The sequence below is a fragment of the Aeromonas sp. FDAARGOS 1408 genome, from assembly GCF_019048665.1.
GTDB classification, from domain to species: domain Bacteria; phylum Pseudomonadota; class Gammaproteobacteria; order Enterobacterales; family Aeromonadaceae; genus Aeromonas; species Aeromonas dhakensis.
The window spans coordinates 1,131,387-1,189,057 of the sequence record NZ_CP077394.1 but is presented as its reverse complement, the minus strand read 5'-3'; the positions used below and the strand labels follow the sequence as shown (position 1 = coordinate 1,189,057).

47 protein-coding genes, 1 other RNA gene and 1 pseudogene (2 of these 49 cut by a window edge) are annotated in these 57,671 nt (G+C 59.2%); 20 read left to right on the top strand and 29 right to left on the bottom strand.

The features are described 5' to 3' along the window. From gcvP to I6L38_RS05655, 6 genes are all read right to left on the bottom strand, one after another. Positions 1 to 872, bottom strand: partial view of an aminomethyl-transferring glycine dehydrogenase gene (gene gcvP / locus I6L38_RS05680; RefSeq protein ID WP_216989273.1) — the 5' end (the start) only. Its footprint begins 2,005 nt before the window's first position; only the first 872 of its 2,877 coding nucleotides appear in the window; it begins with the start codon at positions 870 to 872; its stop codon lies beyond the left edge, outside the window. Between the two features lie 253 nt (positions 873 to 1,125). Further along, positions 1,126 to 1,515 (bottom strand): glycine cleavage system protein GcvH, encoded by a 390-nt coding sequence (gene gcvH, locus I6L38_RS05675; protein ID WP_010634317.1) that lies wholly within the window; start codon positions 1,513 to 1,515, stop codon positions 1,126 to 1,128. Positions 1,516 to 1,622: 107 nt separating this feature from the next. Beyond that, entirely contained in the window at positions 1,623 to 2,720 is a 1,098-nt protein-coding gene (gcvT, locus tag I6L38_RS05670; protein ID WP_017786684.1) for a glycine cleavage system aminomethyltransferase GcvT, read from the bottom strand. A gap of 479 nt (positions 2,721 to 3,199) precedes the next feature. Beyond that, the gene (locus I6L38_RS05665; RefSeq protein WP_216989272.1) at positions 3,200 to 4,447 is read right to left on the bottom strand and encodes an FAD-dependent 2-octaprenylphenol hydroxylase; all 1,248 of its coding nucleotides are present in this window, start codon (positions 4,445 to 4,447) and stop codon (positions 3,200 to 3,202) included. A gap of 88 nt (positions 4,448 to 4,535) precedes the next feature. Next, positions 4,536 to 5,753 carry a 2-octaprenyl-6-methoxyphenyl hydroxylase gene (gene ubiH, locus I6L38_RS05660; protein ID WP_216989271.1) on the bottom strand — a complete coding sequence of 406 codons (1,218 nt, stop codon included), beginning with the start codon at positions 5,751 to 5,753 and terminating at the stop codon, positions 4,536 to 4,538. A gap of 183 nt (positions 5,754 to 5,936) precedes the next feature. After that, positions 5,937 to 6,506, bottom strand: a complete 570-nt coding sequence (locus I6L38_RS05655; RefSeq protein WP_005299696.1) for a UPF0149 family protein — start codon at positions 6,504 to 6,506, stop codon at positions 5,937 to 5,939. A gap of 173 nt (positions 6,507 to 6,679) precedes the next feature. Here I6L38_RS05655 and zapA point away from each other — a divergent pair, with 173 nt between their 5' ends. Further along, on the top strand, positions 6,680 to 7,012 hold the full coding sequence (zapA, locus tag I6L38_RS05650) for a cell division protein ZapA (RefSeq protein ID WP_005299694.1): 333 nt from the start codon (positions 6,680 to 6,682) through the stop codon (positions 7,010 to 7,012). Positions 7,013 to 7,028: 16 nt separating this feature from the next. Further along, positions 7,029 to 7,211, top strand: a non-coding RNA gene (gene ssrS, locus I6L38_RS05645) — 6S RNA. Positions 7,212 to 7,360: 149 nt separating this feature from the next. Here the strand turns inward: ssrS and emrD are convergent. The 3 genes from emrD to I6L38_RS05630 form a co-directional block, all read right to left on the bottom strand. Next, a complete protein-coding gene (gene emrD, locus I6L38_RS05640; RefSeq protein ID WP_005299692.1) occupies positions 7,361 to 8,560 on the bottom strand; it encodes a multidrug efflux MFS transporter EmrD in 1,200 nt (399 codons plus the stop codon). 249 nt (positions 8,561 to 8,809) lie between these two features. Beyond that, complete coding sequence (locus I6L38_RS05635; protein WP_005299690.1) at positions 8,810 to 9,472, bottom strand: glutathione S-transferase family protein; 663 nt, start codon at positions 9,470 to 9,472, stop codon at positions 8,810 to 8,812. 186 nt (positions 9,473 to 9,658) lie between these two features. Beyond that, a complete protein-coding gene (locus I6L38_RS05630; protein WP_216989270.1) occupies positions 9,659 to 10,114 on the bottom strand; it encodes a hypothetical protein in 456 nt (151 codons plus the stop codon). 202 nt (positions 10,115 to 10,316) lie between these two features. On the opposite strand from I6L38_RS05630, the gene suhB reads away from it, so the two are divergent. Continuing rightward, positions 10,317 to 11,120 (top strand): inositol-1-monophosphatase, encoded by an 804-nt coding sequence (gene suhB, locus I6L38_RS05625; protein WP_005299686.1) that lies wholly within the window; start codon positions 10,317 to 10,319, stop codon positions 11,118 to 11,120. Positions 11,121 to 11,475: 355 nt separating this feature from the next. Here suhB and I6L38_RS05620 read toward each other — a convergent pair whose 3' ends face one another. Beyond that, positions 11,476 to 13,107 carry a methyl-accepting chemotaxis protein gene (locus tag I6L38_RS05620; RefSeq protein WP_019840399.1) on the bottom strand — a complete coding sequence of 544 codons (1,632 nt, stop codon included), beginning with the start codon at positions 13,105 to 13,107 and terminating at the stop codon, positions 11,476 to 11,478. A 377-nt stretch (positions 13,108 to 13,484) separates the two neighbouring features. On the opposite strand from I6L38_RS05620, the gene I6L38_RS05615 reads away from it, so the two are divergent. The 7 genes and pseudogenes from I6L38_RS05615 to I6L38_RS22575 form a co-directional block, all read left to right on the top strand. After that, positions 13,485 to 14,417 carry a ZIP family metal transporter gene (locus tag I6L38_RS05615; RefSeq protein ID WP_024942773.1) on the top strand — a complete coding sequence of 311 codons (933 nt, stop codon included), beginning with the start codon at positions 13,485 to 13,487 and terminating at the stop codon, positions 14,415 to 14,417. A 94-nt stretch (positions 14,418 to 14,511) separates the two neighbouring features. Beyond that, positions 14,512 to 15,270, top strand: a complete 759-nt coding sequence (locus tag I6L38_RS05610) for an ABC transporter substrate-binding protein (RefSeq protein ID WP_024942774.1) — start codon at positions 14,512 to 14,514, stop codon at positions 15,268 to 15,270. Positions 15,271 to 15,377: 107 nt separating this feature from the next. Then, on the top strand, positions 15,378 to 16,070 hold the full coding sequence (gene mtnN, locus I6L38_RS05605; RefSeq protein WP_017786676.1) for a 5'-methylthioadenosine/S-adenosylhomocysteine nucleosidase: 693 nt from the start codon (positions 15,378 to 15,380) through the stop codon (positions 16,068 to 16,070). Beyond that, complete coding sequence (locus tag I6L38_RS05600) at positions 16,067 to 17,017, top strand: cobalamin biosynthesis protein (RefSeq protein WP_024942775.1); 951 nt, start codon at positions 16,067 to 16,069, stop codon at positions 17,015 to 17,017. The genes mtnN and I6L38_RS05600 overlap by 4 nt, the downstream gene beginning before the upstream one ends. Next, the gene (locus tag I6L38_RS05595; RefSeq protein WP_024942776.1) at positions 17,010 to 17,837 is read left to right on the top strand and encodes a cobalamin-binding protein; all 828 of its coding nucleotides are present in this window, start codon (positions 17,010 to 17,012) and stop codon (positions 17,835 to 17,837) included. Before I6L38_RS05600 ends, I6L38_RS05595 begins: the two co-directional genes overlap by 8 nt. Before the next feature lie 240 nt (positions 17,838 to 18,077). After that, complete coding sequence (locus I6L38_RS22770; RefSeq protein ID WP_216989573.1) at positions 18,078 to 18,791, top strand: polysaccharide biosynthesis protein; 714 nt, start codon at positions 18,078 to 18,080, stop codon at positions 18,789 to 18,791. Between the two features lie 70 nt (positions 18,792 to 18,861). Continuing rightward, a pseudogene (locus I6L38_RS22575) lies at positions 18,862 to 19,857 on the top strand (IS3 family transposase); the annotation flags it as partial. A gap of 228 nt (positions 19,858 to 20,085) precedes the next feature. Here I6L38_RS22575 and I6L38_RS05585 read toward each other — a convergent pair. From I6L38_RS05585 to flaA, 7 genes are all read right to left on the bottom strand, one after another. Continuing rightward, the gene (locus I6L38_RS05585; RefSeq protein WP_226009705.1) at positions 20,086 to 22,170 is read right to left on the bottom strand and encodes a 6-hydroxymethylpterin diphosphokinase MptE-like protein; all 2,085 of its coding nucleotides are present in this window, start codon (positions 22,168 to 22,170) and stop codon (positions 20,086 to 20,088) included. A 6-nt stretch (positions 22,171 to 22,176) separates the two neighbouring features. Continuing rightward, a complete protein-coding gene (locus tag I6L38_RS05580) occupies positions 22,177 to 22,476 on the bottom strand; it encodes a hypothetical protein (RefSeq protein WP_024946099.1) in 300 nt (99 codons plus the stop codon). Beyond that, positions 22,466 to 22,894 carry a flagellar export chaperone FliS gene (gene fliS / locus I6L38_RS05575; RefSeq protein ID WP_024942779.1) on the bottom strand — a complete coding sequence of 143 codons (429 nt, stop codon included), beginning with the start codon at positions 22,892 to 22,894 and terminating at the stop codon, positions 22,466 to 22,468. The genes I6L38_RS05580 and fliS overlap by 11 nt, the downstream gene beginning before the upstream one ends. Positions 22,895 to 22,919: 25 nt before the next feature. After that, positions 22,920 to 24,329: a flagellar filament capping protein FliD gene (gene fliD / locus I6L38_RS05570; RefSeq protein WP_024942780.1), complete on the bottom strand. Its 1,410-nt coding sequence runs from the start codon at positions 24,327 to 24,329 to the stop codon at positions 22,920 to 22,922. Positions 24,330 to 24,356: 27 nt separating this feature from the next. Further along, positions 24,357 to 24,800, bottom strand: a complete 444-nt coding sequence (locus I6L38_RS05565) for a flagellar protein FlaG (protein WP_216989269.1) — start codon at positions 24,798 to 24,800, stop codon at positions 24,357 to 24,359. Between the two features lie 38 nt (positions 24,801 to 24,838). Continuing rightward, positions 24,839 to 25,753 (bottom strand): flagellin B, encoded by a 915-nt coding sequence (gene flaB / locus I6L38_RS05560; RefSeq protein ID WP_024942782.1) that lies wholly within the window; start codon positions 25,751 to 25,753, stop codon positions 24,839 to 24,841. 589 nt (positions 25,754 to 26,342) lie between these two features. Then, the gene (gene flaA, locus I6L38_RS05555; RefSeq protein ID WP_024942783.1) at positions 26,343 to 27,260 is read right to left on the bottom strand and encodes a flagellin A; all 918 of its coding nucleotides are present in this window, start codon (positions 27,258 to 27,260) and stop codon (positions 26,343 to 26,345) included. Positions 27,261 to 27,675: 415 nt separating this feature from the next. Here flaA and I6L38_RS05550 point away from each other — a divergent pair, with 415 nt between their 5' ends. Both I6L38_RS05550 and I6L38_RS05545 read left to right on the top strand, forming a co-directional pair. Next, on the top strand, positions 27,676 to 28,308 hold the full coding sequence (locus I6L38_RS05550; protein WP_017779902.1) for a trimeric intracellular cation channel family protein: 633 nt from the start codon (positions 27,676 to 27,678) through the stop codon (positions 28,306 to 28,308). Between the two features lie 100 nt (positions 28,309 to 28,408). Then, the gene (locus I6L38_RS05545; RefSeq protein ID WP_005299659.1) at positions 28,409 to 28,801 is read left to right on the top strand and encodes a hypothetical protein; all 393 of its coding nucleotides are present in this window, start codon (positions 28,409 to 28,411) and stop codon (positions 28,799 to 28,801) included. 73 nt (positions 28,802 to 28,874) lie between these two features. Here the strand turns inward: I6L38_RS05545 and thiI are convergent, their stop codons facing one another. After that, the gene (thiI, locus tag I6L38_RS05540) at positions 28,875 to 30,323 is read right to left on the bottom strand and encodes a tRNA uracil 4-sulfurtransferase ThiI (RefSeq protein WP_043170937.1); all 1,449 of its coding nucleotides are present in this window, start codon (positions 30,321 to 30,323) and stop codon (positions 28,875 to 28,877) included. A 178-nt stretch (positions 30,324 to 30,501) separates the two neighbouring features. Here thiI and I6L38_RS05535 point away from each other — a divergent pair, with 178 nt between their 5' ends. Further along, complete coding sequence (locus tag I6L38_RS05535; RefSeq protein ID WP_024942785.1) at positions 30,502 to 31,461, top strand: hypothetical protein; 960 nt, start codon at positions 30,502 to 30,504, stop codon at positions 31,459 to 31,461. A 100-nt stretch (positions 31,462 to 31,561) separates the two neighbouring features. Here the strand turns inward: I6L38_RS05535 and pbpC are convergent, their stop codons facing one another. The 3 genes from pbpC to I6L38_RS05520 all read right to left on the bottom strand — a co-directional run bounded on the left by pbpC (position 31,562) and on the right by I6L38_RS05520 (position 40,704). After that, positions 31,562 to 33,952 (bottom strand): penicillin-binding protein 1C, encoded by a 2,391-nt coding sequence (gene pbpC / locus I6L38_RS05530; protein WP_024942786.1) that lies wholly within the window; start codon positions 33,950 to 33,952, stop codon positions 31,562 to 31,564. A 10-nt stretch (positions 33,953 to 33,962) separates the two neighbouring features. Next, a complete protein-coding gene (locus I6L38_RS05525) occupies positions 33,963 to 38,930 on the bottom strand; it encodes an alpha-2-macroglobulin (protein ID WP_216989268.1) in 4,968 nt (1,655 codons plus the stop codon). An 85-nt stretch (positions 38,931 to 39,015) separates the two neighbouring features. Next, positions 39,016 to 40,704, bottom strand: coding sequence for an FAD-dependent oxidoreductase (locus tag I6L38_RS05520; protein ID WP_216989267.1), 1,689 nt, complete (start codon positions 40,702 to 40,704; stop codon positions 39,016 to 39,018). A gap of 134 nt (positions 40,705 to 40,838) precedes the next feature. On the opposite strand from I6L38_RS05520, the gene I6L38_RS05515 reads away from it, so the two are divergent. The 3 genes from I6L38_RS05515 to I6L38_RS05505 all read left to right on the top strand — a co-directional run bounded on the left by I6L38_RS05515 (position 40,839) and on the right by I6L38_RS05505 (position 45,390). Beyond that, on the top strand, positions 40,839 to 43,778 hold the full coding sequence (locus I6L38_RS05515; RefSeq protein WP_216989266.1) for an EAL domain-containing protein: 2,940 nt from the start codon (positions 40,839 to 40,841) through the stop codon (positions 43,776 to 43,778). A gap of 65 nt (positions 43,779 to 43,843) precedes the next feature. Further along, positions 43,844 to 44,662, top strand: coding sequence for a pyruvate formate lyase 1-activating protein (gene pflA / locus I6L38_RS05510; protein ID WP_216989265.1), 819 nt, complete (start codon positions 43,844 to 43,846; stop codon positions 44,660 to 44,662). 86 nt (positions 44,663 to 44,748) lie between these two features. Beyond that, complete coding sequence (locus I6L38_RS05505) at positions 44,749 to 45,390, top strand: energy-coupling factor ABC transporter permease (protein ID WP_216989264.1); 642 nt, start codon at positions 44,749 to 44,751, stop codon at positions 45,388 to 45,390. A gap of 52 nt (positions 45,391 to 45,442) precedes the next feature. Here the strand turns inward: I6L38_RS05505 and I6L38_RS05500 are convergent, their stop codons facing one another. The 4 genes from I6L38_RS05500 to I6L38_RS05485 all read right to left on the bottom strand — a co-directional run bounded on the left by I6L38_RS05500 (position 45,443) and on the right by I6L38_RS05485 (position 48,627). Beyond that, a complete protein-coding gene (locus I6L38_RS05500; RefSeq protein WP_005299639.1) occupies positions 45,443 to 46,135 on the bottom strand; it encodes an ABC transporter permease in 693 nt (230 codons plus the stop codon). Positions 46,136 to 46,138: 3 nt separating this feature from the next. Then, positions 46,139 to 46,879: an ABC transporter permease gene (locus I6L38_RS05495; protein WP_005299635.1), complete on the bottom strand. Its 741-nt coding sequence runs from the start codon at positions 46,877 to 46,879 to the stop codon at positions 46,139 to 46,141. 139 nt (positions 46,880 to 47,018) lie between these two features. Beyond that, positions 47,019 to 47,792 carry an ABC transporter substrate-binding protein gene (locus I6L38_RS05490; protein WP_005299633.1) on the bottom strand — a complete coding sequence of 258 codons (774 nt, stop codon included), beginning with the start codon at positions 47,790 to 47,792 and terminating at the stop codon, positions 47,019 to 47,021. Positions 47,793 to 47,856: 64 nt separating this feature from the next. Then, positions 47,857 to 48,627 carry an ABC transporter ATP-binding protein gene (locus I6L38_RS05485; protein ID WP_005299631.1) on the bottom strand — a complete coding sequence of 257 codons (771 nt, stop codon included), beginning with the start codon at positions 48,625 to 48,627 and terminating at the stop codon, positions 47,857 to 47,859. 533 nt (positions 48,628 to 49,160) lie between these two features. On the opposite strand from I6L38_RS05485, the gene I6L38_RS05480 reads away from it, so the two are divergent. Further along, a complete protein-coding gene (locus tag I6L38_RS05480) occupies positions 49,161 to 50,063 on the top strand; it encodes a lysine exporter LysO family protein (protein WP_216989263.1) in 903 nt (300 codons plus the stop codon). A gap of 111 nt (positions 50,064 to 50,174) precedes the next feature. Here the strand turns inward: I6L38_RS05480 and iadA are convergent, their stop codons facing one another. Further along, on the bottom strand, positions 50,175 to 51,305 hold the full coding sequence (gene iadA / locus I6L38_RS05475; RefSeq protein ID WP_216989262.1) for a beta-aspartyl-peptidase: 1,131 nt from the start codon (positions 51,303 to 51,305) through the stop codon (positions 50,175 to 50,177). 176 nt (positions 51,306 to 51,481) lie between these two features. Here iadA and I6L38_RS05470 point away from each other — a divergent pair, with 176 nt between their 5' ends. Continuing rightward, on the top strand, positions 51,482 to 52,096 hold the full coding sequence (locus I6L38_RS05470; RefSeq protein WP_216989261.1) for an ACP phosphodiesterase: 615 nt from the start codon (positions 51,482 to 51,484) through the stop codon (positions 52,094 to 52,096). A gap of 844 nt (positions 52,097 to 52,940) precedes the next feature. After that, positions 52,941 to 55,223, top strand: coding sequence for a hypothetical protein (locus tag I6L38_RS05465; protein ID WP_216989572.1), 2,283 nt, complete (start codon positions 52,941 to 52,943; stop codon positions 55,221 to 55,223). Positions 55,224 to 55,366: 143 nt separating this feature from the next. Here I6L38_RS05465 and I6L38_RS05460 read toward each other — a convergent pair whose 3' ends face one another. Together I6L38_RS05460 and arsC are read right to left on the bottom strand one after the other, a co-directional pair. Next, positions 55,367 to 55,750 carry a DUF2069 domain-containing protein gene (locus I6L38_RS05460; protein ID WP_017781717.1) on the bottom strand — a complete coding sequence of 128 codons (384 nt, stop codon included), beginning with the start codon at positions 55,748 to 55,750 and terminating at the stop codon, positions 55,367 to 55,369. Continuing rightward, positions 55,747 to 56,097, bottom strand: a complete 351-nt coding sequence (gene arsC / locus I6L38_RS05455; protein ID WP_017779378.1) for an arsenate reductase (glutaredoxin) — start codon at positions 56,095 to 56,097, stop codon at positions 55,747 to 55,749. Before arsC ends, I6L38_RS05460 begins: the two co-directional genes overlap by 4 nt. Positions 56,098 to 56,157: 60 nt before the next feature. Here arsC and I6L38_RS05450 point away from each other — a divergent pair, with 60 nt between their 5' ends. Then, the gene (locus I6L38_RS05450) at positions 56,158 to 56,640 is read left to right on the top strand and encodes a TlpA disulfide reductase family protein (RefSeq protein WP_017786658.1); all 483 of its coding nucleotides are present in this window, start codon (positions 56,158 to 56,160) and stop codon (positions 56,638 to 56,640) included. Positions 56,641 to 56,770: 130 nt separating this feature from the next. Here the strand turns inward: I6L38_RS05450 and I6L38_RS05445 are convergent, their stop codons facing one another. Beyond that, positions 56,771 to 57,671, bottom strand: the 3' portion of a protein-coding gene (locus I6L38_RS05445) for a M48 family metalloprotease (protein ID WP_010634365.1). The gene runs 554 nt beyond the window's last position; only the last 901 of its 1,455 coding nucleotides appear in the window; the start codon falls outside the window, past its right edge; its stop codon occupies positions 56,771 to 56,773.

Here is a 57,671-nt window from a genome sequence, read left to right as displayed (position 1 = left end):
TAAGCATCGCGGGTGGCGAAGAAGGCGGCGTGGGGGCCACCGTAGCCCATGGGTACGCCGAAGCGCTGAGCCGAGCCCAGCACCACGTCGGCTCCCAGCTCGCCCGGGGATTTGAGCAGCAGGAGCGACAGGATGTCGGCGCTGACACAGGCCAGCCCTTTTTGGGCCTGCACCGCGGCGATAAGCGCCCGCAGATCTTTCACTTCCCCCGTGGTGGTGGGGTACTGGAACAGGGCACCGAACACCTCTTCGGCGCAGGCCTGCTCGGCCGGGCCGACTGCCACGTCAAAACCGAAGTGGACCGCCCGCTCCTTGACCACGTCGATCACCTGAGGGTGCACGTCGTCGGCCACGAAGAAGAGGTGGGATTTGGACTTGGCCATCCGCTTGGCCAACGCCATCGCCTCGGCGGCGGCGGTCGCCTCATCCAGCAGGGAGGCACTGGCCAGATCCATGCCGGTCAGGTCCAGGGTCAGCTGCTGGAAGTTGAGCAGGGCTTCGAGACGGCCCTGTGCCAGCTCCGGCTGGTACGGGGTGTAGGCGGTGTACCAGCCCGGATTTTCCAGCACGTTGCGCAGGATGACGTGGGGCACGTGGGTGTCGTGATAGCCCATGCCGATGTAGCTCTTGGCCACCTTGTTCTGGGCGGCATAGCCCTTGAGCTTGGCCAGCGCTTCCACTTCGGTCATGGAGGCACCGATGCCGAGCGGGCCCGGCCGGCGAATGGCGGCGGGGACGGTCTGCTCAATCAGATCGTCAAGGCTCTCGGCGCCCACCACGGCCAGCAGGGCTCGCAGATCTTCCTCACCCGGCCCGATGTGACGGCGGATGAAATCGGTTTTTTGCTCGAGTTCAAACAGTGACTGGGTCATTTCCCTATTCCTGATAAAAAGTCCTGATAACTAAGTGCCTGACAGCCGGCCTCGGCCGGCTTCACTCATGTTCGGGTGGCAGGGTGGCCCCTGCCGGCACCGGGTGTCGCTCATAGCGACAGGGGGTCGTCTTGTGGCTGCCCGGTTTGCCGCGGGCAAACCGGGACGGACGACTTCACCCTCACCGGCCGGCCTCCTGGCCGACGGGCATGCATACAAACGGGCCCTGCGCGATTGGCAGGGCCCGGGGGCATTACTCTTCGTCCACCACGTTCTGGTAGCCTTCGGCATCCAGCAGGTTGGCGAGCTCGCCCGCGTCGTCCAGCTTGATGCGGAACAGCCAGCCGGCACCGTAGGGGTCGGAGTTGACCAGCTCGGGGCTGCCTTCCAGCTCTTCGTTGACGGCCAGGATCTCGCCGCTCACCGGGCTGTAGATGTCAGAGGCGGCCTTGACCGACTCGGCCACGGCGCAGTCATCACCGGCACCGACCTGCTTGCCCACTTCCGGCAGATCGACGAACACCATGTCACCCAGCAGCTCCTGGGCGTGCTCGGTGATACCGACCACGGCCTCGCCGTTGGCTTCGACACGGATCCACTCGTGGGAGGTGGCATATTTCAGTTCGCTCGGGATATGGCTCATTTGTGCTTCCTTTATTCACTTGGATCACTTGTCCCCGGCGGGTTCGACAGGCGTTGCCGGGGCAAGGGGGTCTGGCGAAGGGCAGCCCCTTCGCCGCAATGGGGTCGTTACACCAGCTTCTGGCCGTTGCGCACGAAAGCCGGCTTGGTCACTTTCACGGTGACCAGCTTTTTGCGGATCTCCACCGAGGCCTGCTCGCCGATATCACGGGGCACCCGCGCCAGGGCAATACTGTAGCCCAGAGTGGGCGAGAAAGAGCCGGAGGTGATCACACCTTCCCGCTCTTCTCCACCGGCGGTGGTGAAGGTGACCGGCATGCCGCTGCGCAGCACGCCCTTCTCTTCCATCACCAGGCCCACCAGCTTGGGCTGGCTGCCGGCGGCTTTCTGGGCTTCCAGCGCGGCGCGGCCGATGAACTGGCGATCGCTCGGTTCCCAGGCGATGGTCCAGGCCATGTTGGCGGCCAGCGGAGAGACGGTTTCGTCCATGTCCTGGCCGTAGAGGTTCATGCCGGCCTCGAGGCGCAGGGTGTCACGAGCACCCAGGCCGCAAGGGGCCACGCCGTTGTCCAGCAGCGCCTGCCACAGATCGCACGCCTGCTCTTGCGGTACCACGATCTCGTAGCCGTCTTCACCGGTATAGCCGGTGGTGGCGATGAAAAGCTCGCCGGCCTGCACGCCGAAGAAGGGCTTCATGCCTTCCACGGCGGCATTTTGCTCGGCGCTGAACACCTTGGCCGCCTTGGCCTTGGCGTTGGGCCCCTGCACCGCGATCATGGCGAGCTCTGGGCGCTCGGTCACGGTCACCCCGAAGTCCTGGGCATGGTGGCGGATCCAGGCCAGATCCTTCTCGCGGGTGGCGGAGTTGACCACCAGGCGGTAGAAGGTCTCGCCAAGGTAATAGGTGATGAGGTCGTCGATGACGCCGCCTTCCGGGGTCAGCATGCCGCTGTAGAGGGCCTTGCCGAAGAGGGTGAGCTTGGCCACGTCGTTGGCCAGCAGGTGTTGCAGGAAGGCTTTGACCCGCTCGCCGGTCAAATCGACGATGGTCATGTGGGAGACGTCGAACATGCCGGCATCGGTGCGCACCTGATGGTGCTCTTCCAGCTGTGAGCCGTAGTTGATGGGCATTTCCCAACCGTGAAAGTCCACCATCTTGGCGCCGGCTTCCAGGTGCTTGGGATGCAGTACTGTAGTCTGGATCATCGCTGTGTTTCCTTAAGCGTTCGCGACAACACTCACGATCCGCCCCGCCCGGCCGCCCTCCGGCGGTTCACCGGGGTCGCAGCAAGAGCAGAGAGTGCCTGAGTCTGTGCTCGTTCCGGCCCGCAAGGCCGGAGTGATTCCTTGAACGCAGCGGATTATATGCCAAGCGGACGCGCATGCCGCTCAAAAAAAACTAATCCACCGCCAGTCAACAGACTCCAGACACTAAGGTAAAAACAGTGATAAAAACAGACCAAACTCGGTAATGACGATATTAAATTTCGATTTTTACCGTTTCGTCACAATTTGGAGAAAAACGTTTCGCCACCAGCCCAGATTAAAGGCTGATGCCCAAACCGGGTCATCAGCCTCCTCACATTAGTTTTGTTGTGAAAACACCCGGGTATTATTAGATTTTTTCACCCTTGGCCAGCGCGGGCAGCTCCCCCTCCAGCTCCATGGCGGCCCGGATCACCCTCTTACTTCGGCCGGGTCGGCAAATTGTTCCCCTTGGCCAAGGCCGGCAACTCACCCTCTAACCCCATGGCAGCCCGGATCATGCTTTGCTTGAGCGGCGTCAGCAGATCGAAGGCGCACAGGCCTGCCCCGCGCACCAGCTTCTTGAGCGGGTTGGCACCGGCAAACAGCCGCTTGAGCCCCTCCATCGCCGCCAGCATGCTGGCCGCCTCGCTCTTGCGCCAGCGCTCGTAGCCGCGCAGGTTGGCGAGCAGACCGATATCCTTGCCCGCCGCCTGATTGCGCAGGATCTGCTCAGCCAGGGCGGCGGCGTCCAGCAGCCCCAGGTTGACCCCCTGCCCCGCCAGCGGGTGTATGGTGTGAGCGGCATCCCCCACCAGCACCAGCCGCTCGCGAGCAAAGTCGCGGGCATAGCGGGCGGTGAGCGGGATGGCGCTGCGCGCCCCTTCCACCTGGCACAGGCCGAGGCGGCCGTCGAACGCGGTGGTGAGCTGGCGGTTGAACTGCTCGTCGTCACACTGACAGAGCGCCTCGGCACGAGCGGCCGGCAGCGACCAGACGATGGAGCAGAGATCCGGTTGCCACAGGGGCAGGAAGGCGAGCGGCCCCTCGGGGGTGAAGATCTGACGCGCCACCGCCTCGTGGGGCTCGGCACAACGTACCGTCGCCACCAGAGCGTGGTGGCCGTAATCCCAGCTGGTGAGCGGAATGTCGGCCTGCCGACGGACCCAGGAGTGGGCGCCATCGGCCGCCACCACCAGTTTGGCCGACAGCGCGCGGCCATCTTCCAGCAGCAGCAGGGAGCCCGCCTCGCCGCTTTGCAGGCTGCTCGCCCGGGCCGGGCTCAGCAGCTGGATGTTGTTGGCCCCTTTACTGTCATCGAGAATCGCCTCCAGCAGCGCCAGCTGGATGACCCGGTTCTCGACGATGTGGCCGAGCTCGGGCTGACGCAGGCTGGCGGCATCGAAGGCGATCCGGCCAAAGCTGTCCTGCTCCCACACCTCCATCTGCACGTAGGGCTGCAGGCGGCGGGCCTCAATGCCGCGCCAGGCCCCCACCTGCTGCAGGATGCGCTGGCTGGCCAGACTCAGGGCGCTGACCCGGTTGTCCGGCGCCTCGTCAAGCGCGGGGGCCGGCAACTGGCCCTCGACCACGGCCACCTTGAGCGCACTCCCCTTGAGCGCAGCGGCGAGCCCCAGGCCCACCATGCCGCCCCCCACAATCACCACATCCACGTTTTGCATCTGCATCGTTTTATATCCTTTCAGGGCTGATCGCCGGGATCAGCGAGGGGGCGCCCGAAGGCAGACCCCTTCAATACGCAAGCTGTGACCCGTCTCAGGGGCGGCACAGGTCGGCAACAAAGCCCAGGGTGCGGGAGGCCAGCGGCGCCTTGAGGCAGTCCAGCCGCCCCATCAGGGAGAGCGCCAGGTTGCGGCCCGCCACCAGCGGGTCGTGATCATTGGAGAAGAGCTGGGCCAGCGAGGAGGTAAGCCAGACCGTCTGCGCCTGATCCCCCTTGCGCTGCTGCCAGTAACCGTTTAGCACCTTGAAGCTGCCGATATCCTCCCCCGCCGCAAGGGCCTGACCGACGGCGCGGGTGAGCAGGTCCAGGTCGCGCATGCCGAGGTTGAAGCCCTGGCCGGCAATGGGGTGCAGCAGATGGGCAGCGTTGCCCACCAGCACAGTGCGCTGGGCCAGCGGGTAGTCAGCCACCGTCAGCACCAGCGGATAGACGTGGCGCTGGCCGGTTTGCAGGAAGCGACCGAGGCGCCAGCCGAAGGCCTTCTGCAGGCGGGCCAGAAAGGCGGCGTCATCGAGCGCCATCAAGGCCGGCGCCTCATCCCGCGCCACGCTCCAGACCAGGGAGGAGAGCCCCCCCTGCATCGGCAGCAGGGCCAGCGGCCCCCCTTGGGTGAAACGCTCGAATGCCTGACCGGCCGGATCCTCGGCCGTCTTGACGGTGGCGATGATGGCGCTCTGGCCGTAGTCGTGACGGCTCACCGCCAGCTTGCACTGCTGGCGCACGAAGGAGTTGCCGCCATCGGCCGCCACCAGCAGACGGGTCTGATAACGCTCGCCGTCCGCCAGGGTCAGGTTCACCCCCTCCGTCAGCGGCTCCACCCGTTCGAGCTGGGCCGGGCACAGCATGCGGATCTGCGGGCAGGCGGCGATCGCCTGTTGCAACTCGATGCCCGCCGCCGACAGCTCGATCACCTGGCCGAGGGCAGACAGGCCATACTCGGCGGCCGTCAATCCAGCCTGGCCGAAGTGGCCCCGATCCGACACATGAATGCGGGTGATGGGGCTGCAATGGGGGGCAAAACGGGGCCAGAGCCCGTGCCGGGTCAGCGCCTCGCAGGTACCAGCGGAGAGCGCGATGGCGCGGGCATCGAAGCCGGGGTGTGCATTGAGCTCGGGGGCGCTCGCCTCCAGCAGCAGGATCTGCAGGGGCTTGGGCCCTGGCAGGGCCGCGAGGGAGAGCGCCAGCACGGCGCCGCTCATTCCACCACCGACGATGGCCACATCGACGTGGTTCAGATCAGATTGAGACATGAGATCAGGGGAAAAGCTGAAAACGTGGGGTCATGCTAACACAAAGCGTGGGGTCGGGATGCGAAGCCACGGGCAAAAAAGCGCAGTCCCTGTCGTTACTTGCCTCATCACAGCCGGCCGGCGCGGGCAACATCCAAATGTAAAAAGAGCACCACCTGGCGCTCTTTTTCGGACTTGCTCGACTCAGTGCAGGGTCGGCGGGGTGCTCGGGGCATCCGGCCGCTTGCCAAACTCCTCGAACGCCATCATGACCCCGAGGCGCACGTGTTCGTAGAGCACCAGGAAGGAGGCTTCGTTCTCTTCATCTTCCTGATCGAACTCGGCGGAGACCTGGGTGATGCTGGCGATGTCCTGGATCATCTCCTGCAGCTCTTCGGAGGCCTTGGAGAGCTCCTGCTGCACCACGCCGAAACCAGCCAGAAAGGCCTGGGACCAGTCCACCAGCGAATCGATGCGCTCGTCGAGGGGCGCTTCGTCGCTTGGCAGCAGCAGCTCTACCCCTTTCTGAGCCATCAGGCTCTCGATCACCTCATGATAGAGATCGGTCATCACCTGGCGCACCGGGGCCGGCAGACCGAAACCGTCGTTGACCAGATCGTTGAAATGGGGCAGCCAGCTCTTGTCGTCCAGGGCCACACCACCGCACACCAGACCGCAGATCACGCCATGGGCCTCTACAGCCGTTGCCATCAGCTCGTGCTGTTCCATCAGGTCGGCCACGGCCGCGTATTTCAGGGGGTTCGTTTTGCTCATCGAAGATCCGCTCAAAGTTCAGGCAAATATGCAGAATTAATGGTCAGGATCCTAGCATTCTCCCCCTTCCAGAGCCAGCAAGGCCTTGAAACTTCTGCATCTGCGCTATATAGTCCCGCCCAGTTGTCCACGTGGATAAAGGCGGAATGACACTCCGCCGTATTGAGGAAGGCATGAGCACAGAGGCCGTAGAAATCGTCATTTTGGGACGTCCCTACAAGGTATCCTGTCCCCTGGGACAGCAGGATGCCCTGCGCCAGGCCGCCGACCAGCTGACTGATAAACTCATCGAGCTGCGTCAACGCTCCAAGGTCTCCAGCAATGAACAGCTGGCGGTGATGGCAGCACTCAATTTCTGCCATGAGCTCTGTCTTGAAAAAGACAAGAATCACCAATACTCTGAGACCATGGACAAGCGGATCAAGATGCTGCAACGCACCATCGAAGCGGCCTTGATCGAGCACGGACAATATGGCGAATCCAGCGACGAAGGCGTACAACCCTAACTCGCAACGTTTTTGAAATTCCCTGGGGTGTTTGTCAGCCGGTTCAAGTCCCCGAGCCGATATTCATACCAAACAGGGGATCTGCCTTCTGGCTATTGCGCATGCTCGGCACGACCGAGAAGCCTGCGGTCAGATCCGATCCCCGCCTTGAACCGACGGTTCAAGGGCCCAAACCGGCAACGGCATCTCCGGGGTACCAACAGCAAAAAGCCCGTCACCAGTGTGACGGGCTTTTTCTTTGCCTGCGCGGCAGTCCCCTCCCCCGCTTCCGTCACCCGGCATATCAGCCCCCAGCGGCGGCCCATAAAAAACCCGCCAACTCGGGCGGGTCTTTTCACATCATTAGGCTCACACGGCCATCTGCTCGTGGGGCGAACCGTGGTGGCGCAACCAGAGGAAGCTCAGCGCCACGATCAGCACCATCAGTGTCATGATGGCGCCCAGGGTCACCTGCCCCTCCATCGGGAAGCAGGCCGCCAGCAGGGTCACGATGCCGGCCCCCAGGTTCTGCATGCCACCGAGGATGGCACCGGCGGTGCCCGCCTGGCCCGGGAAGGGCTCGATGGCGCAGGAGGTGGCTGTCGGATAGAGGATACCGCTACCGATGAAGTAGACGGCAGCCCCACCCACCAGGGAAGCGGCACTCACTATCCCGAACAGACCGGGCAGCAGGATGATGAGTGACCCCAGCGCCAGGAAGGCGATGCCAAGGCGCATCAGCTTGCCCTGGCTCAGGCGAAAGCTCAGCTTGGCGGAGAGCCAGGCACCGAACAGATAGCCGGGCAGCGGCAGCACGAACAGCACGCTGACGGTACGGGCACTCAGCTTGAGCACGTCGCCCAGCAGCACGCCGGCGGCCGCTTCAAACACCGCCAGACCGGCGAAGGTCGCCATCAGGCAGAGCAGGTTGCCCTGAAAACGCGGGTTGCCGAGCACGTGGCGATAGGCGGCACCGACTCGCAGCGGCTGCTGACGGGCCTCCTCCGGCAAGGTTTCGACAAACCAGGCCAGTATGGCCAGGGTCGCCACGGCGCCAAAGCCGAACAGGAACCAGTAGCCCGCACGCCAGTTGAACAGCTCGGTCAGCCAGCCACCCAACACGGGGGCCAGCAACGGGGAGAAGATCACCCCCATGCTGACCAGGCTGTTGGCCCGGTTGAGCTCGGCGCCGGTGTAGCGGTCGCGCATCAGGGTACGGCTCATGGCGCCGCCGGCCCCGGTCCCCAGCCCCTGGATGAAGCTGCCCGCCAGCAGCGCCATGAAACTCGGGATCAGCTGGATGGTCAGGGTACCCACCAGGAACACCATCATGCCGATGATGATGATGGGGCGACGCCCGATGCGATCTGACAAGGGGCCGTAGACAAACTGGGAGAGGCCGTACGGGATCAGATAGCAGGCCATCACCGCCTGCAGCTGGCCGGAGGCCACGTTGAAGTCCCCCGCCATCATGGGAATGGAGGGCACGTAGAGGGTCTGGGTCATCTGGCCCACAGCGACCATCAGAATGGTCAGAAAAAACAGCGGATAAAAACTGTGCCGATACATATCTCAGTCCCGAAAAATCATCGAAAAGCTGCCCGCCTCTGGCAGAAAACCGCAGAGGGGATCCAACAAACAGGGTCAATCAAAGGTGAAAACTCAAGGCGGAGAACCCGCACCGGCCGGGAGCAGGACACTCCCATGGCTTGCCGTCATCTTAGTGATTCAGATCACGAAAAACGAACGAATCTTTATAATCAGCTTTCCTTAGTTTTTCTAATGTGACGGGGTTTTAGGCCCCGTCCACGATAAAAATCAACGCGTTACCATCTGCTGGGCCTGCTTGACCAGATCTTCCGGCTTCTCGTTGCGCGGCGGTATGGTGATCCCCTTCTGGCAGGCTGGCTTGTCAGCCATCCGGTCCATCCAGGCCTGCAGATGGGGCAGCCCCTCGATGGAGATACCGCTCCAGTCATAGATACGCACCCAGGGCCAGGTGGCGATGTCGGCGATGCTGTACTCGTCGGCCAGATACTCGTGCTGGGCCAGATGGCTGTCGAGCACCTCGAACAGGCGGCGTCCCTCCTTCTGATAGCGTTCGATGGCGGCCGGGATCTTCTCCGGGAAGTAGCGATAGAAGACGTTGGCCTGCCCCATCATGGGCCCGACCCCACCCATCTGGAACATCAGCCACTGAATGGCCTGGGAGCGGCGCTTGGGATCCGCCGGCAGCAGCTTGCCCGCCTTCTCGGCCAGATAGAGAAGAATGGCACCCGACTCGAACACCGCGAAGTCCCCGTTGTCCCGATCGACAATGGCCGGAATGCGGCCGTTGGGGTTGATGGCCAGAAACTCGGGTTTCTTCTGATCCAGCGCCGACAGATCGAGCGCAATGACACGGTAAGGCAAGCCCAGCTCTTCAAGGGCAATCGCCACCTTGAAGCCGTTCGGGGTGGCGGCGGTATAAAAATCGATCATCATGGACTCCTTGTGATTCACACATTGGCACAGGACGGATAGGGCCTCGCCCATGTCGGCCAGAGAAACGCTGCGGGATGGACAACATGGACATCCCCCGGCCTGAACATGACGAAGCGGCACAATACCGGTCAGTTATGACAAATATTGTGCCGCTTGAACAGCCCGGCGCAGGGAAGGAAGAGCCTAGTTGCACAGCCCCATGGGTTGACGCTGGCGCAGCAGAATGAGGCGGGAAAGCAGCGGGAAGTAGGACTCCAGCTTGTTCAGCAGCACCCGGCTGCAGGCGGGATCGGCAAGTTCAGACTCTTCCAGCACGATGCCGTTGGAGACAAAATAGAAGCGCGGGTCCCGCACATCCGGCCCCTGAATGGTGAGAGTACCGTCTCCCTTGCGCATCAGCAGCGGCAACACCGGCAACCCGAAGGTGTCGCTGTTGCGCTGCCAGGCAAACTCGGGCCAGGCCGCATTCCCATCCAGCAGCAGGATGGCCGCCTCTTCCTTGCCAGGTTGCCAGTGGGATGGCTGGGTAATGGTTAGCTCGTTGAAGTAGTCGCCGTATCCGGTCGAGTTCCGCAAGGCGGCCAGCAAACCCTGGGTGGAGGTTGCCGACGGTTTTTGACTCACTAATGACAAATTCACGATCCACGTCCCTATGCTCAAGGCAGCCTGTTATTCGGCTGCTGCCCATAAGACTAGACCAAAAAGAGCCTATATTGGAGCCGTCAGATCTGGCAGTCGCCAAGGCCGGAGCGATAACGTATAACAGTTGCCATTGTCGAAAAGACTGGTATGATACCGCGTCCTTTTATTCCCCCGTTCTTTAACATCCAGTGGTGAACCTATGCATCCGATGCTGAATATCGCCGTGCGCGCTGCGCGCAACGCCGGTCAAGTAGTAGTAAAAGCCTTTTCTCAACCCGAGAACATCGAGGTTATCCAGAAGGGCAGCAATGACTTCGTGACCAACGTTGACCGTGAAGCCGAAGCGGCCATCATTCACACCATCAAAAAATCTTACCCGGAACACAGCATCGTGGCTGAAGAGTCTGGTGAGATTGCCGGTACCAATCCGGACTACCAATGGATCATTGACCCACTGGATGGCACGACCAACCTGGTCAAAGGCATTCCGCACTTTGCCGTCTCCATCGCCCTGCGCGTCAAGGGCAAGACCGAACAAGCCGTGATCTACGATCCGATCCGTGACGAGCTGTTCACTGCCACCCGTGGCAGCGGCGCCCAGCTGAATGGCTACCGCATCCGTGTCGGCAAGGCCAAAGAGCTGGCCGGCACCATCCTGGCCACCGGTTTCCCGTTCAAGCAGAAGCACCACATCGAGCCGTACCTGAAGATGTTCCAGAGCATGTTCATCGAGTGTGCCGACATCCGTCGTGCCGGCTCCGCCGCGCTGGATCTGGCCTATGTGGCTGCCGGTCGCGTCGACGGTTTCTGGGAAATCGGCCTTAAGCCCTGGGACACCGCTGCCGGTGAGCTGCTGGCCAAAGAGGCCGGTGCCATCGTCACCGACTTCGTCGGTGGTCACAACTACGAGAACTCCGGCAACATCGTCGTGGCCAACCCGCGTGTCCTGAAAGAGATGCTGGGCAAGATCCGCGAAGAGCTGCCGGAATCCCTGGCCAAGTAAGCCAGCACTACCCGCACTCATCAAAACCCGGCTCAGGCCGGGTTTTTTTATGACCTTTTCATGACCATCAGCCCATCGACGCTGACAAGCAAATCCCTGCCAATGCGCATTGCCATCGCTCCTCTGCCCCTCATGGCCAGCGCTGTCCCGACTGGCGAGATCGTGAGCGTCACTGCCGCCTTGTGCGACGTCAATGCTCGATACCAACCGCAGGCCTAGAGTCGTGACCCATCCCTGTGCTCATGCCTTGAGATGAAGGAGCAACAAAAACAGTTAACCCGGCCGAAGCCGGGTTGACTGTTTGCCTGCAGCAACAGGCCATGACACGGCACCCTGTCTGGTGCCGATACAGCTATTACGCCAGGCGGAAGCGGCCTATGGTCTGACGCAGACCGGCAGCCAGCTGGCTCAGCTCCAGGCAGGCACGGGCGGTATGATCGGCCCCAACAGCGACCTCGTTGGAGGATTCGTTGATCCGCTCCACGTTGCGACCCAGCTCATCGGAGACCGCGTCCTGCTCGCCGCAAGCGCTGGCGATCTGAATAGCCATGTCGGCGATCTGGGCCACCGCTTCTTCAATCTGCTGGATGCCGTCGCTGGTCTGCTCGCTCTGCTCCACGCACTGGCGGATCATCTCGCAGCTCTGGCCGGTCACCTCTTTGGCCTGGTTGGCACGGGCCTGCAGGGTTTCGATGATGGCGACGATCTCGCCGGTGGACGCCTGGGTGCGACCCGCCAGGGTGCGCACCTCGTCGGCCACCACCGCAAAGCCGCGGCCCTGTTCGCCGGCACGGGCCGCCTCGATGGCGGCGTTGAGCGCCAGCAGGTTGGTCTGATCGGCGATGCCGCGGATCACGTCCACCACCACGTTGATCTGGGCGGATTCGCGCTCCAGCTCGGTGACCAGGGTACCGGCCTGCTCGATCTCCTCGGCAACCCGGGTGATGGCCATCAGCGAGCTCTGCACATCCTGATTGCCGCGGCGTGCCAGGGCATTGGCGGAGCTGGCCGATTCAGACGCCGTCTCGGTGTTGCCTGCCACATCGGCCACGGTGGCCTTCATCTGGGCCATGGCGGTGGCAACCAGCGAGATCTCCTGCTGCTGGCTCTGGATCCCCTGTGCCGACTGCTCGGAGACGGCGCTCACCTCTTCGATGGCGGCGCCCAGCTGGGTCACGGCCGCCACAACCTCTTCAATCAGACCGCGCAGGTTGTCCTGCATCTTGAGGGAGGCCTTGGCCAGCATGCCCAGCTCGTCACGACCGATGTGCTGGCGATCCAGCTGATGAGTCAGATCGCCGGCGGCGATGGCGTTGGCCTGGGCAACCACGGCCTGCAGCGGCAGGCAGATCTGGCGGGTCAGGAACCAGGTCATGGCCACCATGAACAGCAGCAGGCTACCGATGCTCACCATGGCAAAACTGGTCACCATGTTGACACTGTCAAGCAGGCTGCCGCGGTTCTCTTTGACGAAGCCGAGGTTCACTTCCACCAGGCCATTGACCGCCTGTTCCAGCTCGCCATAAATGGGGTTGGACTGGAACAGCTGCACCTTGGCCTGCTCCAGCTGGCCCTGTGCCAGCAGTTGATCCACCAGATTGACCGAGTTCAGGTAGCGTTGCCACGCCTGCTTGGCGCCGTTGAACACCTGACGCTCATGGGCGGCACCGACCGTGGCCTCATAACCCCGGAAGGCCTGCTCGACTTTCTGGACGTTGGCCTGGATGCGGCCGCGACGCGCCTGCAGATCGGTGGCGTCATCCACCATCAGCAGGGCAAACTGGGCGCGGCGCACGTAGGATACGTCGTAGAGCAGGTTCTCGACCGAGAGTACGCTCGGCAGGGTGGAATCGGTAAAATTCAACACGCGATCGCGCACGCCGCGCAGTTCGCTGGAGAGAAAAATACCGAATATCACGTTGACGGCGGCAATGACCGCAAAGACCACGGCAATCTTTTTGCCGATAGACAGATTTTTGTAAAACATGGTGGCTGGTGATCCTCGACTGCTGACAAGCAGGTGCACAGTGGCGATCACATCCGTATGAACTGGTAACCCGGGCTTTCCTGACGGGAGATGGGACGTTGCGAAAGACCAAGGGAAGGGTGGGTTTCGCGAGGGCGGCACTTTACCACAAACCTGCCTACTCCTTCACCAGCTTTCGCCGCAACAAAGCAAGTTGTTTTTCCATACAACCAGATCTTCGTCACAAATTATTCAAGACGACCAAATCATTTCAAATAGTTAGCCGATGAATGCAATCGATGTCCCGGCATGGACAAGTGAGGCCCGGCTCGCTGTAATGCAAGAGTCCCCGGATGGCGCCGCGCCATTCCTGCCGTCAAGCAAAAGAGGTGATCTTCATGGATAACGCGTCAGCCCTGCCCCTTTCCTCCTGGTCAGCCCAGCTGCGCGAGCAGCTGCGGGCACGCCCGGTGATCGCCATCGGCCTGTTCGTTGCTTTAGCGGCCGTCGTGCTGTTGCTGCTGCAAAGCCTGGTGATGCTGGCCGCCGGCGACATCAGCCCTGGCGTTCGCTACGGCCTTATCGGTGGCCTGGCCGGCTTTGCCGCCACCGCACTTGGCGCCCTGCCCGCCCTTTTTCTGCGCTCGGTTCCGCAACGGGTAGAAGACAGCATGCTGGGCTTTGCCGCCGGCATGATGCTGGCAGCCAGCGCCTTCTCCCTGCTGCTGCCGGGGCTCGAGGCGGCAGAGGGGATCACAGGCGACGGCTTTCTCGCCGCTGCCGTGGTGGTAGTCGGCATGACCCTCGGGGTACTCCTGATGCTAGGGCTCGATCAATTCACCCCCCATGAACACGACAAGACAGGCCCCTGCGGCCCCGGTCACGAGAGCTGCTCCCGGGTCTGGCTGTTCGTGTTTGCCATCGCCCTGCACAACCTGCCGGAGGGAATGGCCATCGGGGTGAGCTTCTCGCAGGGGGACATGTCGGTGGGCCTGCCGCTCACCACCGCCATCGCGTTGCAGGACATTCCGGAAGGGCTGGCGGTGGCACTCGCCATGTGCGCTGCCGGTTTTCGCCCCGGCATGGCCGTGCTGGTTGCCATCGGCAGCGGCCTGCTCGAACCGCTCGGGGCCCTGCTCGGCGTCAGTCTCTCCAGCGGGATGGCCATCGCCTATCCCATCGGCCTCGGGCTGGCCGCCGGCGCCATGCTGTTCGTGGTCTCCCACGAGGTGATCCCGGAAACGCACCGCAACGGCCACCAGACCCACGCCACCCTGGGCCTGATGGCTGGGTTTGCGCTGATGATGACTCTGGATACGGCACTTGGTTGATAAGGTTCTGATATATGGCGTAATGTTTCAGCACTAACGCCGCGACATCCGCAGGCAACGCCGCATTTTCCCACACATCGAGGGCCAGCATGACATGATATTCCGGGTGATGGTGCAGGGTTGTCTGCTGGCAGTCACTCACCGGGCCGTCAACGCCACCGAAATCTATCGCACGGCGGCGCAGCCCGAGTCCGCTCCCAAATACACCCAGATGGCGGATGGCTGCATCGGGGGGCTCTGCGTCGAACTGTTTCGATTGATGGAGCAACAGGAGCCTGCCCTGCGCATCGAGGGGGATCAGCACTTTATCCCCCTCAAGCGACTGGAAAAACGGGTGCGCTTTGGCCAGCTCGACTTCCTCTGCGGCGTGGGCGACAATCCGGTCCGCCGCAACCACTTCCTCTATCTGCAGCCCCCCATCTTCACCGTACGCTACCACCTGGTGGTGCGCAGCGACGACCCGATCGAGATCCGCCACTGGGACGACGTCAGGGCCCTGGGTAATGCGGGGATCATCCTCGTCAATCACGGCAGTGGCGCCATCGAACGGCTGCAGGCCATACAGGGGCTCATCATCGACAGCGGCGGGAGCAGCAGCGCCGCCAACTACGACAAGCTGCTGATGAAGCGCGGACGCTTCGTCTACTACCGCTCACCCGGTATCGAAGCCGATCTGCAGCGCCATCACCTGAGCGACCAGATCCGCATCCTCCCCACCGCCATGGAGACCATCCCCTTCTATATCCTGTTTTACCAGCGCACCTCCCCTGCCCGCCTGGCCCTGTTTACCAGCACCCTGCAACGGTTGGCGGACCGCGGCGAGCTGGCCAGATTGGCCGAGCGCTACCCTTGAGTGGACCTTCCCACCCGCCAGCATCGGAATGCTCGGCGCCATCGCCAACTTTTGTTATGATCCACAACAACTTATTCGGCCAACTGGCCATCAAGACGAGGTGAGTGATGAAAGTAGGTATTATCGGCGCCATGGAACAGGAAGTGGCCCTGCTGCGCAGCCAGATGAGCAACCCGACCACCCTGCAACTGGGCGGCTGCGAGTTCTATCAGGGCACCCTGGCAGGCAAGGAGGTGATCCTGACCCGCTCCGGCATCGGTAAAGTCGCCGCCAGCGTCGCCACCAGCCTGCTGCTGGAAAAATTCGCCCCCGACTGCGTCATCAACACCGGCTCTGCCGGCGGCTTTGCCCAGGACCTGCACATAGGTGACGTGGTGATCGCCAGCGAGATGCGCTTCCACGATGTCGACGTGACCGCCTTTGGCTACGAGATGGGCCAGATGGCGCAGCAGCCTGCCGCCTTCCCCTGCGACGAGAAGCTCATCGCCGTCGCCCAAGCCTGCATTGCCGAACAGGGCAAGCATCAGACCAAGGTCGGCCTCATCTGCACCGGCGATCAGTTCATGTGCAAGCCCGACGCCATCGCCAAGGCTCGCGCCGACTTCCCGCAGATGCTGGCGGTCGAGATGGAAGGGGCCGCCATCGGTCAGGTGTGCCACATGTTCAAGGTGCCCTATCTGGTGGTGCGTGCCATGTCCGACATCGCCGGCAAGGAACAGGTTGAATCCTTCGATGCCTTCATCGAGGTGGCCGGCAAGCACTCCGCCGAGGTGATCATCAAGATGCTCGGCAAGCTGTGATCACACTCAGCTCTCTGGAACAGATGGCCGCCACTCCGGCGGCCATTTTGCTCGGGGCCGCGCTGCTGGAGGCCATCGTGCCCTGGCCGGCCCACTATCGGCTCTCCGCCGTCGTGCCCCTGCTGACCCGGCTGGGTCACAAGGTGTGTCGCCCCGATGGCACCCCCGGTCAGCAACTGCAGGCCGGCCTGCTGGCCATGCTGATTGTCTGGCTGCCGTGCGCCGCCGGACTCTGGGCGGTGCGCAACCTCTCGCTCTCGGAGCCGCTGTTCGACCTGCTGTTTCTGCTGCTGATGCTGGAATCGCGCCCGTTGCGGGAACTGGCCCGTGCCACTCGCGCGCTGACAGACCAGGATACCTTGGTGGTGGCCCGGCTGCAGGCGGCCCCCTGGCTCAGACGAGATACCGGTAAACTCTCCCTGATGGGGCTTGCCAAGGCGGTCAGTGAAAGCTGCGCCCTGCGCCTGATAGGACAATGGGCCGGCCCGCTGCTGGGGTTCGCCCTGGCGGGTGTGCAGGGGGCCCTGATGTGGCGCCTCGCCCAGCTGATGAACCAGGGCTGGAGCCCGAAACTGCCAGCCTTTGCCCACTTTGGCCGGGCCGCCGCCGTGCTCTACCAGGCCCTGTGTACCCCTGCCATCTTGTTGTTGGCGCTGCCCTTGTGCCTGACCCAGCTGCGCAAGCTGGCCAGCCGGTTGCGTACAGCCATGCTCTGGCCCTACCCCGCCATGGGAATACTGCTGGCGCTGCTCTCCGGCTCGCTGGGCTGCAAGCTCGGTGGCCCCCGTTACTATCAGGGCAGCTTGTTCCGTTTTCCCGTGTTTGACGCCGCCGCCGAGCCGGATGCAGGTACGGCCCTGCGCCTGCTCAACCGTCTGCAACAAGCCGGTTGGGGCTGGCTGGCGCTGGCATTGCTGCTCACTGTGCTGGAGCAGCTGCATGGCTAGATGGCTCACCCTGCTCTGCCTGTTGTGCATGTCACCCGTCCTGCTGGCTGGCACGCCTGCACGCATCGTCAGCCTCACCCCCCACCTGACCGAACTGCTGTTTGCCATCGGCGCAGGGGATCGCATCGTGGCTACCGATGATGCCTCCGATTATCCGCCCGAGGTCAAGCGCCTGCCCCAGGTGGCCAACTACCGCAGCATCAATCTGGAAGCCCTGCTGGCCCAGAAACCCGACCTGATCGTCGCCTGGCGCTCCGCCCAATCCCGCATGCTGGCCCCAATCGAGCAGTTGGGGATCCCGGTGTTCTATTCAGAACCGACCGACTTTGCCTCCCTCGCCACCGAGATGCGGGCCTTGGGAAAAACATTGAGGGTGGAACAAACCGCCAATGCCGAGGCCGACGCCTATCTCGCCCGCCTGGCCGCCCTTGGCCAGCGCTACGGCAAACCCAAGCATATCAAGGTGTTCTACCAGCTCTGGTATCCACCGCTGACCAGCGTCAGCGGCAACGCCTGGCCCGCCCAGGCCATCGAGCTGTGCGGCGGGGAGAACCTGATGGCGGATGCCCGCACTCCTTATCCCCAGGTCAGCCTGGAGCAGGTGATCAAGGCCAATCCGGCGTTGATCCTGGCAGGGAGTCAAGACGCTGACGCCCTGCGCCACTGGCAACAGTGGCCCATGGTGGATGCCGTTCGCCACCAGCGTCTGCAACTCATCAACTCGGATGAGCTGCACCGTTTCACCCCGAGAGCACTCAATGCGGTGGAGCAGATATGTCAAGCAATCCAGACCTGCATGCAAACTCGCGATTCTTCCTGATAGCTAACTCTGATTAGGACATAACGATTTGCCGGCTTGAGACCCCTATCATTCACACTGTTTTGTGAAAAACAGTCAACATTATTCCAAAATGCGGGTATTCTTCTTGTTGGAATATAATGAATCTACTGTTTGTATGACTAGATGCCACAATAAAATGTTACTATTCACAGGCAGTACCAGCTCGTTTGGACAAACATTGGTCAAAACAGCACAGAAACTTTATAAACATAAACGGAAATAACCATTATTCAATCTCGTGACGAACTGAAGTCGCTCGAAGTAACGCGGAATCCCAACAACTCCTCAATGTATTTTATTGGTGATCTAAGAGATAATAGCCGGCTCACCAAGTCAATGTGTTGCATCTATTATGTGGTCCATGCAGTAGCTTTGCAACAGGTTACAGCTGCTGAATACAACCCAGCAGAGTGCATCAAAACCAATGTTCATATTGCTGAAAACTCATCTAGGACGCAAACCCAATCCATTCCTACGGCGCCACTGCCGGCATCCAATAAATCCTTCATGACAGCAAACTATATTACAATTATACATTATAATCCTACCAGTTTTGTCATAACCCACTATGGCGATATGGTCAGTTATAGTTGTTCTATCGCCCCATTATTTCAAAGAAGATGGGCTAGTGCGAAGATACTTTACCCACCATCAATTAGAAAAATGACCCGCGCCTATATCACCTTGCATCAAGGGATATACTTCATGTTGAATAATTCTGATCGCATGAAGGTGGAAGAATTTTTGTTCCAAAATTGCCATTGGTCCGTATCTCGGATCTTACCAGTGCTACGGCGCCAAACCTGTCACATAAGATCATCGATATTCATTCCGAGGAAAATTTCACCAAATAATGTTCCCAAATGGGGACCATTATTACGCGTTCGAGTTCGACGACTTCTTCGTGATTGGTCCGACCATCAACTTCAATAATTGTAACAATGTGGACTGTCCCCACCCTAGTAGACGATCCAGCCCTAGAGTTTTAGCATAAGAGGGGCGTATGGGCACTCCACGATTTACACCTGAATTTTAAATAAAAAGCCGTGCGTTAGATAACTGCTCTTGGTTATTCAATGAGTAGAAATCTATGACTTGCTGGAGATTTCTGCACACAGTTTTTATAAATGGCTGAGGGCCATCAAACCGGATAATAGTGAGTAGCATGCTCGAGACTTACTGGAAGAAAAGAGTGAGGTCCTGAGGCTATGGGTACAGTTAAAATGCACCAAAGAAAAGTGGAATATACTGAAAAGGTCGCTCAGAAATTTACAAGAGAGCCCGACTGAAGTATCGTTTTATTAGCGAGCACGCTCTGTATGGGGTGTCATGACAATGTGTCTGGTAATAAATGTCGCTTGGGCTTATTTTTATACATAGCAGCACCATTCGATGCTATTCACGTGTTCAAAACAACCTGCCCCCAGAAACACTCATTCGTGACCCACACACTTTAGGCCGCCGTGTATGGCTATCGCTAGATTGATGGCAACCTGAATGAGTACGGCAAAACCTGTGGTAAAAACGGGTGGGATAGCTTATGCAAATAAATCAGATCACAACGGTTTTCGGCTATAAATCGCCACGTAGGGTATCCCGTAGATCTTCCACCGCTGCACCTAATTGTATACAGCGATAAGTTATTTTTATATGGGTAAATCAGGTTTGGTTACCAATACCACCTATATCCGCACTTGATTTGGCTGGCTGTATCTGGCTATAGTTATAGATATTTTCACTTGTAAAATGGTGGTCTGGTGGATAAAACAGATCCTTTCACGCGAGTTCGCGTTGGGTGCACAGCTGATGGCCGAATGACAGCGTAAACCAGACAGCAAGGTCATCGTGCACTCTGGGGCCAGAGTAACTAATATGATAGTGACGACTAGCAGCCTTTCTGCCAGGCCAACAACCTAGCACCAATTATGAGCCGACGTGACAGCTGGACAATGCGGTAGCTGAATCGATCTTCAGTTTGCAGAAAAAAGATCGCATTAGAAATGCCGCTACCATACTGATAATATCTTAGATTACATTGAAATTTTCTTAACGGGGTTCTAAGGTACAACCACGTTAGTTGCTGTCAGCCGGGAGGCCTTTGAACAGGTCTCGTCGTGAGGATAGGATGTATCTACCGTTGTGAGGTAAACCCATCCTTATTCAGTACTATACTATTCTGAACAGCAACTTAGGTATCAAACCAGCAGATTATATGTCGTTAAAACTGTCAGTCATGCTTAAAAACATTCAAGCCTGTAAAATAATTATCATCGACATTTTCAAAAGCATTACAATATAGGTCGCAAGCCTCAACAAAAAAAGAATCTAATATTTTCAACGCCTGCTCAACCTTCTCCTTAAATAGGCTATCCTCAACCTCAATGATAATTAGCATTAGTGTAATAATATTGGCATAAAAATAATTCAATGAACCAATTAGCACTCTGTATATGTGTCTTTCTCTGGTACGCCCAATATAATACAAATAATCATGGTGTTTTTGCATCAATGATAATATATCATTGAAATCTCTAGATACATCATTCCAGTCCTTTCTGAACATATCCATCAAATCAATAAACAATGGTTTATTTAGTAGGATGTCAAAATCTAGATTGCTGGCATCAAACTTGATAAACCCACAATCAAAAATATTATCAACTATCTTCTTTTTATCTATTTTTCTTGAATGAAGGTTAAGCATTTCCGCATGAAGAGGAATTGCTCCATCAATATATATCCCATCGCTACAATTCATACACATAGTATTTTTAAATTCACTAATGAGTTGGGACATTCTGTATGCTGAAAGAGAAAACAACCTATTGGTATAGGCTACACCGCCAAAATTTGCAGGGGATAAAAATGCATCTTCTACATGTGATTTAATTTTACTTTCTTTTTTATCATTATAGTATAGACTTAATAGTGAGTGATGGGTTTCTATATTTTTATAGCCATTGTCAATACCAAACAAGTATACATTTTTAAACCCTAACAACAAGGCATAATTTAAACCTGAATTACCAACAAAAGGATTGGAATAATCTAGAGTATCATATTTCTGTTCTGATAAAGCCGATAAGTATGTATAAATAGGCTCATCTGCTTTAAAAGCTAAGCCTGTTTTTCTAAAAAACTTCTTACAATCTGGATGAATGACATCAACACTTAAGAAAGCCATCTCACGCAAGTAGTTTCGTGCATTCATTATGTCTAGAAAGTCAGCTGAACTTTTGGTTCTTTCAACTGCAACATATATATCAGCCTGAATTCCTTCTTTATAAAGTGCACTAACTGCAGAACCACATGCAATAATAATTACTTGATCTGATAGATTTTTAATAAAATTTATGTTTTTATCTAAAGAAGGTCCATTCCCAACAACAAAAGCTGGTATATCTTTCAAAAAAGACATATCTCTTTCTTTTTTTAAGAAAAAATCTTCATTTAATAGATGGATACGACTGTGAGCCAATGAATATATATTGTCATCGAAGAACCCCCACCCACTCCTGAGTAAGTGAAACTCCTTCTCAACCCTAGCAACCAATTTGTTTATTTTATCTGAATTGTAATGTGCGAACGAAAAATATGCTGATGACCAAAATGCGCCTTTACTACTCAGGGCATTAATCATATCTCCTACAAGGAGGTTCTCATCAACACCTAGGAATATATGCAAACTTATTGATTCCCTACTCATGAAATCAAGAAGAGCACTCCAGTCAAAACAAAAAAGAGAAGCATAAAATATATCTAAGTCAGGCTCAAAAGCAAAAAGATTTTTTATCTTAAACTTTTCATACAAATATCCAAGCTGATAACCAAGGCCTATACCATACATGACTACCATTGGTATATCAAAGCCAACAAACTTATTTAAAGTCATATCACAGCGTGTTATATCTGGTTTCAAATCAGCAATGGCATTGTTATATTTAATATGTATACGACCACCAACGAACCAGTCCTTTACAAAATTAACGCATTGTAACTTATTGTGTTGAAATATATATTTAACTTGTTCCTCAGCATCTTTAAATGGCTCATTACCATAGAGAGCCTTATTTTCTGATAACCAGAGAACATTTGGCTCTCCATTTTCAGTACAAAAAAATCGAAATGCACGTTCGGGTACATAATCTTTGAAAAAATTATATATATCTGGCATGTATTTTTCTAATGCCATCATATTCAGTTCATAACGAACTGGTAGTACATCGAGCATAGCAGCTTCCTGCTCTTTCTGGCGCTCGAGACGGGTTAACTCACTTTCTATTTCATTAATTTTTTTATTAAAATCCATCATAGATCACTAACCTAGATTCAGCTTGTAAAGATCAGATGCTCGACCTGCTTTTGAAATTTTCAACAAAGCAGCTTCAGTCTGGTTCTTAGTATTTTCTACTTGTTTATAGATAGATTGAAATTCTAACAATGCTTGCTGCTGCTCTATGTCAATCACAAGTTCTAATTTAGCATTCTGAAAAAAATCATTAAACATTTCTAGGTAACGATCAATTAACAACTCAGCTGCATTAACTTCCCCATTTTCCAATAAGGTCAGCAACTCTCGACCTACTGTCATTAATTCAGGGAAACGGTTATAGCTCATTTTGTCTACCAATATGTTGTTGAGCTAAAGCCTTTTCACGCATCTCGACAGGTATAGCATCCCAACCGCTTTTAATGGTCAGCATCAGGTTCATCACCTCGTCGATGGCGGCCATGTCCATGTCGCGACTGGCATCCATCATCCGTACCTTCATATAGTCATACAGAGCAAAAAGATCCTCTGGAACTTTACCATAAGAAAGATCCAGAGAGTCCTGTAAACCGTTGATGATGGCCATGGTCTTGGAGATGGACTGGGACTTGGCCTCGAAATCACGACGTTCGATGGCACCACGGGCCTGGGCAAGACGCTCGAGGCAACCCTGCATCAACAGCTGGATCACCCGGTAGGGATCTGCCACCGCCAGCTCGGACTGCAGATTCTGGGTGGTGTAAGCCTTGATATTTTTCCGATACATAAGAGGCACGGCTCCTGACTACGTATTAATTCGTTTTGGTATTGAGCAGATTCAGATAAGAGGCCGACTTGTTCATCTTAGCCAGCATACTGTCCAGGCTGCCATAACGGGCCCGCAAGGTCTCCTGATACTTGGTCAGCTGGGCGGTAATATCCGACTCCTTGCGGCTTACTTCGCGCAGATCGGTATTGAGCGAATCTTCCCGTTTGGCCAACAGGCCACCGGTCTTGGAGTAGGTTTCCAGCTGGCTGGCCAGCTTGCCTGCAACCCCATCCTTGCCGCCAAACACAGCAACCACCTGATCAAAGTTCTTGTCGATGGCCTCGCTGAACTTGGTATCGTCGATAGACAATACCCCCTTGTTATCCATCTTGATACCCATCTGGAAAATCGTTGAATAGGTTGAGGATTTTTGTGAGGGCTCGTTGATAGCACCGCCCATCATGTTGATCACTGCGCGTGTTGTCGCATCACCAGCCAGCGCTCCACCATCATTTTGGTTTTTTCCAGCCACGATAGAGCTACGTTTGCCCAACTCATTACTCTTCTTCACCAGCGCGTTGTAACCATCGACAAAGCTTTTGACCATATCTTTGATACCGGCCTTGTCAGTGCTAATGTCAACCTTGTTCGAGCTGTAGGTCTTGACCGGATTGCCACCTACATCGGTAGAGGTCGTGCTATCCGACTCTCTGAGCACGGTCAGTTTGAGCCCGACTATGGTGCCATCAAAGGTATTGGTCGCACTCGTCAGGGCGTTGCCATCTACCTTGATCTTGGCATCCTGAGCGCTCTGGCTTTGGGTCAACTTGGACACCAGGTTGTCGGTCAACTCGGTGGTGCTGCCGGTGATCTGCAGATCCTTGCCGTCGCCGCTGACCCCGGAGTCGATCATCAGCTTGGATTTACCATCTGAGGTATTCATGATGTTGACGCTCAGACCGAAGTTGTCTGCGTCATTGTTGATGCGCTTTCGGATGGATTGCAACGAATCGCCAGCTTTGACGTCGACATCGAACATTTTATCGCCAGCCTTGAACGTCAGTTTCCCGTCCTGGGTGATGAGGGGGGTCGTCGACGAGTCGAAGGTACCGTCAAATTTACTGGACTTCGCCAATTGTTCGACACTGATGTCATATTGACCGTTGGAGGCCCCCGCCTTGCTCTCCACCTTGAGCACGGGTTTGTCCTTGTCCTGGGTAATGTTGATGGATCGCTTGTTGAACGCATCATCCTTCGCCATGGCCTGCAGAGTGGTCACGAACGAGGCGATGGCAGACTTCAGCTGCCCCACACCGGAGAGAGTGATTTGAGTGTTGGTCTTCTTGGTGGTGATGGGCTGCATCAGTTGTGCCTTTTTGGCATCGACACTGGCAGCAATCACTGACTCCAAATCGAGTCCGGAGCCGGCACCGGCAGACGTAATGGTGGGCATACTCTCTCTCCTCTTAATTTTTTCGTATCAGATCTCGTTATCGAGCAGCAGCCCGACCCGCGAACCGCCGCCGGATACATCACCCTCACGCAGATCCTTGATCCGCTTGCTGATGGCCAGCAGCTCCTCACTCGGGATCTGCCGGATCATTGACTTGGTCTCGACGTCCATCACCTTGATGACCACCTGATCCAGATCATTCTCAACACTGAAATTGACAGTCCAACCTTGCAACTTGCTGAACTCCTGCAAGTTTTGGACCTCATTTTCAATATCGGCATTGGATACACCCTGTTTGGCGATTTTTTCACCACCCAGAGCATCCTGCTGTCTTTTCACATCCTGTTGTGCCATCACCCGCTGCTCTTCCGTCGTGCCAGATAGCACTTGAGCGGCCGATTGGCCGCTCTTGCTACTTGACTGAAGAGAAGAAGGAGTGACCGATGACGGGATCCCAATTTCATTGGCCATATCGTCGCTCCTTTTACTTTCTCATCACTGCTTTTCTGTTAGCCCAGCAGGGACAGAGCAGATTGCGGTCTTTGGTTGGCTTGCGCCAGGATGCTGGACGCTGCCTGTTGCAGAATGTTCTGCTTGGTCAGATTGGCTGTCTCGGTCGCAAAGTCTGCGTCACGGATACGAGAACGTGCAGCGCTCAGGTTCTCGGACACATTGGACTGGTTGCGAATGGTCGAATCAAACCTATTCTGAATCGCACCAAGCTCTGCCCTCTTTGAGTCCACAGCTTTAATCATGTAATCCAAGTTAGCCATTGATTTCTGTGCATTTAAGGCGCTTGTTATAGATTTAATATCAGTAAAAGACACATTGCCCGTAGTGGCTTTTGTCACTTTAAAAGCATCATTAGTCGTTGTGTCAGCAACCACTGTTGCTTTGCCTGTTGTCCCACCAGCGATGCCACTTAGAGTAAACGCAAATTTATCTAATCGAAATGAAATGGTTTGACCAGCATCAGCACCAACTTGAAACGTGCCTTTATATTTACCATCAAGTAAATTTTGACCGCCAAAAGTTGTATCTTTGGAGATACGATTTATCTCTGTATTTAATTGCTTATATTCAGCTTGTAATGCTACTCGATCATCCGAGTTGTTGGAGCTGTTAGCCGATTGTTGTGATAACGTACGCATACGTTGCAACATGTTGGTAATCTCATCCATTGCACCCTCTGCCGTTTGCGCAACAGAGATACCATCATTCGCGTTACGGTTACCCTGATCTAACCCGTTGACTTGTGAAGTCAAGCGGTTAGAGATCTGCAAACCAGCAGCATCGTCCTTGGCTGTATTGATACGCAGACCGGAAGCCAGTCTGGTATAGGACGTATCCAGGGACTTGTTGGTGTTCATCAAGTTACGCTGGGCGTTCAGTGATGAAGTATTCGTGTTGATATACATGGCCATAAAATATTCTCCCGAAGAACATGCGACTGCGGGTTGCGCCGCCAAAGCGGCGTCCCACCGTTAGAAGAACAGGTTGAACGAGCCTGATTCTTCTGGCGGGTGTCTGTTTGAACGAACAGGCCACCCGCAGTAGTGCAAACGTTGGATTCCGAACACCCCTCGATTGCTTCATCTTAGTTAGCGGCAACATTCACATAAGCTTTAGGAAAATTGTTGCCTAAAGCGGCAAGTTTTATCCGGCAAGCGGCAAGATGGTGGCAAGCCGTCCCCAGTGCTCGGGAGTGCGCCCTAACGCTGGTGCGAAGGAGATGAAATCAGAATGTTGGCACAGTTTGTGCTTTCTATGGTGGAGTGGCGTCAATTTGACGGCACAATAAAAAGAGGCCGGTAAACCGGCCTAAAACGAGCATACGCTCAGGAGAATATGACCAAGCGTGACAGAACTGAACAACTGGACAACACTTGGCATTGCATACTACATAAGTAGTAGAGAAGCATTTCTCTCACGATAGAACAGAGTGCGACCCGAACACCCCTTTGTTCCATCTCTTGACCAGGGCGGCCTGAACAACCGCCCTGTTTTCTTTTGTTAGCCTTGTAGTAAGGAAAGTGCAGACTGCGGCCGCTGGTTCGCCTGAGACAGTATGGTCGAGGCTGCCTGCTGCAAAATGTTCTGCTTGGTCAAGTTGGCAGTTTCAGTGGCAAAGTCAGCATCACGGATACGTGAGCGCGCAGCGCTGACATTCTCAGACACGTTAGCCTGATTACGAATGGTAGAATCAAAACGATTTTGTACTGCGCCCAAGTCAGCCCTTTTACTATCAACTGCTTTAATCATAAAGTCTAGGTTAGCCATTGATTTTTGTGCATTTAATGAGCTGGTAATTGACTTGATATCACTAAAATTTACATTCCCTGTAGTTGATTTAGTTACCTTGAAAGCATCACTAGTGGTCGTATCAGCAACTACTGTTGCTTTACCTGTAGTACCACCAGCAATTCCACTTAGCGAGAATGCGAATTTGTCTAGTCTAAAAGAAATAGTTTGCCCAGCATCCGCACCGACTTGAAAAGTGCCCTTGTACTTACCATCGAGTAAATTTTGACCACCAAACGTTGTGTCTTTTGCAATACGGTTAATTTCTGTATTCAGTTGTTTATACTCAGCCTGTAATGCCACTCGGTCATCCGAATTGTTGGAGCCATTGGCGGATTGCTGGGACAGGGTACGCATTCGTTGCAGCATAGAGGTGATTTCCTCCATGGCGCCTTCGGCGGTCTGGGCGACGGAGATACCGTCGTTGGCGTTGCGGTTGCCCTGATCCAGACCATTGATCTGGGAGGTCAAACGGTTGGAAATCTGCAGACCGGCGGCATCGTCTTTGGCGCTGTTGATGCGCAGACCGGATGCCAGACGGGTGTAGGATGTATCCAGAGATTTGTTGGTGTTCATCAGGTTACGCTGAGCGTTGAGCGATGAAACGTTCGTATTGATATAAAGACCCATGACTATTCTCCTAAGCTATTAAATTTACTATTTAATTTGCTCGAACTTTATTGTCTTTCCTGTTCGATGCTTCTTATTTAACGGCCTCTTTTTCGATGTCTTTAGCATTATTTTCAACGCTTCATCGCATTAACGCCGCTTACCCTATATATCGGCATGTTCCGGCTGAACTTGAGGAAAAAAGTGCCCTGTTTTGCTCATTGAATTCATCAGGCTTGCGACAACGGGCCGGGCGCAGGTCTATGTCCACCTCCCCTGCGACATGACGCCGCTCAGATGCATCGCGCTGGCTGGTGCCATTGCAGCCGAGAAAAACTGGGTCTGGCTCCCACTTCTTGCAGGCAGCCATTGGTCAGACGCCGCAATCCCCCCTAAAATCGCGGCCCCATCAACAATTGGACGTGAGTTGTTCTCCATGCAGACACTGGTTGAGCAGATTGTTTACATCAGCGACATGTTTGGTACTGCGGTATTCGCGTTTTCGGGCGTACTGGTGGCGGGCCGTCTCAGGATGGACGGTTTTGGTGTCATGGTGTTGGCGGCGGTCACCGCCATCGGCGGCGGCACCATCCGCGACATGATCCTGGGGGCCACCCCGGTCTTCTGGGTACGTGACCCCCTCTACATCTGGGTGGTGATCGCCACGGCACTGATCGGCATGTGGATGGTCAAGCTGCCCCGTCGCATGCCCTGGTACGTGTTGCCGGTCGCCGACGCCTTCGGGCTGGCGCTCTTTACCGTGATCGGGGCACAGAAAGCCCTCAACTTTGGTACATCGGGGCTGATCGCCGTATTGATGGGCACCATGACAGGGGTGGCCGGCGGCATGATCAGGGACGTGCTGGCCCGGGAGGTGCCCATGGTGCTGCAAAAGGAGATCTATGCCACCGCCTGCATCCTGGGGGGGATCCTCTATACCCTGGCGCTGGAGATAGACGTGGATCGGGTGACCGCCATGCTCATCTGCATGACGGCGGTGTTTGGTTTACGGGTGGCCGCCATCTACTGGCATCTGTCACTGCCTACCTTCTCGCTGCAGCGCAATTGACCTCACAACCGGCGTCAGGTCGCACTCCCGGCCCGGTTGCGTTGAACCAAGCAGGCTTTTCTGTTGTCATAGGATGCAGTGTTGTAAGCCGGAATCCCTCATGCAAAAACTTGGACTCATCGCATCACTGTTACTGATGAATGTGGCAACGGCGCAGGCTGAAGCCCAGGTACTGTTTGGTCGGCTCGCGTCCACCCCGGTGCAGCAGTTCAACCAGCAGATCCGTCAGGCAAGCACCGCCCAGCAGAGCTGGGTCAATGACTATCGTGAAGTGGCCCTGCGTTTCGTCGGCCACAGCGACATACCCAGTCGCATCCAGGCGCAGCAGCTGGACAACGATCTGGTGCTCTCGGTCGCCCTCGATGGCACCAAGAGCGACATGATCTACATCCTGACCCTGTTTCGCAGCAACAACCTGTGGCAGATGCGCCAGGCGGAAATGGGATGGCGCTGCCAGGGGCAGTCCACTTTTACCCCGGTCCCCTGCCCTTGAGCCTCAACCTGCAAGTGAAATAAAAAAATCCGGCACATTGGCCGGATTTTTTTATGCATGCGTGAGCGTCACCTTACGGACGGTACACCTTGATGTTGGCAAAGCCCTTCTCTTTCAGGTAGAGCGCCTGCAGCTTGCTCATCACGCCGCGATCGCAGTAGAGCAGGTAGGTCTTCTCTTTCGGCAGATCGCCAAAGGCGGTGGCCAGCTTGAAGAAGGGGATATGCATGACCTCACGCCCTTCCACCAGCAACGGCTTCTCGTCGTGCTCATCCATGGAGCGGATATCTAGGATCACCTCGTTGTCACCACTCTCGGCGGTGGTCTCCACTTCCTGCACCTCAGCGGCGGTCTCTTCGCCGATGCGACGAATGTCGAGGTAACGGGCCTCGGCCACCACCTTGTCCAGAATGGCGAAGTCGAAGTTGCCCTCTTCCTCTTCAATGCGGGCCAGATCGGCCTTCACGGTCGGCTTCTTGGAGATGACGCCGCAGTACTCCGGCATGGTCTCAGCGAACTCCAGGGTACCGATGCGGCGCGCTTCGCTGATGATGTCCGGCTTGTCCCAGGTGATGAGCGGGCGCAGGATCACCTTGTCGGTCACCCGGTCGATGACGTTCAGGTTGGTGAGGGTCTGGCTGGAGACCTGGCCCACGCACTCGCCGGTCACCAGCGCCGGGATCAGGAACTCGTCAGCCACCTTGGCGGCGGCACGCATCATCATCCGCTTGAGCACCACGCCCATCTGACCGTTGTCGATCTTCTCGAGGATCTCGGCTACCACAGGCTCGAAGTCCACCGCGGTGAAACGCACCCGATGGGAAGAACCGAAGCGGTTCCACAGGTGATAGGCCACCTGCTTGACGCCGATCTCATGAGCAGCCCCACCCAGATTGAAGAAGCAGTAGTGCACCCGGCAACCGCGCTTGATGAACTGGAAGGAGGCCACGCCCGAGTCAAAACCGCCGGAGATGAGACTCAGCACATCTTCCTGGGTGGCGATAGGCATGCCGCTCAGGCCCTGATGGATGGCGCTGACGATGAAGAGCTCTTCGCCGTCGATCTCGAGGTTGATCTTCACATCCGGATTCTTGAGACGCACGCCGTTGCTCACGCAGTGCTGGTTCAGGCCACCACCCACGTAACGCTCCACTTCGAGGGAGGAGAACTCGTGCTTGCCGTGGCGCTTGGCGCGCACACAGAAGGTCTTGCCCTCGAGCTGGTCACCCCACACGACTTTCACCTGCTCGAAGATGTCGTGCAGGTCGGTAAACTTGCTGGCTTGCACCTCGAGGAAGGCCTGAATGCCGGGAATGCAGGCCAGGGCTTCGATGGCCTGTTCACGGAACTGGTCATTGCGGGAGCTCACGATCAGCTTGTCCCAATCCATCCGCACCCGGGCATCGTCGTCGAAGCGGCGCAGGACATTGCGGATATTGCCCTGCAGGATCTTGATAAAGCGCTGTCGAACCGACTTGCTCTTGATGGTGATTTCCGGGAACAGTTTGATAATGAACTTCATGGTAATGACTCGGGTGACCTTGATTTAAGGGCGCGAATTATATCAGAACTTTGTGGCCAGCGCCTACTGGATGAGCGTTTGCTCACATTCCCCCACGCAATGTTTGCCGCAGCGAGGCAATCTTGCGTATATTCCCGAACCTGCGTCCCGGCAACATTCCTGACCACAGACCCATTCGATGAAGACCTACATCTACTACCCCGGCATGGAAGTGCGCGACGAGCTGTGGCTCAAGTTTGCCCTGCTCTATCTGGAGCGGCTCGCCTTCGTCTTCACCGTCAGTGAGAAGAGCGGCCTCACCGCCCTGCTGCAAACCCTCGAGCAGGAGACGGATCTGCTGGCCGAGCGGCCGGATGCCGCCTTCTTTGCCGCCATCACCCCCCAGATAGAGAGTCAGATTGCCGGCCTTATCGCCCCCGACTTCGTGCGTCACAAGGTGTTTGGCAACAAGGAGCTGATCGGGCGCTGGCGCACGCCGGCCAACCACGACTGTTTCTGCCCGGCCCAGGCGGGGCTGGAGCGGCTGCACGGCTTTTGCCTGACTCACGGTTTTGCCAGCCGGGAGGAGGGCGGGTTCAGGATGGCGCGCCGCTTTGCCAATCTGCTCTCCATGCGGCTCGCCCGCGAGTGGGCACTCGCCAATGAGGGGGCCCTCATCACCGATCACGACTATCTGGACCGGCTGCTCCACCTGCTCGAATCGCGCTATCACAACCGCGGTGGCCAGGATTGCTTCCATCTGGAGATCCCGCTGCAAGTGCCCACTCACTTGGCCGACATCCCGTTTGCAGAGCTGATCGCCCTGCGCAGTCGCAGCGGCTTTCGCCAGCAGCTGGCCGAGTTTAATCAGGCGCTCGATGCCCTGCTCGCCATGCTGGGCAGCGGCTACGCCGAGCCCGCCATGCTGACCCGCTTCGAGCAGGCGCAGCAGGGGCTCAACCAGTTGCTGGGGCCGCAGACCCAGAGTCTGCCGCTCACCACGCTCGTCAGTACTGGCTTACCGGCCATGGCGATGATCCATCGCCTCAAGGCGAGCCACCCGGACAGCAAGCTGGTGTTTCACTCCATCAAGAAGAGCCACTTCCACCAGCGCAAGAGTCAGCACTTCTTCACCCGGCTGGGGCAGGTCAAGCCCTGACGCCAAGACGGCCTGCCGGGGATCGACAATCCGCTGACGGCATCGGAGTCATCCCCCGATGTCGTCAATATTCTGACCCCCCAAAAACAGGCGCCTCCCCTCAGGAGGGATTTTCCAAGCGAAACTCGATGCGATCGCTGTTACCCGCCTCGTCCACCACCACCAGCTGATAGCGACCCGCCTCGCTCAGCACCTGATCCCCGTCCCAGCGCAGCCGCTGACCGTTGAGAAACCAGGCCGGTTTGCCGACGCCCCCCAGCACCTTGGGCTGCAGCCGATAGCGTTGGCTGCGAACAAGGTTGCCCTCTCCCAGCGCCAGGATGCGAATGGGAGCATGCAGCTCGGTGCTCTGCCCCTCCCCCGCACAGTGGCTTGCCAGCAGCACCTGGCGCCGCTCGCCAGGCCCCCGCCACGGCTCCAGCGACAATGGCCAGAGCGCCCGAAAACCGGATTGCGCCGCATCCTGACAGCGGCTCAGAGTGGGTTTTCCCTGAACGGTCAACGCAACCTGGCGCAGCGGCGAAGGCCAATCCATGGGATCCGGCAAGGTGGGGGGATCGCGCCCTTCCAGCAGCCAGGCGCTCTGGCGCTGCAGACAGGCCTCAGGCAGGGTCGCGCTCGCCTTGCGCCCCAGCGGCCAGCAAACTTCGGCCTCGCTCACCGTATTGGGTTGTGCCGGCAGGGGGCTGCTGTCAGCCAACCGCGAGTAGACCGAGAGCAGCAGCGGCACTGCCGCGCTCTGGCCGTAAAAACCGGGCATGGGGGTGCCGTCGGGGCGCCCCAACCAGACGCCTATGGTCCAGCGACCAGAAACCCCCATCGCCCAGCTGTCGCGATAGCCATAGCTGGTGCCGGTCTTCCAGGCCAGTCGGTTGACCCGGCCGGTCGCCTCGCTGGCAAAGGGCTGATCCGCCCGCCCCTGCACGCTCAATATCTGCCAGATGATCCAGGCTGCTCCCGGACTCAGCAAGGGGCGCGACACCGCCTGCTGCCCCGCCAGCCAGACCGGCATAGCTACCTGTCCCTCACGGGTCAGCGCACTGTAGAGCGCCACCAGCTGCTCGAGCCGAATGCCTGCCGCCCCCAGCGCAATGGCCGGATTGGGTTTGTCGGAGAGTGCCAGTCGCACCCCGGCGTTGTCGAGACGGCTGACCAGTTTGTCCGGCCCAAGCGCCTCCAGCACCTGTACCGCCGGCACGTTGAGGGATTGCTGCAGCGCTTGGGCCAGGGTCACCGGCCCCTGAAAGGCGCCGGAAAAGTTGGCGGGACGATAGTCAGATCCCAACCTTGGCGCATCGGAGAGCAGGGAGGCCGAGTGCACCAGCCCCTCATCCATGGCCAGACCGTAGATAAAGGGCTTCAGCGTAGAGCCGGGGGAGCGGATCGCCTGCACCATGTCCAGATAACCGTGGCGGCGCAAATTGCCATACTCGGCACTGCCCACATAGGCGCGCACCGCCATGGTTTTGTTATCTACCAACAGCAACGCCGCTGAGGTCTGCTCCGGGAAGCGACGGATATAGCTCGCCACCCGTCCCTCCAGCCAGCGCTGCAGATCCCCGTCTATGGTCGTGTGCACCAGCGCCCCGGCCTGATTGTCGGCGGCGAGGCGGGCAAAGAGCGGTGCCTCCATCGGCGTGAAGTGACCGCGGGCCAGCACCGGCTCGATGCGCCCCTCCAGCCACACCTCCTCGGGCCAGACGCCCTGCGCTACCAGCCGCTGCATCACTTTGTCGCGAGCCGCGCGAGCCCGTTCGGGGTGCCGGTCCGGCCGGTTGCGGCTGGGAGCCTGCGGCAGCACCGCCAACAGCGCAGCCTCGGCATAAGTCAGCTTGGCGGCGCTTTTGCCAAGGTAGGCAAAACTTGCCGCCTGCACCCCCTCCAGATTGCCGCCAAACGGCGCCCGGTTGAGGTAGACGGTGAGCAGGGTGCGCTTGTCGTAGTGCCACTCCAGCTGCAGCGCACGGGCCATCTGACGCAGCTTGCCGGGCACGCTCCTGTGATAGGGCTCGATAAGGCGGGCAACCTGCATGGTGAGGGTCGAACCGCCCGACACGGCTCGCCCGTAGCGCAGCCACTGCCAGACCCCGCGCACCATGGCCACCGGATTGACCCCGGGATGACGCCAGAAATGGCGATCCTCGTAGCCAAGCAACGCCTCGATATAGCGGGGGGAGACCTGCTCCAGGGTCACGGGGTAGCGCCACACCCCGCTGGTATCGGCAAAGGCGCGCAGCGGTCGCCCCTTCATGTCGAGCACCACCCGCGCGTAGGCCGGGTCGAGTGGCGGCGGCGGAAAAATACGATCCAGCGCCAGCAATGACAGGAGCAGTGCTACAACGCCCAGCCCAGAAAAGCGCAGCCAGCGCGGCAGACAGCCAAGCCAGCGCCCGCCAGCGCGGCCTAATTTCAGCCAGCCACGCTGCCAGAAAGTGAGCGGGCGAACCCGCTCAAGGGAGGGGTCGTTGCCCAGAGAGCGTCTGCGACCCATCAAGCGCCAGCTACTCAGAGATAGTTACCTCGTGGATGTCCTCACCCACGGCCCTGAGCTCGGGGCGGTACATATCCTCCACCTGGGTCGGCGGCACCTGATAGCGGCCCGGCGTCACCGCCCGCATCAGGTAGACCAATTGCTGGTTGCTTCCCTCGCTCAGATCCAGCGCCGCCGTGTAGCGGTCATCGCGAAACTCCTGATGCTTGAGATAGTCGTTCCACTCGCTCTGCCACGCCGGTTTCCCCTCGATGGAGAGCTCTTCGAGCTTGATGCTGTTGCCAAGGGCCGGGTTCTCCAGCTCGAAGCCAGCGGGCAGCATCTCCACCAGCAGGGCATCGGGCACCGCCGATTCACTGCTGACGTTGAGCCGCACCACCACCAGATCGCCGACCTTCACCTTGGCGGGATCAAACGGCTGACCATCGCTGTTGAACCAGCTGCGGGTCACGCTTATCCCCTGACTCAACCGGGTAGGAGCCTTCTCGGGGTAACCTACCAGAGTGCGCTGCACATAGAGGGAGCCCTTGCCCTCATTGGTGACGGTACTCGCCGCCAGTGCCTCGGGGGCACCCTGCTGCAACGGGGCCGAACCACTCAGGGATCCACTGCCAAGCGAGGAGCTCATCCTGGCCTGCCAGTCGACGGCCGGATCGAAGCGGGCGAGTCGCAGCAGGGCGAGCCGCTCCTGGGTGCTGAGCCACTGACGGTGAGCCAGGGTATCGGCCACCTTGGCACTGAGAGCGGGCCAGCGATCCGCAGCCAGCTTGTGCTGGCGCAGCAAGGAGAGCTCAAGGGCTTGGTCACGCAGCGGCGAGCCATAATCCCCGAGATAGTCGTCCCCGCGCTCGGTCGCCAATGCCCGGCTGAGGGCCTTGGCGGCGTTCTGCTCATCCCCCATGGCCGAGAGCGCCAGCGAGAGGTGCAAGAGCGGCAAACCTGAGCGGGCGTGATCGGCCTGCTGCTCCCAGATAAGGCGCAGGGTAGCGAGCGGCGCCTTGCCCACCCGAGCCAGCACATAGGCGCTGTAGGCCTGATAGGCCAACCGGCTGTGCTCGGGGGCACTGCTCCAGCGCTCGCCGTACTGGCTGTCGGTGAGATAGCTTTGCAGCCGGTTCAGCGCCTGATTGAGCATGGCCTCCGGCACTATATCGCCTGCCTCCTTGCGCGCCAGCAGGTAGTCGGCGGCATAGGCGGTGAGCCACTGCTCCTCGTCGGAGCGGCCATCCCACAGGCCAAAACCGCCGCTTGGCAGTTGCAACCGCTGCAGCCGCTGCAGCAGGGCGCGTTGCACATCCGCCTCATTCGCCGCTTTCTTGCCCGCTGCCGGTTTGCTCCAGGCGGCCCGCTCATCCGCCGTGGTCAGCAAGTAAGGCCAGGCCCGGGACAGGGTCTGCTCCAGACAGGCGTAGGGGTAGTCAGCCAGCGCCTGCCACTGGGTTGCCGGATCCCAGGGGGGAGTGCCGGAGAGGCTGAGCAGCCCCTGCAGATTGGCGGGATCCAGCCCGGCCAGCTCAGCTGGCGCAAAAGCCATCTCTTGGCCGGGGGCCAGCATCTGATAGCGCTGGCGAGTCTCGGCAGGCCAGGGGGAACGCAGCGGCAAAGTCCAGTCGCGGCTGATGGCAAAATCCTTGCCGCTGGCCGCCAACTGCAGGCTTGCCACGCCGCTCGCTCCGATCACGGTGAGCGGCAGGGTCAGCCACTGCTCCTCGCCATTTTTAAGGAAAAGGGTGCCGGGCAGCTCGCCGTGTGCCTTGAGCCCGCCATTGAGGGTCCAGACAAGGGAGAGGGTCTGATCCTCGCCGCTCATGTTGCGCAGCTGCACCAGCGCCCGGGTCTCATCCCCTCTGGCGCCAAAGCGCGGCCAGCCGATCTCGGCCACCAAGGGCGCTACTACCTTGACGGCGCGCTCGGCCTCCCCGACTTGCTGTTCGTTCCAGGCCAGCGCCATCAGCGCCAACTCGCCGTTGAAGTTGGGTAGATCGAGCGGGATCACCGCCTTGCCCTGCTCGTCAAAACTCACTTCGCCGCTCCACAGTGCGGCTATCTCGACCCGGCTCTCCAGCGCGCCACCCTTTTTCAGCGGCGCCCGATCGCCGCCGTAATTGAGGCGGGCCAGCTTGCCATCCTGCGGCGGGATCACCTGGCCGTAGTTGTCGAACAAATCTTGGGCGAAGCGCTTGCGACCAAAGAAGATCTCGAACGGGTCGAGCGGCTGGTAGTCGCTGATATTGAGCACGCCCCGATCCACTGCGGCCAGCACTACCCGTCCCTGACTGTTGGGGGTGGAGGTGGCGGTCACCTCCAGCCGGGTAAGCGGCACCGCTTTATCCGGCGCGCTCAGGGTGAGCGGCAGACGGCGCGCTTCCCGGTCCAGCGTGAGCGGCACCAGACCGACCGAGCGCAGGCTCTGCCCCTGCTGCTTGCCAGCCGGTTTGGAGGCGCTGTCTGGCGCGGCGATCTGGGCTGAAATGTGCAGATCGTGACGCTGCCATTCGGGGCTGACCGGGATCTCGAACTCGCCGCGGGCATCCTTGGCATCGCCATCGGCCCCCTTGAGCTCGATACGCTGCCACCAGCGCAGGCCGTCGCCATCCTCCACCAGCAACAACCCCTTGCCGGGGCGCGGCGCCACCAGGGTCACTTTGGCCTTGTCACCCGCCTGATAGGCGCGCTTGTCGAGGGTGATGGCAATCTTGTCAGGCCGCGCCTGCTCGCCACCGCCGCCCCAGGCGTAACTGCCGATCTCCACCCGCAGGCTCGATTGATGGCCCTGACTGTTCTCCACCTCCAACCGATACCAGCCCGCCGCCAGTTGCAGCGTGAGCGGGGTCGGCCCCTTGCCATTCAGCTGCAGGGTCTGCTCCTGCTCCAGATAGGGCTGGCTGTTGAACTCGTACTTCCACCCCTCGCCATCGGCATAGTGCCAGTAGTAGTCGCGGTACTCGTTGATGAGGCGCACTTTCACCGTCCCCGCCACCGGTTGGCCCTTGTCATCGAGGTTGAGGATCTGGAAGGGGAGCGGCTTGCCCCCCTCCACCCGATCTGCCACAAAATCGGCCTTGAGCGCCGGCCACTGGCTGTCCACGGGCCAGCCATACTGGGTGCGGCTGCGATTGACGGCGCGGCCACCGGGCTCGGAGAGCGACACCCGATAGGCCACCTCCAGCGGCCCGAGGGCGCGCACATTGTCGAGCTCATCAGCAAGCGAAAAAGTCCCCTGCCCCTGCGCATCGAGGGTGATGTTGAGGGGCTCGAGATCCTTGGCCTGCTCGGCGAGCAGCACGTCCCCGAGGGTGAACTCCTGCCACTGGGTAAAGGGCATGGTGGCGCGGCTTATCTTCACCTCCGCCTTGGCCTTGGTGGCGCTCGCTGGCGCACCGTAGAGATAGTCCCCTTGCAGCGGTAGGCTGAGGGCGGCGTCCAGACTCGTCACTTCGCCATCCGGCCCCTTGCCAAGCTGCAGTTTCAGCCGCTCCGGCAGAAACTCCTCCACCAGAAAAGGCCACTCGAAGCGGCTGCCGGCGGCGGTCTTGAGGTTGATGGTCCAGCGCCCGAGCGGGGCATCATCCGGCAATCGCAGACCGTAGTGGGCGGCGCCCAAATTGTCCGGTAACAGCCGTTTCTGTTCGAGCAGCTGACCGTCCGGCTGTTTCACCTCCAGCTCCACCGCCATGCCCGGCAGCAGCTGGCCATCCTGCCCCTTGAGCAGGATCTCGCTGTCGAGCCGCTCGCCGGGGCGATAAAGGTCGCGCCCGCTGAACAGATACAACTGCTGGGCCTGCCAGGGCTGGGTACCGAGATCGAAGGTGGAGAGATCGAGCGCTGCTCCGTCGAGGCGCAGCACCGCCAGATGGTTGCCCTGCTCGGCCAGCAGCAGGCGGGCCCCCTGCACCTGATCGAAGCGGCGATGACCCTGCGGATCGGTGGTTTGCACCTGCAGCCGGTTGCCCTTCTCGTCGAGCAGAGAGAGTTGCACATCCTTGAGCGGGTCGGCGCTGGCCAGGGAGCTCACGAACACCTCCAGCTGATCGCGATAACGGCGGGCACTGAGCCCCATGTCACTCACCGCGAAATAGGTGGTCTCCTTGCGCCAGTCGTAGTTGCCAAGAGGCGACATCACCGCAAAGTAGACGCCAGCCTCCGCCAGCTGCGGCTCCTTCACATTGATGAGGCGGGTCTCGCGCCGGTTGGCATCGAGTTCCAGGGCGTAGCGGCCGCTGAACACCCGCTTGGCCCGCTTGGTGATCTGCTCGAGCTCCCAGTTGCCCATGCCGGCACCGGGGCGATACTCGGCCAGGAAACGGGGCAGATACTCGGCATCGACCCGGAAGAAGTCGATATTGACCTCGTCCACGTTGACCGCGCTGATGGGCAGGCGCAGCTCGTCGCGCAGCGGCAATACCATGCCGCTGGCGGTAAACGAAGCCCCCGCCTCCAGCGGACGGGTCTTGAGGGTCCAACTCTGGGGGGATGGGCCCAGCCCCGCCTTGAGGCTCACCTCGTAACTTTTATCGGGCTGCACGTTCGGGAAGTAGAGGGTGCGGCCATCATCGGCGAGGATCCACTCCCCCTGCAGCTGCTTGCCTCCTTCATTGACCGATAGCCAGCTCTGCCAATTGGCCTTGGGCGCCAATTGGCCGGAGAAGACCAGCGCCAGCGCCGGGGCATCCCGATATTGGCGGGCATTGGCCTGCACGACTGAACTCGGCGCCCCTGCCTCCTGCTGGGCATCAGTTTGCGCGGTCGGCGTATTGGCGACAGGCTTGTCGGGGCCGCAGCCGCTCAGCAGCAGCGCCGTGAGCCCCGCCAGCAGCAGGGCCGGCCAGCGGCGCCCGGGAGCGGCCGTCTGTTGTGGTGAGGAACAAGAGAAGCGAGGGTGAGAGTCGACGCGGCGCATAAATGTCATCCCTGATTGGCTCGCTGCCAGTGCAGCGCAATAGCCAACAGGATAAGGGATCAGGCTCGCTTGACACAAAACTCATTGCGTTAAAACGCCGGCGGCCCCCCGCCAGATGCAACAGCGCCGACCCAGGGGTCGGCGCTGTTGCATCTGTGGCGGGTTACTCCATCACCGCCATCTGCCAGGTCTTGAAGCCGCCGGAGAGGTTCTTCACCTTGAAGCCGTGCTGGCTCAGCAGGCGACAGGCCACGTGGCCGCGCAAGCCCACCTGGCAGCTGATGAGCAGCTCTTTATCCTTGGGCAGTTCATGAAGGCGATTGCGCAGCTCATCAAGCGGAATGTGCATCGCCCCCGGAATGCGACCCAGCTTGTCGAGCTCGGGGCCATTGCGCACATCCAGCACCAGCTGATGGGGATGACGGGCCTCAACCTCGGCGGCATGACAGAGCAGGGTATCCCCCTTCAAATGGTTGCTGGCCACAAAGCCCACCATGTTGATCACGTCCTTGGCCGACCCGAAGGGCGGTGCATAGGTGAGCTCCAGATCCTGCAGATCGAACACGGTGAGACCGGCGCGCTGGGCCACCGCCAGCACATCGATGCGCTTGTCGACCCCGTCCTTGCCGATGGCCTGGGCGCCATAAATCTTGCCATCGGGGGCAAACAGCAGCTTGAGGCTGACCGGGTGGGCACCAGGGTAGTAACCGGCGTGGCTGCCCGGGTGGACATAGGCCTTCTCGAACGGCAGCCCCAGCTGCAGCAGCCGCTTCTCGTTCAGCCCGGTGCTGGCCACCGCCAGATCGAACAGCTTGCAGATGGCGGTGCCCTGGGTCTTCTTGTAGGTTTCGCTGCGCCCCAACATGTTGTCGGCGGCGATGCGCCCCTGCCGGTTGGCAGGCCCCGCCAGCGGGATCAGCACAGACTCGCCGGTGATGAAGTCGGTCTCCTCCACCGCATCCCCCACCGCATAGATGAAGGGATCTGAGGTGCGCATGGCGGCGTCCACCTTGATGCCGCCGCGGGGCCCCAGCTCCAGCCCCGCCTTGGCGGCGAGCAGGGTCTCTGACTTGACACCGATGGCTAGGATCAGCAGCCCGGTATCGAGCCGGGTGCCATCGCTCAGGGTCAGTCGCAGCCCGCCCCGTTGTTCAGTGGCCACGGCAGCGGTTTTTTCCGCTAGCACATCCAGACTCTCGATGGCGGAGAGGCCGGTGCGCAGGCGCAGGTCGATCCCCTCCTCCCGGATGCGGGCATGGAGCATATTGGCCATCTCCTTATCCACCGGCGCCATCACCTGGTCGGAAAGCTCCAGCAAAGTGACGTCCAGCTTGCGCTGGTGCAGCGCCTCCATCATCTCCAGCCCGATGAAGCCGCCCCCCACTACGGTGACGTGGCGCGGCTGATCGTGCGCCAGCGCCGCCAGAATGCGATCCATGTCGGGAATATTGCGCAGTGTGTACACACCCGGGCTGTCGATACCGGGGAAGGGAGGCCGGATGGGGGCCGCGCCAGGGCTAAGCAGCAGCACGTCGTAGGGTTCGCGCCGCTCTTCACCGGTCAGCAGGTTGCGCACCAGCAGGCTCTTGCCGGCCTTGTCTATCTCGATGACGTCGTGAAAGACCCGCACATCCACGTTGAAGCGGCGTTTGAAGCTTTGGGGGGTCTGCAACAGCAGGGCATCCCGGTTGGGGATGTCACCACCGATGTGATAAGGCAGCCCGCAGTTGGCGAAGCTGACGAACTCGCCCCGCTCGAACATCACAATTTCCGCCTCTTCGCTCAGACGGCGGGCTCTGGCGGCGGCAGACGCGCCCCCCGCTACCCCGCCTACAATCAGGATCCGTTTCATCAGCAAGACTCCAGTCAACGACAAATTGACACTAAATTAGTATCTTCTAATTTAGATTTCAATGAAATTTTGTTTGCACCAATTTTGCAGTATTCTTGCCACCCGACAGTCGTTCAACAGGATGTTATCAGTTCATGTCGTCAACCGCGCTCAGTCATCTCTCTTCTGCCAACCAGACACCGCTGTTCTTTCGTCTGGACGTGCGCAGCCAACGGCTGGTCGCGTTGACCGATGTGATGCAAACCCCGCTCTACTGGCTCGATGAGCCCAGAGGCCCCTGGCCGGCCCAGCTGCCGGATGCACTGCGCCTGCCCATCGAACAGGCCCTCAGCAACGGCCATGGCGGCAAGCTGGTACTGCGCTTTGCCGGCCAGCAGTGGCACATTGCCCTCTCCCACGAACAAGACGCCTTCTGGCTCATCTGCCTGCAGACCCTGCGCCAGGAGCCGGTGGCCGACCTGGCACTGCAACTGCCGCGCCTGAGCCAGATGGCGAGCCAGCAGCAGTTTGCCGCCATGCTGGAGGCCCTCAAGGAGAGCCTGGGGGCCGATCGCCTCATCCTCTGGCACTATCAGGCCAACGGCCCCCTCGGCAGCGAGCAGCTGACCCCGGTCTTTACCCTGGGGGCCGACGAGGTAGCAGCCATTCGCGGCGACAGTCGCTACATCCGCGCCCTGCGCACCCGCAAGTCCCTGAGCTTTTCGGAAGCCGCGCACCAGCCCATGCTGAGTCAGCACTACTATCTGGCCAATGCCGGGGTGAGCTCGCGTCTGGACGGTGCCTTGCTGGAGCAGGAAAAACTCATCGGCGTGCTGAGCCTCGAATACCTCAACGCCACCCCGCTGAGCGAAGAGATGCTGCAACTGGTGCGTCACAGCGCCCAGTTGCTCGGCCACTGGCAACCGGTGCAGGAGCCGGTCCAGCCCGCCGTGCTGACGCTGCCTGCCGAGCTCACCCTGCTGACCGGCATCGCTTACTGCCGCGCCCTGGTGCGCTGGGCCATGAGCGTCAGTGGCGCGCGCATCGGCTGGATCGGCGAGTACCAGCCACGCGGTCAGGATCTCTGGATGATCCCGCGCTGCGTGCTGGAAGGGGAAACCTTCTCGGTGCTCAAGCCCATCCAGATGGACCCGGGCCCGGGCCAGGAGCTGTTCCAGCACGGCCAGGCTGTCTATGTGGAAGACCTGCCCCTGCGCTATCCCCAGGCCAGCCAGCTGCTGGCACTCAATGCCCCCGTTTATGTCGGCATTCCGCTGCACGGCTCGCAGGGCGCCCCCATCGGCCAGCTCACCCTGCTGCTCGACACGCCACTGGCCGACCCCATGCCGCTGCTCGACGCCCTCAGCAGCCAGCACGAGCGGGCCGCCGTCGAGCTGCAACGATTGGCCGCCGACGATGCGCTGCGGCTGGCCGAGGTGGCCTTCAACACCCACGACGGTCTGCTGGTGATGGATCACAAGGGGATCATCCTCAAGGTCAACCGCTCCTTTGGTCGCATCACCGGCTTTGCCGACGATGAGATGATCGGACAGCATATCGTCCTGCTCAGACCCACCTACTATGGCGATCACCTGGCGCAGGATGTGCGCGAGGCGGTGGCGGCCCAGGAATTCTGGATGGGCGAAGAGCGCTGCCTGCACAAGGATGGCCACCTGTTCCCGGTCCGCTTGATGGTGAGCGGGGTGCAGGATGAGCACGGCGAGCTCAGCCACTATGTCTGCAGCTTCTACGACATCACCCAGGAAAAGGAGGCGGCGCGCCACATCGAGCAGCTCGCCTACTACGACGATCTGTGCGGCCTTTACAACCGCCGCAGCCTCAACGACATCATGCAGCGCACCCTGCAGGAGGCCAGCGGCCAGTGGGGCGCCCTGCTGCTGGTGGACCTGGACAACTTCAAGTCGATCAACGACTCCCTCGGCCATGCCTGCGGCGATCTGCTGCTGCAGGCGGTGGTGGAGCGCCTCAAGACCCTGCCCCAGGACAATCTGGTGCTGGCCCGCATCTCGGGGGACGAGTTCGCCCTGCTGTTCAGCGCCCTGGGCCAGGGTTATGTCACCGCCAAGATCCTGGCTGAGCACTTCGCCCGCGAGCTGATGGGGCTGTTTCGCATCCCGTTCGACATCGAAGATCACAAGCTGCACTGCAGCGCCTCGGTGGGGATCAGCCTCTTCTCCAGCGAGGACAAGGATCACCTGGTGCTGATGCAGCAGGCCGACACCGCCACCCACATGGCCAAGCGATCCGGCCAAGGCAACTATGTGTTCTTCAGCGAGGCCATGGCGGAGAAGGAGAAGAGCAAGCTGGCGCTCAACAACCAGCTGCGCGACGCCCTGCGCCACCACGAGCTGCAACTGCACTATCAGCCGCAATACCGGGTCGACAACGGCGCGCTCTCCGGCATAGAGGCGCTGCTGCGCTGGCAGCGCAGCGACGGCAGCATGGTGCCGCCGGCGGAGTTCATCCCCATCGCCGAGGAGACCAGCCTCATCCAGGACATCGGCTACTGGGTGATGAAGACCGCCTGCGCCCAGTACAGCTTCTGGCTCAACCGCGGGCTGGCCATTCCCCATCTGTCGGTCAACGTCAGCGCCCGCCAGTTCCACACCGCAGGCTTCGTGCAGCAGGTGGAATACATATTGCGCGATACCGGGGTGCCCCCCTCCCGCCTGCTGCTGGAGGTGACCGAATCCGTTGTGCTGGAGAACCGGCTGGAGAGCATCGCCAGGATGCGCCAGCTCAAGGAGCTCGGCATCCTGCTCTCCATCGATGATTTCGGCACCGGCTACTCGTCGCTCGCCTATCTGCGTGATCTGCCGGCGGACGAGGTGAAGCTCGACAGAAGCTTCATTCAGACCCTGGTGCACAGCGAGCAGGACAAGGCCATCGTCAAGGCGATCCTGGAACTGGCCAAGGTTTTTCGTTTTACCGTCACCGCCGAAGGGGTGGAGGACGAAGAGCAGCTCGCCATCCTCAAAGCCCTAGGCTGCCAGCATTATCAAGGCTTCCTGACCAGCAGGCCGCTCACCGTCAAAGCCCTCGAGAGCCTGCTGGGTGCCCCGGCTCTGGGCTAAACATGTAGGATTTATAGGGCTTTATGTAATAAAATAACGGCCTGCTCGAATCATTGGAGTCGTCTATGTCTGTCATTAATCGGATCCCTGCTGTCGAAGTCAGCGGCACCGCCGCTGAAACCAGTGTGACCACCGATACATCCGGGGTCATTGGCCGGATCCATTCCGTTGAAACCTGCGGCACCGTCGATGGCCCCGGAATACGCTTCATCGTGTTCATGCAGGGGTGCCTGATGCGCTGCAAGTACTGCCACAACCGCGACACCTGGGACACCCAGGGCGGCCGCGAGGTGACAGTGCCGGAGTTGATGAACGACATCACCAGCTATCGCCACTTCATGAATGCCTCGGGTGGCGGCGTCACCGCCTCCGGTGGCGAAGCCATGCTGCAGCAAAATTTCATCGCCGAACTGTTCGCCGCCTGCAAGGAGAAGGGCATCCACACCTGCCTCGATACCAACGGCTTCGTCCGCCACTACGACGAACAGCTCGACAAGGTGCTCGACAATACCGATCTGGTGCTGCTCGACATCAAGCAGATCAACGACGACAAGCACATTCCGCTGACCCACGTCAGCAACAAGTACACCCTGGAGTTTGCCCGCTACCTGGCCGCCAAGGGCAAGACCATGTGGATCCGCTACGTGGTAGTGCCGACCTGGTCGGACGATGACGAGAGCGCCGAAGGGCTCGGCCAGTTCATCGCCGAGCTGGGAGAGTGCGTCGAGAAGGTGGAGCTGCTGCCCTATCACGAACTCGGCAAGCACAAGTGGGACGTACTGGGCGATACCTATGATCTCACCGGGATCAAGCCCCCCAGCAAGGAGACCATGGACCGCGTCCAGGGCATCCTCGCCAAGTACCACAACAACGTCAAATACTGATAGCTCAGGGGCTGGCCGGGAAAACGCCGGCCCCTTTCACATCGGGCCTCGCCCACCTGCATGCCGTCACCGGACAAGGATCTGCCATGAGTGAAGGACAAGCCGCCGCCCTGCTGCTCTGGGTACTGCTGCTCACATTCAGCCTGCGTGGCACCATGCTGCGCACCCTCCACGACCATCCGCTCTACCAGCACCTCTGCCTTGGCGGCGCCATCGTGCTGGTGCCGCTCTGGACCCTGCGGGCCGGCCTGCACGAGGGACTGGAGGTGCACTTTCTCGGCCTTACCAGCCTCACCCTGCTGCTGGGCTGGCGTCTCGCCCTGCTCGCCCCCTGCCTCACCCTGCTGGTCCTCTCTTACTTCGGGGTCATCCCCCTGGCCGACATCGGCTGGCAGGCCCTCATCGGCGTGGCCCTGCCGGTCGCCACCACCTGGCTGTTGTTTCTGGCCAGCTGGGCCTGGCTGCCGCGCCACCTGTTCGTCTACCTGTTCGTGGTGGCCTTTCTTGGCGGCGCCCTATCCATCTCGGTCAAGGTGGTGGCCAGCGCCCTGCTGATGGGTCTGAGCGACACCTATCCCTGGTACACCATCAGCGCCGACTACCTCTCCATCTGGCCACTGCTGCTCTTCCCCGAAGCCCTGCTCAACGGCATGACCATGACCCTGCTCGCCATCTACCGCCCCCACTGGGTCAACACCTTCTTCGACCGGGAATACCTGGGCCGCTGAAGGACACGCAGCGACAAAAAAGCCCGCAAATTGCGGGCTTTTTTTATGGGCGTTACACGGTGCGGGGGCGCAGGTGGGCATGCCAGCGGGCTTCCCACTTCTTGAACAGCCAGACGATGACGAAGGTCAGCAGCATGTAGAGCAGGCCGGCAGTCAGGAACGCCTCGAACGGGCTGTAGTAGCGGGAGTTGATGATCCGCGCGGCACCGGTCAGATCGACGATGGTGATGATGCCCGCCACCGCCGAGCCCTGCAGCATGAAGATCACCTCGTTGCTATAGGCCGGCAGTGCCCGGCGAAACGAGTTGGGCAAAATGATGCGGGTGAGGGTCTGCCAGCGGGTCATGCCGAAGGCGTTGGCCGCCTCAATCTGCCCCTTGGGCATGTTGAGCACGGCACCACGCACGATTTCGGCGGTGTAGGCCCCGGTGTTCAGGGTGAAGGCCAGCAGGGCGCAGAACCAGGCTTCGGCAAACAGATCCCAGGCGACGCTGTTTTTCAGCCACTCCCACTGGGCGGCGCCGTAGTAGATGATGAACAGCTGCACCAAGAGCGGGGTGCCGCGAAAGAAGTAGATGTAGGCCCAGATCGGCCCCTTGATCAGCCAGTTGCGGCTGTTGCGCAGGATGCCGAGCGGCACCGCCAGCATCAGCCCGAGGATCAGGGAGGCGGCCACCAGCAGTACCGTGGTGTAGAGGCCCTGCCAGTAGGTGGGCCATTCGCTGAGAATGATTGAGAAATCCATGGCTTACCTCGTCTTTATCGCATAGTGACGCTCGGCCCATTTCAGTGCCGAGGTGGAGACCGCAGTGAAGATCAGGAAGATCAGGGCCACCGCCATGTAGAAGGTGAAGGGCAGCTGGGTCGAGCCCGCCGCCAGGGACGCTTTGCGCACCATGTCATCGAGCCCGATGATGGAGACCAGCGCCGTGGTTTTCAGCAAGACCAGCCAGTTGTTGCCAAAGCCCGGCAGGGCGTGGCGCATCATCTGGGGAAACAGGATGCGACGAAACACCTGGGTTGCCCGCATGCCGAAGGCGCGGGCCGCTTCCAGCTCGCCCTTGTCCACCGCCAGGATGGCGCCGCGGAAGGTCTCGGTCATGTAGGCGCCGAAGATGAAACCGATGGTGGCCACCCCGGCCGCAAACGGGCTGATGTCGATGTAATCGGGCAGCAGGGAGACCCACTCCTGGTTGGGGTTGCTCGCCAGCAGGTAGTTGTTGTAGGTCTCGTTGACCCAGGTACAGAGGTTGTTGATGAGCACCTGACCGCCGAAAAACAGCAGCATCATCAGCACCAGATCGGGAATGCCGCGGATTACTGTGGTGTAGGCGGTGGCAAAGCCGCGGGCCCACTTGTAGGGGGAGAGCTTGGCCAGCGCCCCCAGCATGCCGAGCACCAGCGCCAGCAGCAGGGAGGCCAGCGCCACCTCCAGGGTGACCCAGGCCCCCTCCAGCAGGGAGGTTTCGTATCCTTTCAAATCAAACATATGCAGTTCCATCGCAACTAAGCGGGCCCATCACTCCCTGGCGAGAGACGACGGGCCCGATGACTACAGACGAGGGTCAACCTGTCGCTATTGTGCGTGTCACGCCCTGGCTCCTGCCCCTGGCAGCTAGCCTTGGGAGTTACTCGCCGTAGACGTCGAAGTCGAAGTACTTGTCGTTGATCGCCTTGTACTTGCCGTTGGCACGCAGCGCCAGGATGGCGGCGTTGAATTTCTCTTTCAGATCCTTGTCGGCCTTGCGCACCGCGATGCCGGCGCCTTCACCAAACCACTTGGGATCGGTCAGTTTCGGGCCCACGAACTCGAACGCATCGCCGCCCTCTTTCTTGAGCAGACCGTCGCTGATGGCGGCGGAGTCGGCCAGTACGTAGTCGACGCGGCCGGATTTCAGGTCGAGATAGGCCTCATCGGCGGTGCCGTAGCGCTTGATGGTGGCGTTGGGGAAGTTGTCAGTAATAAAGGTGTCCATGGAGGTGGCACGCTGCACGGCCACTGTCTTGCCATCCATGAAGGCCTTCTCCAGTTTCACGTCAGTGCCTTTCTTGGCGGCGAAGCGGGCCGGAATGTGCTGGTACTTCTGGGTGAAGTCCACCTTCTTTTTGCGCTCTTCGGTGATGTCCATGGTGGCGATGATGGCGTCATATTTGCGCGACAGCAGCGCCGGAATGATGCCGTCCCAGTCCTGCTTGACCAGGGTGCACTTCACCTTCATCTCCTCGCACAGGGCGTTGGCGATGTCGATGTCAAAGCCTTTCACCTCGCCGCTCGGCTCGGTCCAGGAGAAGGGGGGGTAGGCACCTTCGACACCGATCCGCACCTCTTTCCACTCCTTGGCCATCAGGCTGCCGGAGGACAGGGCAGTAACCATGGCAGTCGCCAGCATCAGCTTGTTCATGTATCTCTCCTTGATAAAGTCATCGACTGTTGCAATTGCAGATTGTTGGGCTCAGCTCCGGCCATCAATAGATGGAGGAGATGAATTGCTTGAACCGTTCGGACTTGGGATGGGCGAAGATCTCCTTGGGATTGCCCTCCTCCTCCACGCGGCCCTGATGCAAAAACATTACCTTGTTCGACACATCGCGGGCAAACGACATCTCATGGGTCACCACCAGCATGGTGCGCCCCTCTTCGGCCAGCTCGCGCATCAGGCCGAGTACTTCGCCCACCAGCTCGGGGTCGAGCGCCGAGGTGGGTTCATCAAACAGCATCACCTCGGGTTCCACCGCCAGCGCCCGGGCGATGGCCGCCCGCTGCTGCTGGCCGCCGGAGAGGTGACCCGGGTAGTAGTCGCGCCGCTCCCACAATCCAACCCGGTTGAGCAGGTGTTCCGCCTTGGCAATGGCCTCGGCGCGGGGCACCTTGAGTACCTGGATCGGCACCTCGATGATGTTCTGCATGATGGTCATGTGCGACCAGAGGTTGAAGCTTTGAAACACCATGGCCAGCCGGCTGCGAATGCGCTCCACCTGCCGCATGTCTTCCGGCAGGCGTTCACCGGTGCGGTTGGTTTTCATGCGAATAAGCTCGCCATGGAGGGAAACCGTGCCGGAAGAGGGTGTTTCCAGCAGATTGATACAGCGAAGAAAGGTCGACTTCCCCGAGCCGGAGGAGCCGATAAGGGAGATCACATCCCCCTTGTGGGCGGTCATATCGATGCCCTTGAGCACTTCGTGGGTGCCGAAATACTTGTGCAGATCACGAACTTCCAGTGCGGCAACGTCGCTCATCCATTACAACCTTGTCTGTCCCTAGACGCCGCAGGGGCGTGACTCACGCCATCGCTTATTTAACAAAAAGTTAACCGATGGCAACCTTCAGCGAAAATATCACTCGGATAGTCAAAAAACAATACAGAACCGAGGTCTTTGGTGTTTTGTCTGTATTTTTATTGGCCAAACAGGTATTTTTCAGCACTTTGTCTGCATAAAATGCTAATCACCCCGGTTCGGTGACACCGCCTTTTTATACCCGCAGCGCACTACTGGCAAGAAAATTCCGCCCATCATGCCATAAGGCAGCTGGAGTGGCTTTATTCACCCTACCCGCCCTCGCATCCCATTGAAAAATCGCCGACTCGCGCCGTTTTGGGGTTGCACCAGGGTGGGTAGATGCCCAGAAACGGGGCCTCGTTTCATACCAGAAACATAACAAATCGATAAAAAAGTTCCGGATGAGGCAGGCAAACACACAAATATGTGACACAGGGCCAATAAGTGATGATAAGGTGTCATTTTTGTCAGTTTTTGTGATCGAGGCCCCGATGTTGCTCAATGTGTTGCTGATCCTGCTGCCGCTTGTGATCGGCTATCTGGTACCCCTCTCCTCCGCCCGTTTGATCAAGCTGGTCAATCAATCGTTGGGCAAGATGGTCTATCTCATCTTGTTCCTGATGGGGCTGGGGCTCGCCTACGTGGAGAACCTGGGCAGCAACCTGGCGGTGATCTTCAAGGTGGCCGGCGTCATGCTTGCCGCCATTACCCTGTGCAATCTGCTGGCCCTCTGGTGGCTGGACCGGCGCTCCCCCCCTACGCATGAAACCAGCGACGGCCAGATGCCGAGCAAGCTGCACCTGTTGTGGGAGTCGCTGCAGCTCTGCTTCGTGGTGCTGGGCGGCGTCTTGCTGGGGCTGCTGATGGACCTGCGCGCCCTGCCCATCGACAAGTGGAGCGAGTGGGCCCTGATGCTGCTGCTGTTTCTCATCGGGGTGCAGATGCGCAACTCCGGCATGCGGCTGCGCCAGATCCTGCTCAACCCCTGGGGCATGAAGATCGCCGCCACCGTCATCGTCAGCAGCTGGCTAGGCAGCCTGCTGGCCGCCCAGTTGCTCGGCATGCCGCTGGCCCACGGCCTGGCCCTCAGCTCCAGCTTCGGCTGGTATTCGCTCTCCGGCATCCTGGTGGCCGACAAGCTGGGGCCGGTGCTGGGCTCTGCCGCCTTCATCAACGATCTGGGGCGCGAGCTCATCGCCATCCTGATCATTCCGGTGCTGATGCGCCGTCACCCCTCCGCCGCCATCGGTTATGGCGGCGCCACCGCGCTCGACTTCACCCTGCCGGTGATCCAGAAATCCGGCGGCATCCAGGTGGTGCCGGTGGCCATCGTCTCCGGCTTTATCCTGAGCCTGCTCGGCCCCATCCTGATCCTGGGCTTCCTGGCCATCTGATCTCGACCCGCTGACTGGCCCACGGTCAACAACAAGCCCGGCACTGCTGCCGGGCTTGTTGTTTAAAAGAGGGGTGGCCTGACATCACAGATTCCCCATTAACTCCGATATTCAGCTGCGCCAGCGGCCGCCGCTCATCACCCGCTCGATGGTGAGCGTGTCGGGGTCGATCAGCAGCAGATCCGCATCCTGCCCCACCGCCAGCGTGCCCTTGGCCGCCAACCCCAACGCCCTGGCCGGATTGGCCGTCACCACCGCCAGCGCCACCTCCAGCGCGATCCCCTTGCTGCACGCTTCCACCAGCGCCTGCCACAAGCTGCCTATCTGGCCGCAGCGCAGCTCGATGAGACGCCCCTCGCCGTCGAAGCGCGGCAGGCTGGCGTTAGCGTCCGAGCTGAAGCTGATACGATCGGCAGGCACCCCGGCCGCCAGCAGCGCCACCAGGGCGTCGGCCGCCAGCAACTCACCATCGTCCAGCAGGTCCGGGAAGCTCGAGGTGGTGAGATCGACCCAGCCGCCGGCCTGGCCCCACTCGATGGCCTCGGCAAACAGCCAGGGATTGCGGTTGCAGTGGGTGGGGTAGAGCTGGCGCAGCGGGATGTCGGTGCCATCGCGCAAAGCCCGCAGCGGTGCCAGCGCCCCACGCCCGTCCCCCAGATGAAAGAAGCTCACCCCGTTCTTGCCGGCAAGCAGCCCGGCCACCCGCGCCTCGCTCACCAGACGGGCCAGCTCGTCGTGGGTCGGCGCGCTGGACCTGTGATCGCTGATGGCCACCTCCCCCACCCCCAGCACCTCGGGGATGAGCATGATGTCGGACTCCACCGTGCCGGTGAGGGTCTTGACCGGCAGATGGTAGGAGCCGGTATACATGAAGGCGCTCACCCCGGCGGCGCGAAACTCGCGCACCTTGCCGAGCACCTGGGCCGGGCTGCGCGTCAAGCTGTCGGTACCAAGTGCCGCCACCAGGGTAGTGACCCCGGCGCTCAACGCCTCCCTTGCCGAGAGCTCCGGCGTGCGAAAACCAAAGCCCCCCTCGCCGCCACCGCCGGTGATGTGGGCCAGCGGATCCACCAGTCCGGGCACCAGATAGCGGCCGCGAGCGTCCACCCGCGTCAGCGGCCAGTCGGCGGGGACAGACAATCCCTGCCCGAGCCAGGCGATGCGGCCATCGGCCACCAGCAGATCCTGGCGGCCAAGCGGGGTCGGACCATAGAGTTCGGCCCCTTCGATCAGGGTCAACATGCGGCATGCTCCTCGTGATGTTGATGTGCGCCGTCAAGCGGCAGCCATGCTGCACTCTACCCAGCCGACGGTCAGGGAGGGAAGCACTTCCTCACGGCCAGGCGGCCGTTTTCATAGGCAAGGGCCGCCGGATCCGCTAGGCTCAGCGGCAATCCCTTTGGCTGGTTCCCCCCTTCATGAACTATCTGGCTCATCTGCATCTGGCAGCCCATACCCACAGCTCCCTTACCGGCAACCTGCTGGGGGATTTCGTCAAGGGTGCCCTGCCCACTGGTCTCGCCGCACCGTTTGACGAGGGGATCTGGCTGCACCGCAAGATAGACGCCTTCACCGATGGCCACCCCGAGCACAGGGCGGCGGTGGCCTGCTTCGAGGCCCCCTGGCGCCGCTTTGGCGGGATCCTGGTGGACATGCTCTACGACCACTGGCTCAGCCTGCACTGGCCGCAGTTTCATGACGAGGCCCTGCCCCGCTTCCTGCAGCAGAGTTACCGGCGCCTGCTGGCAGATGCACACCAGCTGCCGGAGGGGCTACCCCTGCCCCTCAAGCGGATGGCGGAGCAGGACTGGATCGCCTCCTATCAGCGCAAAGAGGGGCTGGCGCAGGCCCTCAACGGCATAGGTCGCCGGCTGCGCCGCCCGCAGCCTCTGGGAGAAGCGCTCACGACCCTGGACGCGGCCCGCTGGCAGCAGTGCGAAGAGGGCTTTCTGCGCTTCTACCCCCAGCTGATGCAGTTCAGCGTGCAGCAGCTGGTCCACTATCGTGGCGGGGATGAACGGCCGCAACCATGAGTACCCCGCGAAATGACGGCAAACACACTCTCTTTCGCTCCCTGTATTTCACGGGAGCGTATCTCCGGTTGAGCTGGGGTCAGGAATATTTGCTTGGCAATGACCCTTGATGGAGAAGATTTCATTCATCGAATATATATTTTCATATATCGCTCTGGCTGCAAAAAAATCAACACCAATGAAGTCTCCACATAAATGGTGCCACACCAGTTCTGACTGACATTATTTTCATATAAAAACGCCTGTCGAATGCCTCTGCTATTATCCATGACCTCCAGAATAATAAAAAAGTCATTGACTAGCCAGCATTAATTATTACCCTCACGGTAATGGATATGCTTAATTTAAAACCCGCTGACATATTCATTGCGAGAATAATATTCTCGATATCTGTCAATTGTAAGATTTTACAATAGCGATTAAAACCTGGAGAATTATGATAATGGAGATCAGGCATTCAACATTATGGATGGCCGTCAGTGCCATGCTTCCATTGATGGCGCATGCAGCCACCCCGCTGGATATAGATGCTCGCTGGAAACAGGAAGCCGTCATTACCCACCCGGATCATGCGCGCTACCCAAATACGGCAGCGGCAATTCAACAACAGCGCAAAAATATTTTTGACTGGCGCACCCAACACCTGCAAGTTGGCATGTCTTCGATAAGCGGAGAAGATGAGCTGATGACCAGCCCATTCTATATCTGCGAAATAGAATCGCTCTACAATATTCCGGGTGGCGCAGCCATCACCTCGGATATCATGGGCCCGGGTAATCAGCTCCCTCCTGCCACAAGCTGCACCAGGCGGGTAGCCAGAACCATCGCAGATAAAATACCCGACATGGACCCAAATAGCGGTTGGGAGCTCCTCAAATTCAATCTTGGCTACAAGATGCAGCATTATGCCAATGCGAAGTCCGCCTGGTCTGCCGATGGGGATGATGCATTCTCGACCAACCAATACCCCTACCTCATTCTCTACAACCGGATGACGGCAAAACTGCGGGTGATGGGATATTTCCCCGGTTACACCATAGGCACCGGCGTTGCGGTGACGCTCTCCACCACTGGCAAATCCAAGCTCTTTGACAGCAACCAGAGCGCGGATGCCCGATTCTACTCCAGCAGCAAGACCGGCTTTGGCGCCATCAATAACGCGCAGGATGGTGGCTGGGGGGTGACCGACTTCCAGGTGAATCTGGATCCCTGTTCCGCCGGTTCAGATGAGATTGACTTGAACATCAAGATCAGTCCAAAAGCGATCGCCAATGTTGAACTGTATGGGCATGCCACCGGTATCTCGCAGAATATCACCGACGAGGGTATCGGCGATCCGGCGGCCTATCTGATGGACGTCTCGGGTAGCTTGAGCGACAACCTGGAACAGGCCGGCAATTATACCGTCAGCAATCTCTCCGACCTGCAGAATGTCTTCGGCGGCATCAACGACTCCGCCACTTCCAATGCCGTGGCCAGCGATGCCTTGGGTGCCGCAGGCGACTTTCTGGGCGGCATGATGGAGCTGGCCCCGGGGGGAAGCAGTGTAACGGCAGGCTTCAAGGCACTGGCCGGCACCCTGTCTGGCGTGGGATCCATCTTCGGAACACAGGCGGCGGCCGTGCCCGGCTACAGCCCAATCATTCCACAAATCTCCTTCTCGGAGGTGTATTTGCGGGGTGAAACGACCTCCTCAGATCCTGGCATCACGGTCAAACTGAAAATGCCGGGCAGTTTGTCCACCGCCTGGCAAGATTTTGGCGAAAATGGTGCCAGTGATATCTCGTTCCCGCTCTATGATGAGCCCATGGGCTTGTTCACCCTGTTGACCACCCCGAAGGTCCGTGTCGACAAGACCTATAGTGATCGCTCCAGCTCCCAGGGATACAAGCTGGTCACCACCTTCATCCCCTCCAACGTCGTGCTGGCAAGCAATGCCAAGTCGGGCTTGACCATGAGTGGCTGGAACACGACCGAGAATACCGGCGTCAATCTCACCGGGAGATTGAAGATCAAATATCTGGTCAGTGCTGATGTCACCCCGCAGTTCACCAACCTTCACGATATAGATGGCAATAATGACAGCTTCTCCTATGCCGCTATGTCTACCAATGGCAGCAGTTCCAAGCTGTATACGGTAGTCACCGATGATGTGCCCTTGATGTATTTGTACGACCGCTTGAACAGCAAGCGCCCGAGCATTTCATTCCAGGGGGGAAAAGGGGTTGTGGATAGCATCTCCCTGATCGTCACGGCGAAGAATAATTCCGCCACCCTCCATGACAACATATTGAATAAAGACATTGCCATGGTGAATAAAACGGACGCCGAGGGGAAATTCGTTCCCTATTATTTGACCATGAAAGAGTATCCCGCCACCTTGAGTTATACCAAGGACACGCTGGATCCGGATAGCGATGCCAAGCGCCTGATCAATTCAGGACAACTGAGCAATGTGACGCTGACTCCCAAGCAAGGTCTTGATATTCGTCTCGGTGCACCATCAAGTCAGGTCACCATAAAGAACTATTGCGCGGCAGAAGGGGAATATAACAAGCCCCATGAGGTCAGAAGCGATGGCACCTATGCCATCTATGCCGATGAAGACATGGCCTATTATACCTATGATCCCAAACAAATCAGTCAGTCTCAAAACAGCAACCTGACTCTCGGCGCCGATGGTGCTTACAATCCTGCCATGACCTGGGGATTTCTCTCATTCAACCTGGGTGAATATGTTGCCAAATATGGCAACAGAAAACCGAGCTCGGTTTCGTTGAGAATTGAGCAGTACGATCCCGGCACCGTATATATTTCCAGTTACTGGAGTTACTACTTCTTCAGCGCCAACGCCTCAACCTGGGCGATGCGACAAAACAGCTGGAAAGAGAGCCGGCCCAAGTTCAGCGATCAAATCACCTACTCCAGTGAACAGGTGGCCTGGATTGATGTCACTGACTTGTTCAATGCCGCCCTGGACAGGGCAAAAACGGGGAGTGGCGATACCTATGAACAGCCAAGATTGAGCTTCGCGCTCGATCCCGGTTATGCCAGTTACTACGATAAATATGTCTATACCTCGGAGGCAACCCCGGCCAAAGCGCCCCAGCTGACCATTCATTTCTAAGCCAACGGCAAGCGTAGCCAAGGCCACTTTGGCCATAAAAAAGTCCCTGCCTTGGCAGGGACTTTTCATTTGGATGCGCGCTCGCACTGTGGTCGCAGCGACAGCCCGTTTTCCCCTGCAAGCCAGGGTAGAAACCCAGCGGGTCAGCTGTCGGCATCCTTTTTCTTGCGAATGCTCAGCCCCAGCTCGCGGCCGCGCAGGCGGGCGTAATAGATGGTGCCGATGAAGGCGAGCACGGTGAACACCAGCTCCACCACCGCCAGCCACCGCTCCCCCTCATCCGTGGTGATCAGGGTCAGGGCGTGCAGGAAGTAGGGCATCAGCACGAAGTTGCCCCAGGCGTGGGTGTAGGGGTTGCCCTGCACAATCCCCTTGAGCGGGAACAGCAGCGGCACCGTCCAGATCACCGGCAACAGCCAGGGGTTGAGGTCGGGATGGGGCGAGAGCCACAGATGCCATAGCAGCACCCAGCCCAGCAGGCCAAAGAAGCCGACCAGAGTCAGCAGACGGGCGAAGCGGGTGCTCACTTGAGGATCTCCAGCACCTGCTCGGGCGGGCGGCCGATGCGGGCCTGGCCGTTCTTGATGACGATGGGGCGCTCGATGAGCTTGGGATACTGATGCATGGCGCGAATGAGGGCGTCACCGCTCACCTCGCCAAGACCCAGCTCCTTGTAGAGATCTTCCTTGGTGCGCATCAGCTGGCGCGGATCGCTGAATCCCAGCTGGCTCAGCAGGGTGCGGATCTCTTCCTCGCTCGGGGCCTGCTCCAGATAGAGCACCACAGCCGGGGCGATCCCGTGTTGTTCCAGCAAGGCCAGGGTTTCACGGCTCTTGGAGCAGCGCGGATTGTGGTAGATTTGGGTCTCGCTCATGATAACTCCCTGATTAATCGCAAGATGGGACAAGAAACGGCGCTATTGTAGGGGAAACTGATGGTCAGGGTAAGCGCGAGAGTGCAGGAATTGAAACGAATTTGTTGGCTGATTGTGGCCGGTCTGCTGACGGCCTGCAGCCCGGCGCCCCAGTTCACCGACAGCCAGCACCTGCCGGTGGCCCTGGCCGACTTTGCCGGCAAGCCGCTGTTGGTCAACTACTTCGCCCCCTGGTGCGCCCCTTGCCTGCGGGAGCTGCCGCTGCTGGAGGCGCTGGCGCGGGAGGGAGAGATCGCCGTGGTGATGGTCAACTATGACCCGACCACACCGGCCGAGCTTCGCAAACTGGCCGGGCAGTACCACATCAGGGTGCCGCTGCTCATCCCCCGCCAGGAGGAGAGCCTCCCCTTCCCTCGCCCCGCCGGGCTGCCCACCAGCTATCTGCTCGATGGCAAAGGGAACCTCCTGCAGACCCTGGAGGGGGAGCTCACCCCATCGCAGCTCGAGGCCCTCAGGGCCTCCGTCAAGCCGGCTGGCCACTGAACGCCTGACCCCTTGCCGCCGGCCGCTCTGTTTCCCCGCCCTTCCCCCTGTTGTTGCCCATCGGCAACCTGCATCAACGACAAGGGCGCACCCTGGTGCGCCCTTGTCGTGCGTGCGAGCCGCTGGCCCGTCAGCCCTTGAGGCTGTCGAGATCCTTCTTGGCCCGTTCCAGCTCGGTGATCCGTGCCTCCAGCCTTGCCAGAGTCAACTTGTCGTTGGTGGTGCCACGCGCCACGATCAGCTCGTCGATGGCCGCCTGGTAGTCACCGCGCAGGGAGAGCATCTCGGCGCGCGCCATGTGCAATTCGGTCATCCTGCCCGCCTTGCGATAGGCATCGGAGAGCAGGCTCCAGGCCAGGTTGTTCTCTTCGTGCTCGCGGGCATAGGGGTCGAGAATGGCGATGGACTTCTTGTAGTTGCCCCCTTCCAGGTAGGCGTTGCCGAGGTTCACCACCACCACCTCGTTGTCCGGCATGCGGGTGCGGAACTTCTCGAGCCGGGCGATGGCCTGGGCGCTGCGCCCCTTGGCCAAGTCGATGTCGGTGAGGGCGTCCACCACGAACAGATCTTCCGGGTGGCGGGTCGCCAGCTCCTGCATCAGGGCGTCGGCCTCATCGGTGCGCTTGAGCTGCAGCAGCGCCAGCGCCTTGCCGTAGATGGCCGCATCCTTGAGCGGGTAGTCCCCCTTCTGCAACCGGTTGTCGAAATAGGTGAGCAGGGCCTGCGGGCTCTCGGTGCCAAAACGCACCTGAATGCGCACCTTGGCCAGCCAGAAGTCGAGGCTCGGCGGCAGATTGCGACGGCCATAACTGCCCGCCCGGGCGCGCGCCTCGCTGATCCGGGTCTCCGGCAGCGGGTGAGTCAGCAGCATCTCAGGGGGCTTGCTGGCATATCGATACTCGGCCGCCAGTTTCTGGAAGAAGTTGGCCATGCCCATGGGATCGAAACCGGCGTCATACAGCGTTTTCATGCCGATCCGGTCCGCTTCGTATTCGTTGTCGCGGGTGTAGTTGATGGCCGACTGCATGGAG

What these genes read in the sequence shown, in the direction of transcription:
- I6L38_RS05615 (WP_024942773.1), top strand. Translation starts at nt 13,485, where the DNA reads ATGGATAACGCGTCAGCCCTGCCCCTTTCCTCCTGGTCAGCCCAGCTG.
- pbpC (WP_024942786.1), bottom strand. Translation starts at nt 33,952, where the DNA reads ATGGGTCGCAGACGCTCTCTGGGCAACGACCCCTCCCTTGAGCGGGTT.
- I6L38_RS05495 (WP_005299635.1), bottom strand. Translation starts at nt 46,879, where the DNA reads ATGTTTGATTTGAAAGGATACGAAACCTCCCTGCTGGAGGGGGCCTGG.
- I6L38_RS05535 (WP_024942785.1), top strand. Translation starts at nt 30,502, where the DNA reads ATGAAGACCTACATCTACTACCCCGGCATGGAAGTGCGCGACGAGCTG.
- pflA (WP_216989265.1), top strand. Translation starts at nt 43,844, where the DNA reads ATGTCTGTCATTAATCGGATCCCTGCTGTCGAAGTCAGCGGCACCGCC.
- mtnN (WP_017786676.1), top strand. Translation starts at nt 15,378, where the DNA reads ATGAAAGTAGGTATTATCGGCGCCATGGAACAGGAAGTGGCCCTGCTG.
- I6L38_RS05500 (WP_005299639.1), bottom strand. Translation starts at nt 46,135, where the DNA reads ATGGATTTCTCAATCATTCTCAGCGAATGGCCCACCTACTGGCAGGGC.
- I6L38_RS05550 (WP_017779902.1), top strand. Translation starts at nt 27,676, where the DNA reads ATGCAGACACTGGTTGAGCAGATTGTTTACATCAGCGACATGTTTGGT.
- arsC (WP_017779378.1), bottom strand. Translation starts at nt 56,097, where the DNA reads ATGAGCGAGACCCAAATCTACCACAATCCGCGCTGCTCCAAGAGCCGT.
- I6L38_RS05655 (WP_005299696.1), bottom strand. Translation starts at nt 6,506, where the DNA reads ATGAGCAAAACGAACCCCCTGAAATACGCGGCCGTGGCCGACCTGATG.
- suhB (WP_005299686.1), top strand. Translation starts at nt 10,317, where the DNA reads ATGCATCCGATGCTGAATATCGCCGTGCGCGCTGCGCGCAACGCCGGT.
- gcvH (WP_010634317.1), bottom strand. Translation starts at nt 1,515, where the DNA reads ATGAGCCATATCCCGAGCGAACTGAAATATGCCACCTCCCACGAGTGG.
- I6L38_RS05665 (WP_216989272.1), bottom strand. Translation starts at nt 4,447, where the DNA reads ATGCAGATGCAAAACGTGGATGTGGTGATTGTGGGGGGCGGCATGGTG.
- I6L38_RS05465 (WP_216989572.1), top strand. Translation starts at nt 52,941, where the DNA reads ATGGACCCAAATAGCGGTTGGGAGCTCCTCAAATTCAATCTTGGCTAC.
- gcvT (WP_017786684.1), bottom strand. Translation starts at nt 2,720, where the DNA reads ATGATCCAGACTACAGTACTGCATCCCAAGCACCTGGAAGCCGGCGCC.
- fliS (WP_024942779.1), bottom strand. Translation starts at nt 22,894, where the DNA reads ATGTATCGGAAAAATATCAAGGCTTACACCACCCAGAATCTGCAGTCC.
- I6L38_RS05545 (WP_005299659.1), top strand. Translation starts at nt 28,409, where the DNA reads ATGCAAAAACTTGGACTCATCGCATCACTGTTACTGATGAATGTGGCA.
- I6L38_RS05450 (WP_017786658.1), top strand. Translation starts at nt 56,158, where the DNA reads ATGGTCAGGGTAAGCGCGAGAGTGCAGGAATTGAAACGAATTTGTTGG.
- ubiH (WP_216989271.1), bottom strand. Translation starts at nt 5,753, where the DNA reads ATGTCTCAATCTGATCTGAACCACGTCGATGTGGCCATCGTCGGTGGT.
- I6L38_RS05580 (WP_024946099.1), bottom strand. Translation starts at nt 22,476, where the DNA reads ATGAGCTATAACCGTTTCCCTGAATTAATGACAGTAGGTCGAGAGTTG.
- I6L38_RS05520 (WP_216989267.1), bottom strand. Translation starts at nt 40,704, where the DNA reads ATGAAACGGATCCTGATTGTAGGCGGGGTAGCGGGGGGCGCGTCTGCC.
- I6L38_RS05515 (WP_216989266.1), top strand. Translation starts at nt 40,839, where the DNA reads ATGTCGTCAACCGCGCTCAGTCATCTCTCTTCTGCCAACCAGACACCG.
- I6L38_RS05610 (WP_024942774.1), top strand. Translation starts at nt 14,512, where the DNA reads ATGATATTCCGGGTGATGGTGCAGGGTTGTCTGCTGGCAGTCACTCAC.
- fliD (WP_024942780.1), bottom strand. Translation starts at nt 24,329, where the DNA reads ATGCCCACCATTACGTCTGCCGGTGCCGGCTCCGGACTCGATTTGGAG.
- thiI (WP_043170937.1), bottom strand. Translation starts at nt 30,323, where the DNA reads ATGAAGTTCATTATCAAACTGTTCCCGGAAATCACCATCAAGAGCAAG.
- flaA (WP_024942783.1), bottom strand. Translation starts at nt 27,260, where the DNA reads ATGGGTCTTTATATCAATACGAACGTTTCATCGCTCAACGCTCAGCGT.
- I6L38_RS05490 (WP_005299633.1), bottom strand. Translation starts at nt 47,792, where the DNA reads ATGAACAAGCTGATGCTGGCGACTGCCATGGTTACTGCCCTGTCCTCC.
- I6L38_RS05480 (WP_216989263.1), top strand. Translation starts at nt 49,161, where the DNA reads ATGTTGCTCAATGTGTTGCTGATCCTGCTGCCGCTTGTGATCGGCTAT.
- iadA (WP_216989262.1), bottom strand. Translation starts at nt 51,305, where the DNA reads ATGTTGACCCTGATCGAAGGGGCCGAACTCTATGGTCCGACCCCGCTT.
- I6L38_RS05620 (WP_019840399.1), bottom strand. Translation starts at nt 13,107, where the DNA reads ATGTTTTACAAAAATCTGTCTATCGGCAAAAAGATTGCCGTGGTCTTT.
- flaB (WP_024942782.1), bottom strand. Translation starts at nt 25,753, where the DNA reads ATGGCCATGTATATCAACACGAATACTTCATCACTGAACGCCCAGCGT.
- I6L38_RS05485 (WP_005299631.1), bottom strand. Translation starts at nt 48,627, where the DNA reads ATGAGCGACGTTGCCGCACTGGAAGTTCGTGATCTGCACAAGTATTTC.
- I6L38_RS05470 (WP_216989261.1), top strand. Translation starts at nt 51,482, where the DNA reads ATGAACTATCTGGCTCATCTGCATCTGGCAGCCCATACCCACAGCTCC.
- I6L38_RS05505 (WP_216989264.1), top strand. Translation starts at nt 44,749, where the DNA reads ATGAGTGAAGGACAAGCCGCCGCCCTGCTGCTCTGGGTACTGCTGCTC.
- I6L38_RS05565 (WP_216989269.1), bottom strand. Translation starts at nt 24,800, where the DNA reads ATGGCCAATGAAATTGGGATCCCGTCATCGGTCACTCCTTCTTCTCTT.
- I6L38_RS05635 (WP_005299690.1), bottom strand. Translation starts at nt 9,472, where the DNA reads ATGATCGATTTTTATACCGCCGCCACCCCGAACGGCTTCAAGGTGGCG.
- I6L38_RS05585 (WP_226009705.1), bottom strand. Translation starts at nt 22,170, where the DNA reads ATGATGGATTTTAATAAAAAAATTAATGAAATAGAAAGTGAGTTAACC.
- emrD (WP_005299692.1), bottom strand. Translation starts at nt 8,560, where the DNA reads ATGTATCGGCACAGTTTTTATCCGCTGTTTTTTCTGACCATTCTGATG.
- I6L38_RS05595 (WP_024942776.1), top strand. Translation starts at nt 17,010, where the DNA reads ATGGCTAGATGGCTCACCCTGCTCTGCCTGTTGTGCATGTCACCCGTC.
- zapA (WP_005299694.1), top strand. Translation starts at nt 6,680, where the DNA reads ATGAGCACAGAGGCCGTAGAAATCGTCATTTTGGGACGTCCCTACAAG.